49 protein-coding genes, 1 pseudogene and 1 riboswitch (2 of these 51 cut by a window edge) are annotated in these 57671 nt (G+C 40.2%); of the genes and pseudogenes, 28 read left to right on the forward strand and 22 right to left on the reverse strand.

The window, feature by feature from the left end; all coding sequences use genetic code 11:
• On the forward strand, positions 1 to 273 hold the 3' end of the coding sequence (locus WNY98_RS11915) for a bifunctional GNAT family N-acetyltransferase/hotdog fold thioesterase (RefSeq protein ID WP_076925800.1). The gene continues 621 nt to the left of window position 1, outside the view; 273 of the gene's 894 nt are visible here — the last part of the coding sequence; its start codon lies beyond the left edge, outside the window; its stop codon occupies positions 271 to 273.
• Between the two features lie 58 nt (positions 274 to 331).
• On the opposite strand, the gene WNY98_RS11920 is transcribed toward WNY98_RS11915, so the two are convergent.
• The 5 genes from WNY98_RS11920 to dapA all read right to left on the reverse strand — a co-directional run bounded on the left by WNY98_RS11920 (position 332) and on the right by dapA (position 5554).
• Entirely contained in the window at positions 332 to 1366 is a 1035-nt protein-coding gene (locus tag WNY98_RS11920) for a phospholipase A (protein WP_024600027.1), read from the reverse strand.
• Between the two features lie 215 nt (positions 1367 to 1581).
• Entirely contained in the window at positions 1582 to 2703 is a 1122-nt protein-coding gene (locus tag WNY98_RS11925; RefSeq protein WP_342877999.1) for a succinylglutamate desuccinylase/aspartoacylase family protein, read from the reverse strand.
• A gap of 5 nt (positions 2704 to 2708) precedes the next feature.
• Positions 2709 to 3914, reverse strand: coding sequence for a PLP-dependent decarboxylase (locus WNY98_RS11930; protein WP_342875893.1), 1206 nt, complete (start codon positions 3912 to 3914; stop codon positions 2709 to 2711).
• A complete protein-coding gene (locus WNY98_RS11935; protein ID WP_342875894.1) occupies positions 3914 to 4654 on the reverse strand; it encodes a 2,3,4,5-tetrahydropyridine-2,6-dicarboxylate N-succinyltransferase in 741 nt (246 codons plus the stop codon). The genes WNY98_RS11930 and WNY98_RS11935 overlap by 1 nt, the downstream gene beginning before the upstream one ends.
• A 15-nt stretch (positions 4655 to 4669) precedes the next feature.
• Positions 4670 to 5554 carry a 4-hydroxy-tetrahydrodipicolinate synthase gene (dapA, locus tag WNY98_RS11940; RefSeq protein ID WP_024606521.1) on the reverse strand — a complete coding sequence of 295 codons (885 nt, stop codon included), beginning with the start codon at positions 5552 to 5554 and terminating at the stop codon, positions 4670 to 4672.
• A gap of 129 nt (positions 5555 to 5683) precedes the next feature.
• A riboswitch (Lysine riboswitch) is annotated at positions 5684 to 5884 on the reverse strand.
• A 192-nt stretch (positions 5885 to 6076) separates the two neighbouring features.
• Here dapA and WNY98_RS11945 point away from each other — a divergent pair.
• The 6 genes from WNY98_RS11945 to WNY98_RS11970 all read left to right on the forward strand — a co-directional run bounded on the left by WNY98_RS11945 (position 6077) and on the right by WNY98_RS11970 (position 14603).
• Positions 6077 to 6772 (forward strand): DNA-3-methyladenine glycosylase I, encoded by a 696-nt coding sequence (locus tag WNY98_RS11945; RefSeq protein WP_342878000.1) that lies wholly within the window; start codon positions 6077 to 6079, stop codon positions 6770 to 6772.
• Between the two features lie 11 nt (positions 6773 to 6783).
• The gene (locus WNY98_RS11950) at positions 6784 to 8193 is read left to right on the forward strand and encodes a YdiU family protein (protein WP_076925794.1); all 1410 of its coding nucleotides are present in this window, start codon (positions 6784 to 6786) and stop codon (positions 8191 to 8193) included.
• Positions 8194 to 8577: 384 nt separating this feature from the next.
• Positions 8578 to 9633, forward strand: a complete 1056-nt coding sequence (locus tag WNY98_RS11955; protein ID WP_024600034.1) for an OmpA family protein — start codon at positions 8578 to 8580, stop codon at positions 9631 to 9633.
• Positions 9634 to 9925: 292 nt separating this feature from the next.
• Positions 9926 to 12523, forward strand: a complete 2598-nt coding sequence (gene acnB / locus WNY98_RS11960; RefSeq protein ID WP_170072847.1) for a bifunctional aconitate hydratase 2/2-methylisocitrate dehydratase — start codon at positions 9926 to 9928, stop codon at positions 12521 to 12523.
• A gap of 200 nt (positions 12524 to 12723) precedes the next feature.
• Positions 12724 to 13356: a 2OG-Fe dioxygenase family protein gene (locus WNY98_RS11965; protein WP_024600036.1), complete on the forward strand. Its 633-nt coding sequence runs from the start codon at positions 12724 to 12726 to the stop codon at positions 13354 to 13356.
• 11 nt (positions 13357 to 13367) lie between these two features.
• Positions 13368 to 14603, forward strand: a complete 1236-nt coding sequence (locus WNY98_RS11970; RefSeq protein ID WP_342878001.1) for a cysteine desulfurase-like protein — start codon at positions 13368 to 13370, stop codon at positions 14601 to 14603.
• 19 nt (positions 14604 to 14622) lie between these two features.
• Here WNY98_RS11970 and WNY98_RS11975 read toward each other — a convergent pair whose 3' ends face one another.
• Positions 14623 to 15327 (reverse strand): 2OG-Fe(II) oxygenase, encoded by a 705-nt coding sequence (locus tag WNY98_RS11975; RefSeq protein WP_024600038.1) that lies wholly within the window; start codon positions 15325 to 15327, stop codon positions 14623 to 14625.
• A 33-nt stretch (positions 15328 to 15360) separates the two neighbouring features.
• Here WNY98_RS11975 and WNY98_RS11980 point away from each other — a divergent pair, with 33 nt between their 5' ends.
• The 7 genes from WNY98_RS11980 to WNY98_RS12010 all read left to right on the forward strand — a co-directional run bounded on the left by WNY98_RS11980 (position 15361) and on the right by WNY98_RS12010 (position 26349).
• Positions 15361 to 15759: an acyl-CoA thioesterase gene (locus WNY98_RS11980; protein ID WP_342878002.1), complete on the forward strand. Its 399-nt coding sequence runs from the start codon at positions 15361 to 15363 to the stop codon at positions 15757 to 15759.
• Between the two features lie 200 nt (positions 15760 to 15959).
• On the forward strand, positions 15960 to 16934 hold the full coding sequence (locus WNY98_RS11985; RefSeq protein WP_342878003.1) for an aldose epimerase family protein: 975 nt from the start codon (positions 15960 to 15962) through the stop codon (positions 16932 to 16934).
• Positions 16935 to 17121: 187 nt separating this feature from the next.
• Complete coding sequence (locus WNY98_RS11990) at positions 17122 to 19869, forward strand: TonB-dependent receptor (protein WP_342878004.1); 2748 nt, start codon at positions 17122 to 17124, stop codon at positions 19867 to 19869.
• Between the two features lie 192 nt (positions 19870 to 20061).
• The gene (locus WNY98_RS11995) at positions 20062 to 21588 is read left to right on the forward strand and encodes a tryptophan halogenase family protein (RefSeq protein WP_342878005.1); all 1527 of its coding nucleotides are present in this window, start codon (positions 20062 to 20064) and stop codon (positions 21586 to 21588) included.
• Positions 21589 to 21600: 12 nt separating this feature from the next.
• A complete protein-coding gene (locus tag WNY98_RS12000; protein WP_024594649.1) occupies positions 21601 to 22362 on the forward strand; it encodes a SapC family protein in 762 nt (253 codons plus the stop codon).
• A gap of 53 nt (positions 22363 to 22415) precedes the next feature.
• The gene (locus WNY98_RS12005) at positions 22416 to 23894 is read left to right on the forward strand and encodes an SLC5 family protein (RefSeq protein ID WP_342878006.1); all 1479 of its coding nucleotides are present in this window, start codon (positions 22416 to 22418) and stop codon (positions 23892 to 23894) included.
• A gap of 322 nt (positions 23895 to 24216) precedes the next feature.
• Complete coding sequence (locus WNY98_RS12010) at positions 24217 to 26349, forward strand: alpha-galactosidase (RefSeq protein WP_342878007.1); 2133 nt, start codon at positions 24217 to 24219, stop codon at positions 26347 to 26349.
• Positions 26350 to 26546: 197 nt separating this feature from the next.
• Here WNY98_RS12010 and recG read toward each other — a convergent pair whose 3' ends face one another.
• Genes recG through asnC form a run of 3 tightly spaced genes read right to left on the reverse strand, consistent with a single transcriptional unit; the run spans position 26547 to position 29873 of the window.
• Positions 26547 to 28628, reverse strand: coding sequence for an ATP-dependent DNA helicase RecG (gene recG / locus WNY98_RS12015; protein WP_294118822.1), 2082 nt, complete (start codon positions 28626 to 28628; stop codon positions 26547 to 26549).
• A 58-nt stretch (positions 28629 to 28686) separates the two neighbouring features.
• Entirely contained in the window at positions 28687 to 29373 is a 687-nt protein-coding gene (gene trmH, locus WNY98_RS12020) for a tRNA (guanosine(18)-2'-O)-methyltransferase TrmH (RefSeq protein WP_342878008.1), read from the reverse strand.
• A 41-nt stretch (positions 29374 to 29414) separates the two neighbouring features.
• On the reverse strand, positions 29415 to 29873 hold the full coding sequence (asnC, locus tag WNY98_RS12025; protein WP_002958822.1) for a transcriptional regulator AsnC: 459 nt from the start codon (positions 29871 to 29873) through the stop codon (positions 29415 to 29417).
• Between the two features lie 197 nt (positions 29874 to 30070).
• Here asnC and asnA point away from each other — a divergent pair, with 197 nt between their 5' ends.
• Complete coding sequence (asnA, locus tag WNY98_RS12030) at positions 30071 to 31066, forward strand: aspartate--ammonia ligase (RefSeq protein ID WP_342878009.1); 996 nt, start codon at positions 30071 to 30073, stop codon at positions 31064 to 31066.
• A gap of 40 nt (positions 31067 to 31106) precedes the next feature.
• Here asnA and WNY98_RS12035 read toward each other — a convergent pair whose 3' ends face one another.
• From WNY98_RS12035 to gmk, 5 genes are all read right to left on the reverse strand, one after another.
• Positions 31107 to 32714: a FapA family protein gene (locus tag WNY98_RS12035; RefSeq protein ID WP_342878010.1), complete on the reverse strand. Its 1608-nt coding sequence runs from the start codon at positions 32712 to 32714 to the stop codon at positions 31107 to 31109.
• Between the two features lie 150 nt (positions 32715 to 32864).
• On the reverse strand, positions 32865 to 33257 hold the full coding sequence (locus tag WNY98_RS12040) for a RidA family protein (RefSeq protein ID WP_024600049.1): 393 nt from the start codon (positions 33255 to 33257) through the stop codon (positions 32865 to 32867).
• Positions 33258 to 33269: 12 nt separating this feature from the next.
• A complete protein-coding gene (gene spoT, locus WNY98_RS12045) occupies positions 33270 to 35375 on the reverse strand; it encodes a bifunctional GTP diphosphokinase/guanosine-3',5'-bis pyrophosphate 3'-pyrophosphohydrolase (RefSeq protein WP_342878011.1) in 2106 nt (701 codons plus the stop codon).
• Between the two features lie 325 nt (positions 35376 to 35700).
• Positions 35701 to 35976 carry a DNA-directed RNA polymerase subunit omega gene (rpoZ, locus tag WNY98_RS12050; RefSeq protein WP_002958829.1) on the reverse strand — a complete coding sequence of 92 codons (276 nt, stop codon included), beginning with the start codon at positions 35974 to 35976 and terminating at the stop codon, positions 35701 to 35703.
• 125 nt (positions 35977 to 36101) lie between these two features.
• On the reverse strand, positions 36102 to 36722 hold the full coding sequence (gene gmk / locus WNY98_RS12055; protein WP_342878012.1) for a guanylate kinase: 621 nt from the start codon (positions 36720 to 36722) through the stop codon (positions 36102 to 36104).
• Between the two features lie 239 nt (positions 36723 to 36961).
• Between gmk and WNY98_RS12060 the strand changes: the two genes are divergently transcribed.
• The gene (locus tag WNY98_RS12060) at positions 36962 to 38443 is read left to right on the forward strand and encodes an NAD(P)H-hydrate dehydratase (protein WP_342878013.1); all 1482 of its coding nucleotides are present in this window, start codon (positions 36962 to 36964) and stop codon (positions 38441 to 38443) included.
• Between the two features lie 16 nt (positions 38444 to 38459).
• Here the strand turns inward: WNY98_RS12060 and WNY98_RS12065 are convergent, their stop codons facing one another.
• Positions 38460 to 38906 carry a VOC family protein gene (locus WNY98_RS12065; RefSeq protein WP_342878014.1) on the reverse strand — a complete coding sequence of 149 codons (447 nt, stop codon included), beginning with the start codon at positions 38904 to 38906 and terminating at the stop codon, positions 38460 to 38462.
• Between the two features lie 200 nt (positions 38907 to 39106).
• Positions 39107 to 39361 (reverse strand): annotated as a pseudogene (locus tag WNY98_RS12070) (GreA/GreB family elongation factor); the annotation flags it as partial.
• A gap of 456 nt (positions 39362 to 39817) precedes the next feature.
• On the opposite strand from WNY98_RS12070, the gene WNY98_RS12075 reads away from it, so the two are divergent.
• The 5 genes from WNY98_RS12075 to arsJ are packed head-to-tail and all read left to right on the forward strand — an operon-like array spanning position 39818 to position 44476.
• Positions 39818 to 40639: a metalloregulator ArsR/SmtB family transcription factor gene (locus WNY98_RS12075; protein ID WP_342878015.1), complete on the forward strand. Its 822-nt coding sequence runs from the start codon at positions 39818 to 39820 to the stop codon at positions 40637 to 40639.
• 33 nt (positions 40640 to 40672) lie between these two features.
• Positions 40673 to 41689, forward strand: a complete 1017-nt coding sequence (gene arsB / locus WNY98_RS12080) for an ACR3 family arsenite efflux transporter (protein WP_342878016.1) — start codon at positions 40673 to 40675, stop codon at positions 41687 to 41689.
• A 38-nt stretch (positions 41690 to 41727) separates the two neighbouring features.
• Positions 41728 to 42219: a tyrosine-protein phosphatase gene (locus WNY98_RS12085; protein WP_342878017.1), complete on the forward strand. Its 492-nt coding sequence runs from the start codon at positions 41728 to 41730 to the stop codon at positions 42217 to 42219.
• A 17-nt stretch (positions 42220 to 42236) separates the two neighbouring features.
• A complete protein-coding gene (locus WNY98_RS12090) occupies positions 42237 to 43247 on the forward strand; it encodes an ArsJ-associated glyceraldehyde-3-phosphate dehydrogenase (RefSeq protein WP_197102914.1) in 1011 nt (336 codons plus the stop codon).
• 5 nt (positions 43248 to 43252) lie between these two features.
• Complete coding sequence (gene arsJ, locus WNY98_RS12095; RefSeq protein ID WP_342878018.1) at positions 43253 to 44476, forward strand: organoarsenical effux MFS transporter ArsJ; 1224 nt, start codon at positions 43253 to 43255, stop codon at positions 44474 to 44476.
• 236 nt (positions 44477 to 44712) lie between these two features.
• Here arsJ and groL read toward each other — a convergent pair whose 3' ends face one another.
• The 3 genes from groL to WNY98_RS12110 form a co-directional block, all read right to left on the reverse strand.
• Positions 44713 to 46359 (reverse strand): chaperonin GroEL, encoded by a 1647-nt coding sequence (gene groL / locus WNY98_RS12100; protein ID WP_342878019.1) that lies wholly within the window; start codon positions 46357 to 46359, stop codon positions 44713 to 44715.
• Positions 46360 to 46407: 48 nt separating this feature from the next.
• On the reverse strand, positions 46408 to 46695 hold the full coding sequence (locus WNY98_RS12105; protein ID WP_002958836.1) for a co-chaperone GroES: 288 nt from the start codon (positions 46693 to 46695) through the stop codon (positions 46408 to 46410).
• Positions 46696 to 46805: 110 nt separating this feature from the next.
• The gene (locus WNY98_RS12110) at positions 46806 to 47282 is read right to left on the reverse strand and encodes an FxsA family protein (RefSeq protein ID WP_002958838.1); all 477 of its coding nucleotides are present in this window, start codon (positions 47280 to 47282) and stop codon (positions 46806 to 46808) included.
• Between the two features lie 178 nt (positions 47283 to 47460).
• Between WNY98_RS12110 and cutA the strand changes: the two genes are divergently transcribed.
• The 5 genes from cutA (at position 47461) to accC (ending at position 52172) form a co-directional block, all read left to right on the forward strand.
• Positions 47461 to 47781, forward strand: a complete 321-nt coding sequence (cutA, locus tag WNY98_RS12115; RefSeq protein WP_342878020.1) for a divalent-cation tolerance protein CutA — start codon at positions 47461 to 47463, stop codon at positions 47779 to 47781.
• Positions 47781 to 49616, forward strand: coding sequence for a protein-disulfide reductase DsbD (locus WNY98_RS12120; protein ID WP_342878021.1), 1836 nt, complete (start codon positions 47781 to 47783; stop codon positions 49614 to 49616). The genes cutA and WNY98_RS12120 overlap by 1 nt, the downstream gene beginning before the upstream one ends.
• 228 nt (positions 49617 to 49844) lie before the next feature.
• Positions 49845 to 50297, forward strand: coding sequence for a type II 3-dehydroquinate dehydratase (gene aroQ, locus WNY98_RS12125; protein WP_024600056.1), 453 nt, complete (start codon positions 49845 to 49847; stop codon positions 50295 to 50297).
• 40 nt (positions 50298 to 50337) lie between these two features.
• Entirely contained in the window at positions 50338 to 50805 is a 468-nt protein-coding gene (gene accB / locus WNY98_RS12130) for an acetyl-CoA carboxylase biotin carboxyl carrier protein (RefSeq protein ID WP_342878022.1), read from the forward strand.
• A 26-nt stretch (positions 50806 to 50831) separates the two neighbouring features.
• Positions 50832 to 52172, forward strand: a complete 1341-nt coding sequence (gene accC, locus WNY98_RS12135) for an acetyl-CoA carboxylase biotin carboxylase subunit (RefSeq protein ID WP_007580045.1) — start codon at positions 50832 to 50834, stop codon at positions 52170 to 52172.
• Between the two features lie 416 nt (positions 52173 to 52588).
• On the opposite strand, the gene WNY98_RS12140 is transcribed toward accC, so the two are convergent.
• Complete coding sequence (locus WNY98_RS12140; protein ID WP_007580047.1) at positions 52589 to 53290, reverse strand: FadR/GntR family transcriptional regulator; 702 nt, start codon at positions 53288 to 53290, stop codon at positions 52589 to 52591.
• 199 nt (positions 53291 to 53489) lie between these two features.
• On the opposite strand from WNY98_RS12140, the gene WNY98_RS12145 reads away from it, so the two are divergent.
• Both WNY98_RS12145 and WNY98_RS12150 read left to right on the forward strand, forming a co-directional pair.
• The gene (locus WNY98_RS12145) at positions 53490 to 54248 is read left to right on the forward strand and encodes an SDR family NAD(P)-dependent oxidoreductase (protein WP_002958845.1); all 759 of its coding nucleotides are present in this window, start codon (positions 53490 to 53492) and stop codon (positions 54246 to 54248) included.
• Positions 54249 to 54251: 3 nt separating this feature from the next.
• Positions 54252 to 55202, forward strand: coding sequence for a 2-dehydro-3-deoxygalactonokinase (locus tag WNY98_RS12150; protein ID WP_024606500.1), 951 nt, complete (start codon positions 54252 to 54254; stop codon positions 55200 to 55202).
• A 79-nt stretch (positions 55203 to 55281) separates the two neighbouring features.
• Here the strand turns inward: WNY98_RS12150 and glpD are convergent, their stop codons facing one another.
• Positions 55282 to 56787 (reverse strand): glycerol-3-phosphate dehydrogenase, encoded by a 1506-nt coding sequence (glpD, locus tag WNY98_RS12155; RefSeq protein WP_076925773.1) that lies wholly within the window; start codon positions 56785 to 56787, stop codon positions 55282 to 55284.
• 209 nt (positions 56788 to 56996) lie between these two features.
• On the reverse strand, positions 56997 to 57671 hold the final stretch of the coding sequence (gene glpK / locus WNY98_RS12160; protein ID WP_033037088.1) for a glycerol kinase GlpK. It continues 825 nt past the right edge of the window; the window shows 675 of its 1500 coding nt (coding positions 826–1500); its start codon lies off the right edge, out of view — the gene reads right to left on this strand; it ends in the stop codon at positions 56997 to 56999.

Raw genomic sequence — 57671 nt, forward strand, 5'->3', positions numbered from 1 at the left:
TATAGCTTGGCCACGCTAACAGGTTGGGGCGCTACGTACTTAGCACTTAAAGAAGCTGGGCTTGAAGGTAATATTGTATTGGCCGATGCTAACATTAAGTACTTAAAACCGCTTACTACAGACCCACGTGGTTGTGTTGATATACAAACATGTAAGGGCAAGTTAAGCGATTTAGAAACCGACGGTAAAGCAACCTATATTGTGCCTGTTACTATTTATGATGGTGACAATGTAGTTGCAGAGTTTGAAGGTGTGTTTGCGGTTAAAAAATAATTGTTTAATGTCGAAAAACAAAAAGCCAAGCAATGCTTGGCTTTTTTGTGAGCTCGTTTTATAACAAGTCAGTTAATAATATACCTACACCAATACGTTCTACATCCGCGTTGTAATCAATTAAGCTTTCGCCATAACCGTTAAAATATTGTGCATAACCACGAACGCGACCCCATAACGGAAATGACCAGTCGAGTTGAATTGCACCACGGTTTTCTGAATTTAAGTTGTTACGCGTCATGAAGCTAAATTCATGATCGTTAAGACGGTATGCACCACTAAATTCAAAATAGCCCATGTATTTGTATATGTCTGGGTTGTCGTCGCCTTTAGCTTCTAAAACGTTGTCTTTTTCGTCCTCAGCTATGCGGTACCAAGGTTTAAAACTAAAAACAAAGCCTCTGTTTTCCCAAATAAAGTCTGCATAAATACGGTTCCACGAACGCGAGTTTGGCTGGCTGCGACCATTTGATTGATGCGAAATACCTAGTGAAATTGCCATTTCGTCGCCCCATAATACGTTTTCTGGGTCGAGGTAGTTTATCCAAAATATTTCTGGTTCGTAGTTGGTTTCACGAAATGGAGAAGAGATTTCTGAGTTATAAAGCTGCCAGTAAGATTGCAGAGTAAAGCCAAAAAATATGGCTTGGTCTTCATCAGAAAAGTCATCATATAGAGGCACTTTGATTGAAAGCTGGTATTTTGCTTCTAGGTTGTCTAGTGGCTCACCATCGTTATCATCTGTTAATTCGTCAAAACCATCAAATGGGCGATCGTTTGGGTGTGATACGTACGAAAGCGGTAAAATATAGTTACGCTTATGTGGCGTAATTACGTTTCTATTTTTTTTACCGACTTCTTCTCGAGCTTGGCGTTTATCAAGCGCGGTAAGTTGTTTGTTTTCTTCAAGAGCTGAACACTTTTTACGAAGATCGTCTAATGTCTGTTTACCGTCTCCGCCAATTACTTCATTTAAAATACACTGCTTTACAAGTTCGATGTCGTTATCTTGCTCGTTTGTAGCAACTTCTTCTTGTGCGAAGGTCGCTGTACTTATTAAGGCAGAAAGTGTGATCCAGTGGCGCCAGCTCATTGTAATTCCTTGTGAGTTCGGGTTGTTGTATGCGTTAATTTAATTATAACGTCTTTTTACATATGTAACGGTGAACTTTTACTGAATTTGTATTCACAGCAACCATTATACGTATATAAAGTAAATATAGATCAGAAAAAAAGCGACCTAGGCCGCTTTTTTAATGCAGATTAATTATTTTAGTTAATCTGCTCTCACGCAATGAGAAGGGTGAGCTAAAGCTCAAATATGTTAGTAAAAAACTTATAAAGCTCGGTGCCTTGGTTAACACTCGCTGAGGCAAAGTGCAAAATGGCAATTGCATCGCAATCTAGAGTAAGTGTCTGCAGTGGTTGCTCGCTTAAGTAGCGTTCCATCCGTAAAATATTAGCAATAGGCTCACCAGCTTTAATGTGCCCGCCAAGTGGTGCTATGTATTCAACCATACCGCCAATGGGGGCGTAGTAAGCAAAATAGTCATCTAAATTACACGCATAACGAGTAATATCAGCAGGGGTATTCGTTGCGTTTTGCAGTACGCCCTTATGATTTAAGTAACTTAAAATACTGTTTGCATCGTGTAGTGCTTCTTTTAAGTCTATTTTTTCTTGGCTGCCTAGCTCTACAGTAAATGCTTCTACGGGAATGGTTAATTCACGGCCTTGCTCGCTAAGTGCATCACTTAAATGCCACCATGGGCAAAAGTTAGCTTCGTCCATAGCGCCGTCAAAATCACTCGGAATAAGCAGTACATGTTCAATATTAAAATAGCGCGCGCTGTCGGTTGCATAAGTTGGGCAATACAAGTGTTTGCTTGAAATAGGCCCCGTGTGTAAATCGAGTACTATATCAGCCTGATGAGCGAGCTTTTGTAAGTTAAGCGCAATGCGTTTACCCGTATTAAGTAAATAAGCAGGGCCGTTGAGTTTGCTGTCTACTTCGTCAATAAGCGCCTGTTTAAAGTTACTTTTTAATGTAGCGTCATCATACTGAGTATGATTTTGTGCAAACTGCGTCACTAAATTTTTATTGTAGTGGTACATGCGATTCCAATTAGTACCAGTAATTGGATCGAACCTGCCAAGGGTAAACTCGCCCGACTTTTGATTACAACCAATCGGATTTGCATAAGGGACTAAGGTAATATCGCCATTAAGGTTTAGGTGTTTTAATTGCTCAAGTAGCTGAAAAATAACCGCATTACCTTGCACTTCAGCGCCATGCATATTGGCCTGAATATAAACACTAGGTCCTGTGTCATCGCCTTTTAAGCGATAAACAGGAATTGTAAGTGGTAGGCCGTTTGCAACTTCCCCTACTACAATGTTCTCTTGGCTGATGTGGGTTGTATTACTCATAGTTATTACCTTAAATAATGACTGGCATTTTCAGCTTGGCGAACACAGGTAAGCTCACCGTTTTGCAGGGTATACTCGGCAGCTAGCTCGTGGCATAAAAAATACGGCATACTTTCGGTAAAGCCGTAAGCACCGCATTGGCTAAACACTAGCCAGTCGTGCTCATTTAAATCGCTTGGTAGGTTATGCTCACCCAAGCAATCAAGCGCGGTACAAAGCGGCCCGTATAAAGTGACCGCTTGAGTTTTTGCACTGGACTCGCGCAGTAACGCAGCAGGGAAATCTTGGCTGGTAACAGCGGGGCGCAATAGGTGATTTATACCGCCGCTTAAAATTACTTGTTCTTGATTGTAGTTTTGTTTGCGTTCGACTACTGGGTTGGCGTAATGACCGCATTCGCCAACGGCATAGCGACCAAGCTCCATCCACAACTCTTCTACACCCGCATCACTTTTAATTTTAGCGAGCGCCGTTATTAAGTCATCCCAATCAAGTGTTGTTTCGCTTTGTGTATAGGGAATACCTAAACCACCACCTAAATCGAGAATTTTAAGGCTAATATTTAAATCGCCGGCAAGTTGGCTAAGTGGTGCAATCATTTGTGACCACAATTCGCTTAGCTTTTGCGTGCTAAGCATGTTGCCCCACTGAAAAATATGTAAGCCGTCAAACTTAAGTGCAGGGTAGTCGGCTACATTAAGTGCTTGCCATTCATTACAACCCAAACCAAATGGGGTAAGGCTGTCGCCACCCAATGGGTTTTTTTCACCTTCAGGCCAGCGCAACTGTACACGTAAAAGTACTTGTAACTGCGTGTTTTGTAGTTGTGCTTGTTGGTTTAACCAACGGACTTGATTGAGGCTTTCGGCTACAAATATACATACGCCGCGCTCAATAAAGTGTTTAATTTGTTTGGGGCTTTTTGCAGGCCCCGTGTTGAGCACGCGCTGTGAGCTAATACCTTGTGCTAGTACTTGCTCAAGCTCACCTTTACTTGCTACGTCAAAATTAAAACCGGCGTTGTCTAAGCTTTGAATAATTTTAGACAGTGGGTTTGCTTTTACGGCGTACCAAAGTTTTACGTCGGTTTGTGCAACTAAACGCGCAAGATGCGTGTTTAGTTTATCTAAGTCGTAAACAAAAAAAGGTGTATCAAGTTGTTGTGTAATAGTATTTACAGCAGTTTTGATAGGCGTGCTCAAAAAGCTCATTATCGTAAAACCTCTTCAAGTAATAATGATGCATCGCTTTGTTCGTCGCGGTATTTAACAATTAACGCACACGACATACTTAGACCTTGCTCGCGCGCCCATTCGTTTGAAGCAGGGCGAGAGCCTGGTATTACAATGGCATATTCTGGGATTGGCTCGCCTTTATCTAGTTGGCGCTCGTTTACGCAGTCGTAAACTGGAATAGTCGCAGATAAACGCACGCCTGGTGCAAGCACAGCACCTTTTTTAATGACTACACCTTCAACAATAATACAGCCAGCGCCAATAAAGGCGTCGTCTTCTACAACTACTGGGCTTGCACCAATTGGCTCAAGTACACCACCAAGCTGAACTGCAGCACTTAAATGTACGTTTTTACCTACTTGTGCACACGAACCAACTAATGCGTGGCTATCTACCATTGTGCCTTCGTCGATATATGCACCGATGTTTACATACGCTGGTGGCATAATAATCGTGCCTTTAGCAACATAAGCACCACGGCGAACACTAGAGCCACCCGGCACCATACGCACGCCATCATCAGCACTAAACTCTTGTGGAGCTAAGTTGTGTTTATCAACAAAACCGCCTGCAAACTCAGTATTAGTGCCATTTTTAAAGGCTTCTAAAATGCCTTTTTTTACTTCTACGTTAGCTTGCCATTGGCCGCTTTCGTTTTGTGATGCTGCGCGTACTGCGCCCGATTCTAAATTATTTAATAGTTCTAACCAGCTCATTATAAAAACCTGTATTTAATGCCAAGATAAAATGGTGTTGTTTGCAGTTGTGATGCAATCGGTTTGAGTTAACTCAAGGTGTGTTAAAGGTGGACGAAGTTGCGGGCTGCTTAAGCGGCCTTGCAAATGCATCAATACCTTTACGGGAATGGGGTTTGCGACAGCAAATAGGCTATTAATGGCACTAGTCCACTGAGCAAATAAATTAGGGTGTTGACCACTTAAACTGCGTTTAACAAACTCGTGAGTTTGTGCGGGCCATGCGTTTGCAGCTACCGACACTAACCCTTTTGCGCCGGCTTGGGCAAAATAAGGCATTAGCGCATCGTCGCCACTAAATATAGCTAAATTAGGCGCCGCTTGGCGGTAAGCTTCAAACTGAGCAATGCTGCCGCTCGCTTCTTTTAACGCCCATAAATTTTTATTGTTTTGTAAGTTTTGAATTGTTGCCGTTGGGATGCTAACAGCACTGCGCCCCGGTACGTTATAAAGCATACACGGGTGAGCGCTTGCATTAAGTAGGCTTTCAAACCAATGAGTTTGGCCTATAGCGCCGGGCTTTGCATAAAGGGGTGAGCCAAGTAAAAAGCTATGAATGGGTAGTGTATTACAATAGTTAACCCACTCAATTTGTTGCTTTAAGTTACTACCACCCACAGCAACCATTAATGGTACCGCTGGTTTTAGCTGGCATACGTGTTCAACAATGGCTTGCTGCTCTTCTTGCGTTAGCGCCAAGCCTTCGCCCGTACTACCAAGTAGTAGAATACCGTTATGTGCCGCTTCTTGCTCGCTAACCAGCTTAGTTAACGTGTTGTAGTCAACATCGCCGTGTTGATCAAATGGCGTAACAAGCGCGGTCCACAATGAGTAGTCGTTTAAATTGAAGTTGTTGATCATCTCTCACGAACTTATAAGTTATTCGAAGAGTTAAAAAGCTTTATGGAAGGAGCCGCATTAACGTCGTTCGAACTAATAATTCGAAGAGCGAATGGGCTTAAAATAATAGGGCGCACGGCCTTAATATTTAAGACCAGAAGCTCTCCACCAAACTAATAAGCTGCTTGTTATAAGCAGCTATTGGTGACAGTCGCTAGGGTTCAACCTAGTCGCCCGAAATAAACACTTCGCAAAAGTGATTACTTCTCGGCGTTAATTCCCCTCACGTATGCTCACTGGAGTTTGCGCTCCTAACATACGCTACCTGAATAACGCACCTCTTCTAGCCCTTTGCACCTGTTTGTAGAGTAAAAACTCACAAACCGCTGCAATTTAAATAGGGTAATTACGGCGATTAAAGCATTTTAGCCGTCTAGGTGTCAAGCTACTAAATACATATTCATTCATCCATAATGGGAGTGGTTACGTATTGGGTGCTTTTCTCGTACACTAGCAATATAAGTAGTGAGGTATTTAATTAGTATGGAAAAATTTAGCGATATTTATAAGCGAGCGGTAGAGCGAAAAGGCTCTGAAAAGATGCTTAAGTTATTACTTGCAAAACCGCTATCTAAAAAACAACTAAGCACGTTAAGTGACGACGATTGGCTTGAAGAATTTACTCGAAAAGTATTTCAAAGCGGCTTTTATTGGTCAGTAATTAATAATAAGTGGCCGGGCTTTAGGGAGGTTTTTTGGGATTTTAGTGTTGATAAATTATTAATGATGCCACCCGATATGCTGGAACAAAAAGCAACGGATGAGCGAATTGTTCGTAACTATAAAAAAGTAAAAACAATTACCGAAAATGCTTACATGATCCACGAAATAGCACAAGAACATGGCAGTTTTAGCCAGTTTGTCGCTAATTGGCCAACAGACGATATTATTGGTTTATGGGCGTATTTAAAAAAGCATGGTTCGCGTTTAGGCGGAAATACAGGGCCTTATGCGCTACGAGCACTTGGTAAAGATACTTTTTTACTATCACGCGATGTAGAGAATTATTTGCGTGCTCATAAAATTATAGACGGCGGCTTACAAACCAAAAAATCACTGAATGCAGCCCAAGCCTTTTTTAATGAAATGCAAAAGCAAAGTGGTTTAAGTATGCAAGAGCTAAGCTTAATTGTGGCCTATGGTGTAGGTGATAACCGCGTGGGTATAAGTCAGCAATAATAGGAATTACCATGAAATTAGTGCCAAGATACACAGATATTGCGGAAAACTTCGCAATTGAAGATTTCCCTGCAAGTGTTGCCTCCCCTCAGTTATTGCTGTGGAACGAGAGCTTAGCAAAACAGTTTAATATTAATGTCGCTGATGATTTACGTGCTAATACTTTTAGCGGTAATGAAAAGCAGGCGATTCCTGCAGTTGCACTTGGTTACTCTGGGCACCAATTTGGACATTTTTCACCACGTTTAGGTGACGGACGAGCCCACTTATTAGGGGCTATTACTGACAATGAAAACCAGTTATGGGATATTCAATTAAAGGGCTCTGGCGCTACTCCTTATTCAAGAGGGGGTGATGGCCGTTGTGCACTTGGGCCCGCTATTCGTGAATACGTAATGAGCGAAGCAATGCATGCACTAGGCATTAAAACTACCCGATGTTTAGCGGTCGTTGGCAGCGGTGAAACGGTTTATCGCAACCCACCACAAGCAGGCGCAATAGTGACTCGTTTAGCAACCAGTCATATTCGCGTTGGCTCGTTTCAATATTTAGCGACGCAAGGCGATGTTGAAGGGCTTAAAAATTTAGCCGATTTAGCTATAGAGCGACATTATCCAGAAATAACCGACACCGGACCACAGCGCTATTTGGCATTTTTAGGCGCTGTGATTAAAAACCAAGTTAAGCTAGTTGTGAGCTGGATGCGTGTTGGCTTTATTCATGGAGTAATGAATACTGATAATACGCTAGTGAGCGGAGAAACCATTGATTACGGCCCCTGCGCTATGATGAATAATTTTGATTTTGACACCGTATTTAGCTCTATCGATAAACAAGGTCGGTATGCCTTTGGGAATCAGCCAAATATGGCTAACTGGAACTGTGCACGCTTGGCCGAGAGTTTAATACCACTTATTAATGATGATGACGAGCAGGCTGTTACGTTAATGACACCATACATTAATAGCTTTGCTGAGCAATTTAATATTGAGTTTACTGCTATGTGGGAACAAAAACTGGGTTTAAATGAATCTAGCAGCAGTGATGGCGAGTTAATCGCAGAGTTGTTAACACTATTAAAAGATAACCAGCTCGATTACACCAATACCTTCGATGCGCTTACTGAATCCTTAAAAGAAGAAACAGTAATACCTGAGTCGCTAATTGAATGGAGAGCTAAGTGGGTAAGCTTAACTGACAATAATAGTTATGAAGTAATGAGAGCTGCAAATCCTCGTGTAATACCGCGTAATCATGTGATCGAAGAAATAATTACACAATATAACGCTACAGGGTCTAGTGAGTTACTACAGCGCTTTATAAAAGTAGCGGGTAGCCCGTATTCTGATAGTGAAAAATTATCAGAATTTCAAACTTCACCGATAAATGATAATGATTACCAGACCTTTTGTGGTACTTAATTCTTAACATTTAATATAACTACATGATTAAAAAGAGTCATTTTTTAATCAAATATGCGCATATATCTAGGGGAATGTTAATTCTGATGGTATTATGCGCCGAATTAAAGCCAAGCAATATTTCTTTGCATTTATAAGTGCATTTAATTGCTCTTACATTCCTTGCTAAGTACTAATTTACAAAAAACTACTATATTTATTTTTCAATAAAGTTTCAATTTCGCCTATAGTAAGTGGATGTGTGTTGTGACAGGGCATAGAAAAAAGTTATAAACTTTATTTTCGTTAAGTATTGATTAACAAAGGCTCAGTTAGTCTATATAAAACTGATTGAGCTAGTATCGATTAGCTACAATTTAAAATTGTTCAAATGGGAAGAAAACAATGAAATTAAAATCACTTACAATTGCAATCGCGTTGGCTGCAACTAGCGCATCTACATTCGCTGCTGATAAAGAAGAAGGTTTCTACATTGGCGCATTTGGCGACTACTATGACGCATCTTGGAAAAACATGCGTGCTCAAGCTGGTCTTGACGTAAATGAATCAACTGGCTGGGGTGTTGAAGCTGGTTACCGTTTCAGTGATTACTGGAGCGCACGTCTTGAATATGCAGATATGGATTTTAATGCTTTTGATAAAGTTGCTGGTAACCGCAACAGTATTGATGGCGAGCGTTACGGTATTGATGCTCTTTACCATTTAAATGGCGGTCCTTTCTACGGTCTTTTCGGTATTAAAGAAATGGACGTAGTAGATGACAACACATTCTTAAATGCAGGTGTTGGTTACCAACATTTCATTACAGATGGCTTATTTGTTAATGCTGAAACAGCTGTATACCAAGGTCTTGACCGTGGTTACACTGATGTAGGCGCTAAAATAGGTATTAACTACTTATTCGGCCAAAATTCAGCACCAGTTGAGCCAGTTAAGCCAGCTCCTGAAGTTGTTGAAGTAGCTGTAGCTCCTACAGATAGCGACAACGATAACATTGCTGATGCAGACGATAAGTGTGCTAACACACCTATGACTGATGCAGTTGATGGCACTGGTTGTACTTTATATGAAGATAAAGAAGTAACTGTAAGCTTATTAGTGACTTTCCCTAACAATGCTTCAGCAGTATCTACTCAGTACTTAAACGATATTGAAAAAGTATCTGCATTCTTAAAAGAGTACCCAGATACAACAGTACTTTTAGAAGGTCACACTTCTTCTGTAGGTAAAGCAACTTACAACAAATGGTTATCTAAAAAACGTGCTGATGCAGTAGCTGAGCAATTAGTTTCTGATGGCATTGCTAAAGACCGTATTACTACAGTTGGTTTAGGTGAAGAGCGTCTTAAAAATGATGCAAACACTAAAGCTGCAAATGCAGAAAACCGTCGTGTAGAAGCGCATATCAAAACTATCAAAAACGTTAAAGTTTTACGTTAATTAAATAGTTTGTAATAAAAACCCAGCCAAGTGCTGGGTTTTTTTATGGCTATAATAAATTAATATTGGTTAATGGTAATGATTATTACTTAATAAGTATTCATGAAAATAGTTTTTACTACAACCACTATTCATAGTATTTATAATCGGTATAATCAGTTGCGCAACTGGATGGATTTTCATCTATCCATAAAAGCTTTATAATTACGCGTTAGAATACTATAAGTATTGGGTAACTTATTTGCGCTTGAAGCGCTACCGGATACTTTCACGTCACCAAGAGGGCAATATTGTGCTACAAGAATATCGTAAACACGTAGAAGAACGTGCCGCGTTAGGTATCGTACCAGCGCCATTAGATGCTCAGCAAACTGCTGATCTTATTGAATTAATAAAAACTCCACCAGCAGGTGAAGAAGAATTCATTTTAGATTTGTTCATTCAGCGTATACCAGCAGGTGTTGATGATGCTGCTTATATTAAAGCGGGATTTTTAGCAGCTTTAGCTAAAGGTGAAACTAATTCTCCACTTGTTTCTAAAGAAAAAGCGGCAGAATTGTTAGGTACAATGTTGGGCGGTTACAATATCGCACCAATGATTGACCTACTTGATGACGAAACACTTGCACCAATCGTAGTTAAAGGCCTTTCAAATACATTACTTATGTTTGATGCGTTCTACGATGTAGAAGAAAAAGCAAAGGCGGGTAACACATTCGCTAAGCAAATTATCGAATCTTGGGCAAATGCAGAATGGTTTACTAATAAGCCAGCTGTTGCTGAAAAGATCTCAGTTACTGTATTTAAAGTAACTGGCGAAACAAATACTGATGACTTGTCACCTGCACCAGATGCATGGTCTCGTCCAGACATCCCACTTCATGCTTTAGCAATGCTAAAAATTGAACGTGACGGTATTACACCTGATAAAGCGGGCGAAGTAGGTCCAATTACTCAGCTTGAAGAATTAAAAACTAAAGGTTTACCACTTGCTTACGTAGGTGATGTTGTTGGTACGGGTTCTTCTCGTAAGTCTGCAACTAACTCTGTACTTTGGTTTATGGGCGATGATATCCCGTTCGTACCAAACAAGCGTGTTGGCGGTGTATGTTTAGGTAATAAAATTGCTCCAATCTTCTTCAACACAATGGAAGATTCAGGCGCATTACCAATCGAATTAAATGTTGATGAACTCAACATGGGTGAGCAAATCGACATTTATCCGTACGAAGGTGTTGTTAAGCAACATGGTACTGATAAAGTGATTTCTACTTTTGAACTTAAATCTGATGTGATTTTAGATGAAGTTCGTGCTGGTGGTCGTATTCCACTAATTATCGGTCGTGGTTTAACTGATAAAGCGCGTACATCTCTTGGCTTAGGCGCAACTGATATATTTAAGGTACCAACAGCAACAGAAGTTTCTGATAAAGGCTTCACACTAGCGCAAAAAATGGTTGGTAAAGCTTGTAACGTTGCAGGTATTCGCCCAGGTCAGTACTGTGAGCCTAAAATGACAACTGTTGGTTCGCAAGATACAACAGGTCCTATGACACGTGATGAACTTAAAGATTTAGCATGTTTAGGTTTCTCTGCAGATTTAACAATGCAGTCATTCTGTCATACATCAGCTTATCCTAAGCCTATCGATGTAAGCACTCATCATACGCTTCCTGATTTCATCATGAACCGTGGCGGTGTTTCACTTCGTCCAGGTGATGGTATTATTCATTCGTGGTTAAACCGTATGTTATTACCAGATACCGTAGGTACTGGTGGTGATTCACATACACGTTTCCCATTAGGTATTTCATTCCCAGCAGGTTCGGGTGCAGTAGCATTCGCAGCAGCAACGGGTGTTATGCCACTTGATATGCCTGAATCTATTTTGGTTCGTTTTAAAGGCGAAATGCAACCAGGTATCACGTTACGTGACCTTGTTCATGCAATCCCTTACTACGGTATCAAACAAGGTTTATTAACAGTTGAGAAAAAAGGTAAAATTAACGAATTCTCTGGTCGCGTACTAGAAATTGAAGGCGTTGAGCACCTTACTGTTGAGCAAGCGTTTGAATTATCAGATGCATCTGCAGAGCGTTCTGCAGCTGGTTGTACAGTTAAGCTTTCTAAAGAGTCTATCTCTGAGTACCTTGAATCTAACATTGTTATGCTTAAGTGGATGATTTCTGAAGGTTACGGAGATGTACGTACGATTGAACGTCGTATTACTGCAATGCAAGATTGGTTAGCTAACCCAGAACTAATGGAAGCTGACGCTGATGCAGAGTACAAGCATATCGTTGAAATTGATTTAGCTGAGATTAAAGAGCCAGTTCTTTGTGCTCCAAATGACCCAGATGATGCGCGTCTTCTTTCTGATGTTGCGGGCGAGAAAATTGATGAAGTATTCATCGGTTCTTGTATGACTAACATTGGTCACTTCCGTGCTGCTGGTAAGTTGCTTGATGGCTTTAAAGGTCAACTTCCGACTCAGCTTTGGGTTGCTCCACCTACTAAGATGGACAAAGACCAACTTACAGAAGAAGGTTACTACGGTATTTTTGGTCGTGTTGGCGCACGTATCGAAACTCCAGGTTGTTCACTATGTATGGGTAACCAAGCACGTGTTGCAGATAAAGCAACGGTTGTGTCTACCTCTACACGTAACTTCCCTAACCGTTTAGGTAATGGCGCAAACGTATTCTTAGCATCATCTGAGCTTGCTGCAATTGCTGCAATCATAGGTAGACTACCTACAGCTGCTGAGTACCAAGAATATGCAGCGAAGATCAATGCAACGGCTTCAGATACATACCGTTACTTGAACTTCCATCGTATGCCTGCTTACACTAAAAAAGCAGACAACGTGATTATTCAACAAGCTGTATAATTTTTAGAGTTTGTTTAAAAACCCGCTTAGGCGGGTTTTTTATTGGCTAAAATAAATATTAGATAGTTCATGCTTCTTTTTTTATATTATTGTATTAAATCTAGTCTCAAGTTACTTTTAAAGTAATTAATCGCGCAAAAATTCCTATCAAAATGCATTAAAATCCTCATCAATATTCTCATTATTTTAGGCGAGATTTTATGACAGCATTAAACAACCAGAATTTACTGCAACTACGTTTTGTTAACCAAGCAAATATTGATTTGGTTAAGCCTTCTTTTGATAACCTGCCTGCTAATCCTTATGCAGATGGTGCCTTTCGTAAACGTCGTTACTCAGTAGTTAAAATGCAAAATGGTGAAATAAAGCTACAGCAAGCCAAAGCATTTGTTCAAGACGATTCAATTAATACTTTTCAAGGTAATGTAGAGCGTACTTACGAAAACCTAGAGCAAAGTTTACTTGAGTCAGAAGGCATGAAAAGCATTGTAAATGAGTTTCGCCAACTTACCGGTATTGATGAGCAGCGCGATATTGAAATTCATCAGTTCCGTATGCTTGCTATTAACAGTGATACACCAGCAGCGCCAGAAGGCGTACATCAAGATGGTTTTGACCATGTATGTATATGCGGTGTTTCTCATGAAAATTTAGAAGGTGGCGAGCTACTTGTATACGAAAACAAGCAAGCTGAGCCTTGTTTTAAAATGGAAATAAAAGACGGCATGTTTGCATTAATAAATGACCGTCAAGTGTGGCATAACGCAACACCTATGAACAAAATTGATGCTAGCAAACCAGGTTACCTGGATTGTTTTGTATTAACGTCTTAAGGGAGTTAGGCATGAACATAACGCAATTACGTGAGCAGTTTCCTGCATTAATGCAGACCGTTGATGGTAAATCGCCAATATTTTTAGACGGCCCAGGCGGCTCGCAGGTACCAACATCGGTGCTTAATGCGATGACAGCTTATTTAGGGCACTACAACTCAAACCTAGGTGGCGCGTTTTTTTCAAGTGATAAAACGGTTGAATTGATGGCGAATGCGCGCCAAGCCGCTGCTGACTTACTTAATGCACCTAGCTCACAACAAATTGTGTTTGGTCCAAACATGACCAGCCTAACGTTTAGTTTTAGCCGTGCTATTTCACGCGACTGGCAAGCTGGCGATGAAATAATTGTAACCAATGCCGATCACTTCTCAAATGTATCGTCGTGGCAGCAAGCCGCAGAAGATAAAGGCGTTGTTGTAAATACAGCGCTTATTAACGAAGCAGATTGCAGCTTAGATATGGTGCAATTTGAAAGCTTATTAAACAGCAATACTAGGCTTGTAGCGGTAACGTATGCGTCAAATACCACAGGTTCAATTAATAATATTAAACGCATTGTAGAGCTTGCTCACGCTGTAGGCGCACTTGTTTATGTTGATGCTGTACATTACGCACCGCACGAACTTGTTGATGTACAAGCGCTTGATTGCGACTTTTTAGCCTGCTCTGCATATAAGTTTTTTGGCCCGCATTTAGGTATGGTTTACGGTAAAAAAGAACATTTAGAAGGGTTTACACCGTACAAGGTAGAACCCGCTAAAGACGTAGCGCCAAGTCGCTGGGAAACCGGTACACAAAGCTTTGAAGCAATGGCGGGTTTTATCGCGGCAGTTGATTACATTGCGGCAATAAGCGAGCTTGATGATAGCCATTCACGCCGCGAAAAGTTAAGCGTGGCCTTTACTAAAACTAAACAGCATGAAATGGCGCTTAGTGAGCACTTTTTAACACGCTTAGTTAATTACCCACGCATTAAGTTGTTTGGTATTGATGACTTTGATCGCTTGAATGAGCGTACACCTACTTTTGCTTTAATTTTTGAAGGGCTTGAGCCACGCGCCGTTTCAGAGTTTTTAGGAAAGCAGCATATATGCGTGTGGGATGGTAATTTTTACGCGCAAGGTTTATGCAAGCAGCTAGATGTGCTTGATAAAGGCGGTGTAGTGCGCATTGGTTGTATGCACTACAACACTATTAAAGAGCTTGATCAACTGTTTGATCTATTTGATGAGCTACTAGGTTAATCATATAAGCTTTGGTGCGCTAACTTTTTGGCGCACCATATATTTGTTCTGCACGATTAAACAGCACCCACGAGGTTAAAATATACTTATCGTTTGATACTGGCTTATTACCTCTATGAGTATGTGTAAAGTAGCCTGGGGCTATTACCATAGTGCCTTTTTTAGGTGCTATTTTACGGTTTTGATAGTAAAACTCAGTTTCACCACCTTCCTCTACATCGTTTAAATAAAACATAAATAACAACACGCGATGCAAAGCTTCATTGTGCTGTAGCTGCGGGTAAACTTCACTGTGCCAGTAAGGATAGCCACCCTTATTTACTTCGTATTTTTGCGCCTGGATATTGCCAAGTCTAAAAATTTGCTGCACTAAAACAGGTAGTTGCGGTTTACCTACTTCTTCAAAATTGTCTTGAGTTAAATCGACTACTTCACCTGTTTTTGGGTGATAGACCTTTAATCCAAACGCCCCAATCATCATAAAAATATGTTCTTCAACATACTTAAAAACATGCTGTGCAGTCGTTTGTTGTATATGTTTTAATTGTTGTGCATATTCGGGGTGATTATTTAAATGCAGATCGTGGCTGTCTTTTTTCTTTAAGTCGACACCGCCCGATGTTACCCCTTGTTTTACATGCGGGCTTTGCGCGAATGTGGTAATAAATTCATCGCAAAACTCATCGCTTAATGCGTTATCAATAACGCGTATAAAGTCCGTCATGGTTTACCTTTATATAATTATTATTGGATTTTTATGTTTATTGAAAAAGTGATGCCGCGCTTTAGCGAAACAGATGCACTCGGACACATTAACAATACCGTACTCCCTGTATGGTTTGAAGTCGCGCGTGGACCTATTTTTAAGTTTTTTACACCGGACTTAAATCCACATGATTGGAAGTTGATAATTGCCAAAGTAGAAGTGTCGTTTGTAGGCGAATTATTTTATGGCCACGAAGTGACAGTAAAAACCTCTGTAGAGCATATAGGCACTAGTTCTTTTACGCTGAGACAAGAAGCATGGCAACACGATAAGTGCTGCGCAATAGGTAAGGCCGTTATGGTGAGGTACGATTTTATTGCTAAATCAAAGCAAGCGCTTAGCATTGATGAAAAAGCGGCGCTTAATGAGCATATATGCCAAAGCAGTTAACCTTACGAGGCTTATATTTTATATAAGCTCGTGCTGAGCTGAATTATTGTAAATATATGACGGCAACTGTGAATTTTTGTCGAGAAATTTTAACGCATTTAGATTGAGTTACAGGCTCCAGTTATATACTATTTATAATATATATTGTTGCGCCGTTATAACAGGAAATGTTAATTCGGTAATTTGATTGGAGTATGCGTGTGACATCTATTGCCAGTGACCAACCTTTACAAGTTATTCAGCTCAGTGATGGTGAAAATTTAACAGCTGAAATTTTGCCGTTTGGCGCAACAATAAAAAGCATTAAATTTAAAAAACAAGAGATGACGCTTAGCGTCGATGACCCTCAATACTATCTTGAAAACCCATTTTATCTTGGCGCTACAGTAGGTCGATACGCTAATCGCATTGCAAAGGGGCGTTTTAACTTATCTGGTACGCAGTATCAACTGGAAGCAAATAACGGTCCTAATAGCCTGCACGGCGGCGTTAAAGGCTTTAATAAAGTACTTTGGCAAGTAACCAAACAAACTGAAAGTGAAGTTGAGCTTTATTATTGCTCTCCCGACGGCGAACAAGGTTTCCCTGGTGAGTTGCAGGTTTGGCAAACTATTAGCGCTAAAAACGGCGAGCTTACTCTGCACTTTAAAGCGCTAACCAATAAAGAAACGCTCGTTAACTTTACCAACCATTGTTACTTTAATCTTGATGGCAGCGAATCAATTAATGAACACCTTGTTCAAGTTAATACCAATTACTATCTTCCTATCGATAAAACCAGTATTCCACTTAATGAATCCGCTTTAGTTACAGGCACCTGCTTTGATTTTACCAAGCCAGCTCAAGTTGGTGCGGCATTAAGCGCCATTCATCCTCAGTTAGAAGCTGGAAATGGTTTTGATCACTGCTATATTTTTAATGATGACAGCAGTTTAAAGACGATGGCTACATTAACTTCGCCACACACGAAGGTTGATTTAACCCTTAAAAGCACTCAGCCAGGTATGCAACTATATACTGCTAACTTTGTTGGTGCGCCTTTTAAAGCACGGCAAGCTTTGTGTTTTGAAGCGCAAAACTGGCCTGATGCGCCAAATCGTGAAAATTTCCCAAAAGCTAATTTATTGCCGGGAGAGGATTACGAGCAGGTTATTATTTACTCTTTTTCTGAGTGAATGCAGCCTTTCAATGTTAATTTAAAGAAAATTAAAAGCAAAAATACGGTGATTAAATGCTATCTATAATTCAGGAAAAGGTTGCACTTTTTGCTGTTTTAAAGTATTTATAATATAAATAGTATTTGAAACTATATGCACTACCACAACGACACAACGACTACACACAATCAGGAGTTTTTAAAAAATGATAATTAACAATAAGTTATCGTTCAACAAGAAAACCGCGATCAGTATTGCTATCACTGGCATATTGGCAAGCGGAAACGTTGCAGCTCAAGGCGCTGAAGGCAATACGCCTACAGTAGTAAATGAAGATGTTGAAGTTATCGCAGTAACGGGTATCCGCAGCAGCTTACGTTCATCAATGTTGGATAAAAAAGCATCTAATGTTGTTACAGACGGGATTAAAGCAGAAGATCTTGGTAAATTTCCTGATTTAAACGTAGCAGAATCTCTGCAACGTATTACAGGTGTAGCAATTGACCGTAGTGGTGGTGAAGGCCAAGCGGTAACTATTCGTGGTTTTGGTCCACAATTTAATACTGTACTTGTTAATGGTCGTCAAATTGCGACAGACAGTGCAGGTCGTGAATTTAATTTTGATGTATTAGCAGCAGATCAAATCACCGGTGCTGATATTTATAAAAGTAATACTGCAATGCTTCAAGAAGGCGGCATTGGTGGTACGGTTAACGTAACTACAGCACGCCCTTTTGATTTTGGTGGTTTACATATTTTAGGTTCAGTTAAAGGTATGTACGAAAGCCTTTCTGAAGAAGTATCTCCATCAACATCATTCTTAATAAGTAATACGTTTAACGATGACAAGCTAGGTGTGCTTTTTGCCATCACTAATCAACAACGTAAACTTCAAAATAACCAAATTTTAACGGCAGGTTGGCGCGGTGGCCAAACAATATCTAACCCAACTGATGGTGTATTGTTTGAAAATGCCTACATTCCACGTAACTGGGACCAAGTAGTTGATGAGCAAGACCGTGAACGTACAAACGCAAGTTTAGTACTTCAATATGCACCATCTGACGATGTTACGATTACGGTTGATGGAATGATTTCAAAATTTGAAGTTGATTCGTCAGTGCGTGATTTAGCATCTTGGTTCGAACCAGACCGTGTAGGCAGCGCAACAATTGATGCTGAAACGGGTACGCTTTTAACTTTCTCTCAAGAAGTTGGCTTAGGCGCGCCAAGTGGCGACCCTGCAAGTGACTTTGTATCACATACACGTAACTCACGTGATGTAACTAATAAAGCATTTGGTATTAATGTTGACTGGCAAGTAAACGAGTCACTAAAAGCAAAATTTGATGTATCTCGCTCAACAGCTGAAAACGACCGTGCAGGTAATGATCGTTTTAACGTAGTGGGTATTATTAACAGCTATACTTTTGATGGTACAGGCAGCATTCCTACCGTACAGCATGATGGCTTTGAAAATGGTTCATTGCCAGATCCAAGCCTAGCGCGTCTTCATTACAACGAAATTGGTAACCAATTTACTGATGAAGATGAAATCACTGAAGTAAAAGCCGATTTTGAATACGTGCCAGATAAAGGCCCAGTAGAGCGTATTAACTTTGGTGCTTATCGCCAAGAGCGTGAAAAATCTAGCTTCCAAATTTTTGGTAGCCAATGTCAATTTTGTGGTTACGGTACACAAGCACCGCTTGATGAAATTGATTTTGAAGCATACACAGCGAGTAATTACTTCCCTGGTTTGATCGATACATTTTATAGCTACGATGGCGATAAAATGCTTGATTACTTAGCCGATCAAGGTTTCCCAGTAGAGCCAACGCTACAAAATAACCGTTACACAATTAACGAAGACATCACTAGTTTATACATGGACTTTACGCTTGGTTTTGATTTAGCTGATATGCCAGTAACCGTTAATATGGGTGCTCGTTACTCAGAAACTGATATTGAAGTTGCTGCAATACAAAGCTTTATTAGCGATGTAGTTCCAACTTCAGATGCGACATTGTTTGCTAACGTATTTGGCCCTGCGACTAATATTGAACAAGGTACTAGCTACTCAAACTTACTACCGTCTTTCAACGTTAAGCTTGAGCTACAAGATAATATGATTTTACGTTTTGCCGCGTATGATAGTATTACTCGTCCAACTATGTCTCAGTTATCTCCTGCGACAAACTTTAACGAGCCACGTCGTCAAAACTTAACGGCAAGTGGTGGCAATCCAGCACTTAAACCATTCCAATCAGAAAACTGGGATATCTCTTACGAGTGGTACTACAACGATGCTAACTTATTTAGCTTTGCAGTATTTAGTAAAGAAGTTGACGACTTTATTGTTACATTAACGGGTGCAGAAACATACGAAATGTCTGACCGTTCAGGTCCTGATTTTGCGTGTACTACATGTACAGACCAAACAGATGACGAACTTATTGGTAGCTCAGAAGTTTACACTGTAAGCCGTCCTCAAAATGGTGAGTCTGCAACTGTAACCGGCTTTGAAGTCGGTGTTACTCACATGTTTGAAAATGGCTTTGGCTTTATTGCCAATGCGACTGTTGTGAATAGCGACATTAATGTAGGTGATGATACAACTCAAACATTTGCACTTGAAGGTTTGGGCGATTCACAAAACTTAGTATTGTTTTATGAGCAAGACAACTGGCAAGCACGTGTTGCATTTAACAACCGTGAAGGCTTTTTACGCTTAGTTGATAACGGCTTCAATGGTGAACCAGTGAACGTAGAAACGTACGGCCAGTGGGATATTAGTGCAAGCTACGATATTAACGAAAACTTCACTATTTTTGCAGAAGGCATCAATATCACTGAAGAAGAGTTAGTACAAACAGGTCGTTTTGCTAACCAAATTTATTCAGTGGAAGATAATGGCTCACGTTACGCGTTTGGTATTCGCGGATCGTTTTAATTAATGTTTGAGGCGAACTTCTCGCCTCTTGTTTCATTGCAACACATTAGTGCTAATACCAATTAGGTTAATTTAACAGTAATGTATATTAGTTAACCTAATTGGCTAAAATGAAGCCACATTAAATCCAAATGCCCTACCGGGCATTTGTTGTATAAAACGTTATCAAAGATACTCAAAGAGTAGTCCATTATGAATAAAACAATAAAAACAATCGCAGTAATTGGTGGCGGCACAGCAGGATGGTTGAGCGCTGCAATTATAGCTTCGTATCACCAAGGTAAAAATGGTGATGGCTTAAAAGTGATGTTGGTTGAATCGTCAGATATTCCAACAATTGGTGTAGGTGAAGGTACCTGGCCCACGATGAAAAACACACTTCAGCAAATAGGTTTGCGTGAAGTTGATGTATTTAAAGCCTGTAACGCTACCTTTAAGCAAGGTGGTAAATTTGTAAATTGGACGCACGGCAACAACGACTTTTACTACCATCCATTTACTGTACCGCTAGGCTACGGCCGCATAGATTTAGCCCCTTATTTAGATAATGTTGAAGACTTTGCACAGCAAACTAATTTTCAACATGATATTTGCGAAGCAAGCTTAGCCCCAAGAGGTATAGCGCAAGGTGAATATCAAGGTAACTGTAATTACGCTTATCACTTAGATGCCGGCGCTTTTGCAGTAATGCTTAAACAACATTGTAAAAGTAAGCTTGGTGTAGAGCATATTATTGGTACTGTTGATCAGGTAAAACTTGATGACGATGGTGCAATAAATGAGCTTACTCTAAAAGATCAAACCCGCATTATAAGCGCCGATTTATTTATAGACTGTACTGGTTTTTCATCATTGTTATTAGGCCAAGCGCTCAACGTACCGTTTAAAAAAATGGACCACGTGCTATTTAACGACAGCGCACTGGCGATGCAAGTCCCTTACGATGAAAACGATGACTCCTTAGCCAGCCATACCATAGCAACAGCGCAAAACGCTGGATGGATTTGGGATATAGGTTTAACGCATCGCCGTGGTGTAGGGCATGTATATTCAAGCAAATTTTTATCAGACGATGAAGCAGAGCAAAACTTACGAAACTATTTAGGGGATGGAGCAAACGGTTTAACTGCCCGTAAAATTAGCTTTGAGTCGGGCTACCGTGAGAAGTTTTGGCATAAAAACTGTGTTGCAGTGGGTATGTCAGCAGGGTTTGTAGAGCCGCTTGAAGCAACCGCTATTATGCTTGTTGAAATTTCAGCACGCTTTGTAGCAGAGCACATGCCAGCAGATACACAAGTAATGCCTATAGTAGCTAAACGCTTTAACGAGCAGATGGATTACCGCTGGCAGCGTATTATCGACTTTTTAAAGCTGCATTACATGCTAACCAAGCGCCCAGAACCTTACTGGCAAGCACATGTACAGCCCAATACTATTCCACAAACCCTGCAAGAAGATTTACTTCTTTGGGGAAGCCGTGGCCCGCTTATTCAAGATTTTCATGGCGCATTAGAGTTATTCCCAGCCGCCAGCTACCAGTACGTTTTATATGGTATGGGCTTCAAACCAGACTTTACTAAACAGGCTTATTTGTATTCACAAGACGCGCAAGCCAAACAAATAATTGAACGTAACAGCCAGCTTACACAGCAGATGTTGCAAACTTTGCCGTCACACCGCGCTTATATTGAGCAGTGGTTAGCGGCTAACCCAGTTTAAGGATGTGTAACTATGGCTATTAGTGAACTAGTAAACACCAAACACCAAACATTAAAAATTAACCCTAATGCAGGTGTTGAATATGCAAAAACGCAGCATTTAGTTAATTTAAGAGCTAACGAAGTGGCAAAAGCAGCCTGCGACTTACCTATTTTTTTAGCACGTAATACACAAAATGGTAGTTATACCGTATCAGCGTTAACCAGCTTTAGTGCAGGTCAAAGTTTATTGGTTAATAACAACCAATGGCAGGCACTTTACACACCGGTATGTATACAAACTCACCCTCTTTATTTAATGACCCGTGAAGCAAATAGCAGCGACTACTTTATTGCGATTGATGATCAAAGCTCAGCCGTAAATACGCAGCAAGGCGAGGCACTATTTGATGCTAAAGGTAAGCCAAGCTTATTTTTAAATTCACAGCAAAAGCTACTTGAGAGCGATTTAAAAAATGATTATCAAACGTATCAATTTACCCAAGAAGTAGCGCGCTTAGGGCTTATTAAAAACATAGATATTGTATTGCAGTTTGAACAAGGCGAAACCCAAACTATTCAAGGTTTGAGCACCGTTGATGAAGACAAACTGCAAACTTTAGATAGCGATACCGTTGCAAACTTACACAAGCAAGGTTACCTAAGTGTGCTTAACAGTATGCTTATTTCACTGTTTCAGTTAAATGCATTGGTAAAGCTGCACAACCAACGTCCCGAACTTATGCCTTTAAAGCAAATTAAGTTAGAACTAAGTCGAGATGCGCACGCGCTGTAGCGTGCACTTTTTTATTACACAGACATTGCGCGTAACGCGTAGGAGACACACACATGTCAGATAACATTTTACAGCTGGTGGTTTTTGTTTTTGTCACCGCTTTAATTGGTGGCCTTACTTATTGGAAATGCCGAGGCCAAAATCGTAATAACGGACAAAGCCAAACCAAAGAGTATTTTTTAGCGGGCGGTGGCCTTACTTGGATGTTTGTTGCAGGTTCAATAACACTTACTAACTTAAGTACCGACCAACTAGTGGGTATGAATGGTAACCAAATGGCTTTGCTTGTTTGGTGGGAGCTTGCGGCGATTATTGGCTTAATTATTTTAGCCAAAGTGTTTATTCCTGTTTATTATAAATACAACTGTACAACGACCACAGAGCTTTTAGAAAAGCGCTATAACAACAAACATATTCGCGCTGTTATTGGGGGATTATTCTTTTTAGGTAATGCACTTATTTACATGCCAGCGGTAATTTACTCAGGTGCGCTGTTTATGCAAACCATGTTTAAGGTTGATATTCCGCTAATGTATATTGCCACCGCATTTGCCATTGTAGGTGCTATTTATGCGTTTTTTGGCGGCCTGCGAGCTGTTGCTGTATCGGATACCTACAATGGCATACTTGTACTAGGTATGGCTGTTTTAGTCGTGTTTTTAGCACTTAATGCGATTGATTATGACTTTACGGGTATTCCTGAGGAGCGCTTAACACTCATAGGCGATACTGACTCACCTATTCCGTGGCCAACACTTTTAACCGGTATGATCTTTATTCAAATGTATTACTGGGGTACTAACCAAACAATTACACAACGAGCAATGGCAGCACCTAATGTTAAAGAAGCGCAAAAAGGTATATTTGCCGCAGCGGGTATTCGCTTTTTAATCGTCCCTGCAATTGTGGTATTACCGGGTATTATTTCGTTTAAACTTTATGGCGATATTGGCGACGCTGCTTATGGTCGAATTGTGGGTGATGTAATGCCAGCATGGTTAACCGGTGTGTTCGCAGCGGCAATGGCAGCAGCTGTACTCTCTACTTACAACAGCTTATTAAATTCAGCTACAGCACTATATGTGTGTGACATTCACGAAGCGTACTTTAATAAAGAGCCAAGTGTTGTAAAGCTAAGTGGTTACGTAACATTGCTACTAACAAGTTTAACACTGGTACTTGTACCAATTTACCAGCAAGCAGATAGCATTATTAACTTACTACAGCAATTAAATGGCTTATTAAGTATGCCTATATTCTCTATTTTTGTAGTGGGCTTATTATTTAAAAATGTGGATGCACGAGCGGGTATTGCTGCAGTAATTTTAGGTGTGGTTATGTATGGCATGCTTACATTTGCAAACTCACCACTACATACTGACATTCATTACATTCACTTAATGCCAATTACACTGATTGTATGTGTAGCCTTTGCATTGATAGTAAATAAAGTGGTATTTGGTTTAAATGCGCAGTGGGCAGGTAAAACACCGGCACTTGATGACGCAGGCCAAGCACAAGTACAAAAATAACGTATAAATAGTTTAAGCTGACAAAGTCGGTCATGGGGAAACTCTGGCCGATTTTTTTATATGTATTAAAAGCAACATGACAACTTCAAAGCTAAGGTTAGTTTAATACTTTTTATTACAGTGGTACTTCCAGTGAGTTTATCTGACTATTTGCGATGTAAAGACTATCAAAATCTAATTTATATGATATATACTATTATTATTGAATGTCACTGTCTGATAGATTGTGACTCAAGCAATGAGATACATTTAGTACATAGTGTAGCTTACTAATTTTCGTTATATTTATAACTCACACAATGAACAAGAGGATAGGAGAATCATGGCCGACACTAAATCATTTTATCGATTAGACAGTGTAAACAGCACCGTTATTTTCGACTGCCAGAGCAAAACACCGGCGTTACTGTACTTTGGTAAACGCCTATCTGAGCAAACAACAGAAACAATGCTAACTCAGCTTGCTACGCGTCAAGAAGTAAAATGTGCCGTGGTTCAAGAAGCGCCTATTTCTCTATCTCCATTACTAGGTGAGGGCTTTACTGGTGCGCCAGGGCTTGAGCTAGTAAACGACTCAATCGCATGGTCAGTAGGGCCAGAGCTTCAAGAAGTGCGACAGCCTTCAAGTGCGACCGTTGAGTTTGTAAGCGTAGATAAGCTTCGTGGTATTGAAGTAGTGCACAGCATTACACTTGATAAAAACACTGATGTACTAAGCGCACATACTGTATTAACTAATTTAGGCGACTTACCGCTAAGCGTGAACTTTTGCGCAGCACCAACATTTCAGCTACCAGATAGCGTAAGCAAAATAGTGAGCTTTGAAGGTCGTTGGTCAAATGAATTTCAACGTCAATCGGTTGATTTAGTTTTAGGCAGTTTTGTTCGCGAAAACCGTAAAGGCAAAACATCACACGATGTGTTTCCTGGTTTATTAGTGCATAACGAAAATGCAGGCGAGCAACACGGCGAATGTTACGGCTTTCATTTAGGTTGGAGTGGCAATAATAAACTACGCGCAGAGCTTTTAGCTGAAGGTCGTCGTTATGTACAAATGGGTGAGCTATTACTTCCTGGTGAGCTTACGCTTGCTAAAGGTCAAACGTATCAAAGCCCGAGCATTTATGGCTCGTTTTCGAGTGAAGGTTTTAGTGCGCTTTCTCGTAATTTTCATCGTTTTGTTAAAGCTAATTTACTTAGCCAAGCACAGCGTGAAAAAACACGCCCTGTGCATTACAACACATGGGAAGGTATATACTTTGATCACGATGTAGATACGCTTAAGCAACTAGCCGACAAAGTAGCGCCGTTAGGCATTGAACGTTTTGTACTTGATGATGGTTGGTTTAAAGGCCGCCGTGGCGATAACGCTGGTTTAGGTGATTGGACAGTAGATTATAAAATTTACCCAGATGGTTTATCACCCGTTATTGATCATGTGAATAGCTTAGGTATGGAGTTTGGTATTTGGTTTGAACCAGAAATGGTTAACCCAGATAGTGATTTATACCGCGCGCATCCAGATTGGGTTTTAGGATCTGAAAACAACGAACAGTTAAGCTTTAGAAATCAGCTAGTACTTGATTTAACGCGCTCTGAGGTTGTTGAGTACCTATACAAAGCCATCGACGATATTTTAGTTGAATACCCAACTATTAAGTACATTAAATGGGACATGAACCGCGATATTAACCATGCGGGTAATTTTGATGGTAAGCCAGCAGTGCACCAGCAAACATTAGCACTTTATCGTTTAATTGACCGTATTAAAGCGGCGCACCCAGGGCTTGAAATAGAAAGCTGTTCGTCAGGTGGTGCACGTGTAGATTACGGCGTACTTGCACACACGGACCGTGTATGGACGTCAGATTCAAACGATGCGCTTGACCGCCTTGAAATACAGCGTGGATGTTCGTTCTTCTTTCCATCGTCGGTTATGGGTGCACACGTAGGCCCACGCGATTGTCATATCACAGGGCGTAATGTAAGTATTGAAATGCGTGCTGCGGTATCAATGTTTGGCCACATGGGCATTGAAATGGACCCACGTGAACTGACCGATCACGAATACAACGCACTTAAAGCGGCAATAGCACTTCATAAAGAGCATCGTGAGTTTATTCATGCTGCCGATTTATACCGCCTAGATAGCGACGATTTATCAATTAACTTTGGTTTAATCGATGAGCAAAAAACAAAAGCGTTATTTGCGTATAACAGCGTTCGCGAAACACCGCGTACAGCGCCTAATAAATTACGTTTTGTTGGCCTAGATGGCGATGCGCAGTACACACTTAATTTAGTGTGGCCGGTAAAATTTGAAGAGTATCGCCCATCTTCTATTGCTGCGGTAAATGGTCAAACATTTACAGGTGAAGCGCTAATGCAGTTTGGTTTACAAATGCCAATATCATTCCCGCAAACATCGCTTATATTTGAGCTTAATAAAGCTTAAATTTAACTAAGAGCAGTAAAAGGCGCTAATCGCTTTTATGCTGCTTAGCTTAGATATGAGTAGTCAGCTCTATATTGTTTAGAGCTGACTTTTTTATATCCTTAGTAAATGCAAACGAATAAATTTAGCATCTCTAACTGAGTAAGCTAATTTAGTAAATTAACTTAGTAAACTCAAAAGTATCGAAAATAGAGTGGTTACGCTTGCGCGTAATTTTGCTTATTACCCAACCAGCGTTGAATTAGTGGGTCAACAGCTTCAGGGTGTTGCTTAAGCATTTGCTGTGCAATCGGTCTTACTTGGTTAAGTATGTGCTTATCGCGGGTAAGGTCGGCAATTTTAAACTCGGCTAAACCTGTTTGTTTTGTACCAAGTACTTCACCAGGGCCACGAATTTCTAAATCGCGCTCAGCTATCACAAAACCATCGTTACTATCGCGTAGTACTCCTAATCGCTTTTGAGCGGTGTGAGACAATGGTGCGTGGTATAAAAGCACGCAATGCGATGCCGTAGCGCCACGGCCAACTCGCCCACGTAACTGATGCAGCTGTGCTAAACCTAAGCGCTCGGGGTTTTCTATAATGATTAAGCTCGCATTAGGGACATCTACACCAACTTCAATAACCGTAGTGGCAACTAAAACATGTATATTACCTGCTTTAAACTCACTCATAATGGCTTGTTTTTCAGCTGATTTCATTCGGCCATGTACTAAACCAACATTTAGCTCTGGTAGCGCTTCTTTTAACTGCAGTGCGCTGTCCTCCGCTGCTTGGCATTGCAGTACTTCAGATTCATCAATAAGTGTACAGACCCAATAAACCTGGCGGCCTTGCTCGTTACACGCTAATTTAACGCGAGCAATAATATCGTCTCTGCGAGTATCAGGAAGTGCCACTGTTGTGATTGGCGTACGCCCTGGTGGCAGCTCGTCAATCACAGAAGTTTCTAAGTCGGCGTAGGCGGTCATAGCAAGCGTACGTGGGATAGGTGTTGCGGTCATAACTAGTTGATGAGGGTAGCAATCACCAAACTTACCCTTTTCGCGTAGTGATAAACGCTGGTGGACACCAAAGCGGTGTTGTTCGTCAATAACGATAAGCACTAAGTTATTAAACTTAACTTCATCTTGGAATAAAGCGTGAGTACCTACAATCATTTGCGCCTCACCAGAGGCGATTTTTTCAAGTGTTGCTACGCGCTCTTTGCCCTTTGTTTTACCGCCAAGCCACGCAACTGTTATACCTAGTTGATTAAACCACGTTGTAAAATTAACACCATGTTGCTCTGATAAAATTTCAGTAGGTGCCATTAAAGCTACTTGAAAGCCCTGGGCAATGGCTGTTAGTGCACTAAGTGCTGCTACTAGGGTTTTACCTGAGCCTACATCGCCTTGTACTAAACGCATCATGGGATACGCGTGTTGCATGTCACCTTTAATTTCAGCAACTACGCGGCTTTGCGCATTTGTGGGTGCAAAAGGAAGTTGCTCTAAAAATTGGCTTTCTAATGTGTTGACCGGATTTAATGCTACGGCTTTAACTTGTTGCCCTTGCTCTCTTACTTTTAATAAGCTGAGATTTTGTGCAAGTAATTCTTCAAATACAAGGCGCTGTTGAGCAGGGTGAGTACCTTGTTCTAATGCAGTTACATCAACATCATTAGGTGGGCGATGCAGCAATAATAAGGCGTCGCTTAACGCCATACTTGATAGCTGCCATTTTGAAGGCAGCAGTTCTTCTACTGAATATTTGTGTAGTAAATCAATAGCCTGTTCGCTTAAAGCTCTAATCGATAGCTGCTTTAAACCTTCGGTTGTTGAATAAACGGGCGTTAATGTCGTCGCTACCGGCTGCTCGTTAGAGGTATCGCTGATGCTGTATTCAGGATGACTCATTTCAAAGCCAACACGGCCTCGGCGTATCTCACCAAAACAACGTATTATTTTACCTGCACTAAATGCGTTCTTTTGTGCGGCGGTAAAATTAAAAAATCGTAGTGTTAGCCTGCCAGTACCATCATTGATTTGGCAAACAAGCATGCGCCTTTTACCAAACGTTATTTGGCTTGTTTCAATTGTGGCTTCAACACTTACGTGGCTATGCAGTGACAACTCGCTAATCGCGTATAAGCGAGTACGATCTTCGTAGCGAAGTGGCAAATGAAAAAGCATATCTTGCACAGTTAAAATACCTAGCTTTAGCAAACGCTCAGCCATTTTTGGGCCGACCCCTTTGAGCTCTGTAATTGGGTATTGATTTAAGCTAGGTTTAGACAAATTGTATCAATCTTATTATTTGTGAGTAAGTTAAGTGTACTTACAGAGTTTTAGTCCATCAAGTATGTTTTAAAGCTTGCCAAAATTGCTCATCAGCGACGATTTCGCCGTTTTCATCAAGTGCTGGGTAGGGTAATTTTTTTTGTTTACACTGCCTTGCAATAATAGGATGGCAACCTTCAAAGTAAAGTGGGTGCTTAACTTCGGCGCTCAGCATATCTCTATTATATAAACCAGCCAGCTCTCGTTGGCGCTGTGCTTCAAACAATATTAGCGCAGCAGCAACCGAAACATTTAGCGATTGCACCATGCCTTGCATTGGAATAATAATATTTTGATCGGCATGTTCTAGGGCTTTTTCTGATATCCCTGTTTTTTCTTGTCCAACAATAATAGCCGTTGGCTTGGTGTAATCTACTTCTCTAAAATCAACGGCATCTTCTGACAGGTGAGTCGCTAATATCTGTATTTCTGGATTGCTTTCACGCATTGCCACTACAGCATCATCAATATTTCTATGCAGGTGCGTCTCTAGCCAGTTTTTACTGCCACCCGAGGTATTGTTTGTTAGCCATTTTTGTTTTTCAGGCCATACAGCATGTACGTGATGGCAACCAACTGCATCAGCACTTCGTACTATTGCCGATAAGTTATGGTGTTTATGCACGTCTTCTAAGCACACGGTTAAGTCTGTTTGACGGCGCGAAAGTACGTCTTCGATTCTTTGATAGCGAGTTTGCTGCATGGTTATCCTCTTTTTTCGGCAATTATACGAGATTTTTACAGTTAAGGCATTACCGTACGGCTAATTGGGTTTTGTAGAGAAATAAGTGTTTCTGTTGATTGGATTGCTTCTATTGCCTGTATTTTATTAATCAGCACATCTTGTAAGTGATCAATGGATTTTGTCATTACCTTTATAAATATGCTGTAGTTACCTGTTGTGTAATAAGCCTCTACCACTTCCTCCAATGCTTCTAGCTTTATAAGCGTTTGCGGGTAATCACGTGCGTTATTTAAATTAATACCTATAAAGCAACACACATCGTAGCCTAGCTGTTTAGTATTAATCGTTAATTGAGTTCCTGTAATGATCCCTGCTTGCTTCATTTTTTCAATTCTTACGTGAATTGTCCCCGCGCTTACATTAAATCTTTTTGCTAATTCGGCGTACGCAGTACGGGCATTTGCCATTAACGCATGAAGTATCTGTTTATCGAGATTATCGATTAAATAATTTTCCATTATATTTCTCTCATAAAATTATCGAATATATGGTTTTTATACCACTTAATTAATGTTTTTTATATATTAAGGCTATTTTTGTTGTGGGATATTGAATTAATCCTTTAAATCGTTACATTAACTTCATTAAGGGCGCTAGTTAGAGCGCTTTTTATCAATTAAGCAAGTAACAATAACTGGGAATGAGGCCAATTATTATGAGTTCACACTATGTGCAGCAACAGCAGCAAATAAGTAAAGTTAAGCAATTTTTTTCACAACAACTAGAAACCCAACTTGGGCTGGTTGAGGTTCAAGCCCCAATTTTGGCTAAAGTGGGCGATGGCACGCAAGATAACTTAAGCGGCCATGAAAACGCAGTTGCTGTAAATGTGAAAGCGATTACAGATAGCCGCTACGAAGTGGTGCATTCATTGGCTAAGTGGAAACGTAAAACACTGGCTACTTATGGCTTTAGTATTGGTGAGGGTATTTACACTCAAATGAAGGCCTTGCGCCCAGATGAAGATTCATTAAGTCCTATTCATTCTGTATATGTTGATCAGTGGGATTGGGAAAAAGTAATTAGCGAAACGACAGAACGTTCGCTGGCAACACTAAAGCAAACTGTTCAGTCTATTTATAAAGGGATAAAAGAGACGGAAGCTTTTGTAAGTGAGTCTTATGGTTTAACGCCTTTTTTACCGGACGATATTAAGTTTGTGCACAGTGAGGAGCTACGTAAAATGTATCCTGACTTTAGTGCTAAGCAACGCGAAAAAGCCATTGCACAAGAATATGGTGCTGTATTTTTAATTGGTATAGGTGGCGCGCTTGGAGATGGCAAAATCCATGATGTAAGAGCCCCAGATTACGATGATTGGTCTACACCAACATGCGATCAATATATGGGTTTAAATGGCGATATTTTAGTATGGAACCCAGTGCTTGAAGATGCATTTGAAATATCATCAATGGGTATACGTGTAAGCCCTGAAGTTTTAAAAGCACAGTTAAGTACAACTGGAGATGAAGACCGTTTAGAGTTTGATTGGCATAAAGCGCTACTACAAAGTAAATTCCCGCAAACAATTGGCGGTGGAATAGGGCAGTCGCGCTTAGCGATGCTATTGCTACAAAAGCAGCATATTGGTCAAGTACAAGTGGGTGTATGGCCGCAGCAAACACATGTTGAGGTAAGTGGTTTACTTTAAAACATGAATTAATTTGAGTGCTCAATAGAGCACTCTGTTCTTAGCTTGTTTTAAACTCTATTTCAATTTTGTTATTCAATAGCTTAACGTTGCACGGAGGGTAATTACGGATTGTCTTAAGTACTTTATCAAAAATATGAATCTCTACACCTGAATGCAAAACAGAATTTACCGCTAAATTAGCGTCGTTAAGTAAATCGTGTAAGTCGTGATCTAAGTTTGAAAGACGTTTTTCTAATTGCTCTGCCTGCTCACAATAATGCTTTTGAGTAGCACCAATTTTAGTAATTAATAGTTTTTTCTTTTCGGCATCTTTCACTAAATCAGTTTTTTCTAGTGCTGCTTGCAACGTGTCTAGCTGTGCATCTGTTTTAGCTAAGTCTTTAAAGCAATTATCAGTATCAGCGGTTATTTCGGCGCCAGAAGCCGCTAGGTTAATAATCATTTTAGCGCCTGATTCATTCCCTATTTCGCCAGCAATGAGAGTTGTTGCATCAAGTATTTCGCCACCAAATATTTTACCCTTAGGTAAGTCTGGTTGGCCTACTTGCAGTAAACGCTTAGCTTTCATTACACAATGGCTTGTTTGACGCTCAATAAAAATATTATTTGCTTCTAGATAGCAATACTGTGAGTGAGATACATGAATATCACCCAGCGCAATTAGTTTGCAAGAAAGTGATTTACTATCCACTTTTTGATGGCCAATAATACCTTGTTTAACAGTGATGTTTCCGCCTGCGGTAAGCTCGCCAGATTCAACCGTGCCAAATATAGTAATATCGCCTTTGGCAGTTACTTTCATACCTGGGTCTATATTGCGAGTAACAATAACACTGCCTTGAAAGTCAATATGGCCGCTTTTTACATTTACATCTGAAATGGTAAAAATATCGTCGACACGCATGCCATTATTAATTTCAACCGGAACACCAGCAATAGTAGAGACTAACTCAAGCGGATTCATTTTTGATATTTCAGTGCCTTCACCAGCCACTAATTGTTTATTTTCTCCGGGTTTTGCAGGCAGTATGTCACCTATTACGGTAAATCCTTCTTTACCGGGAGTTGCTGGTTGTTGGCGAATAAGCACAGAGCCAGGCTCTACGCTTGCAAGCTTGCCAAAGTCGCGCATGTCCACACTGCCGTCTTCTTTGAGTTTGGGCGCTTTTAAACGATCTTTTAAAGTTTCTACCGTTGTTATTAGTTTAGTGGCTAAACCATCGCTTGGGAGTCTACCTTTAGCTAATATCCCCTTAACTAAAGATCCCGCAGAGTGTTCAGATTGTTTTTGCAGAAGCTGTTCTAAAAATGCTTGTTTATAGCCACGCACAATACCTGCTTTAACGAGTTGTTTTTTTGCATCTTCTAAGCTTAATAACTTTCCACCTTGGGCAAGCGTTAGCTCGCCAATAGCCAGCATTTTATCGTCGCTAATGGTTACATTTAAAGTGGCATTGTGTTTTGTTGCTACAACCAAAGTTTGTTGTGTGTTTTCGTTTTTAAAAAAATCATTAATAGCGTCATGATCTATTTTACAGTCGCAAAAAGCTGACTTTTCGAGAGCCTCTAAAATAAATGCAGCGCTGGGAGGAATATGTTCTTTTACATCAAGTAAAACATTTCCATTGTTGGCAAGCTTAAACACGAGTTAATCCTTTTTTACTACTTAAGTTAAGTTTGTTTTTTAAAACACAACTAGATTGCTAGAAATTTACATTTGAGTCAAGAAGTCAGAGAAAACGAAGTGCGGAGCGAGAAAATAAAGGCTATAGAGAAGCTCTATAGCCTGTAATACTTAATTGGTAGAAGGTAATTCCATTATTCCGTCTATTTCAACTTGTGCACCTTTTGGGAGTGCACGAACACCTAATGCAGCTCTCGCTGGGTAAGGTTGTTTAAAGTATTGGCTCATTACTTCATTTACAGTGGCGAAGTTAGATAGATCTGTTAGGTAAATATTGATTTTAACTAAGTCTTGGATTTTTCCGCCTGCTTCTTCACATACCGCAGTAATATTTTTAAATACTTGATGCGTTTGTTCGCTAAAGTCTTCTGAAATCATTTCCATCGTTTCTGGAACTAGTGGAATTTGACCAGATAAATAAACAGCGGTACCTACTTTAACTGCTTGGCTGTAGGTGCCAATAGCTGCAGGTGCTTTGTCGGTAGAGATAAATGCTTTATTCATGTGTTTCCTATTTTATTTTTTACGATAGACTTTTTGCACATCAGGCATAACGCGAATGCGGCGCATAATGTTGGCAACGTGGATACGGTTTTTAACGGTAACCCCTAAATCTATCACGTATAAATTACTTTCTTTTTCATCGGTGGTAATTTCTACAATATTGGCTTGGGTTGTAGTAACAACATTGGTTAATTTAGCCAGAGCCCCTTGATGATTAATAATTTCAACTCTCAGAGCTGCAATATATTCTTTCTCTGGGTTATCGTCCCATTTTACAACTAAGTATTTAGAGCGCTCATTTTCCCAGCCACGAATGTTTTTACATTCTTGGCGGTGAACGGTCAGGCCCTTACCTTGGCTTACATGAGCTGTAATAGCATCACCAGGTACAGGTCGGCAGCACTTAGAGTAATTCACTAACATGCCTTCAGTACCAATAATGGTTGCTTTGGCTTGGTTTGTTATATCAGTTAAATCGTCATTGTCATTTTGCAATAAGCGCTTGGCAATTAACATGCTCATTAAGTTACCAGAGCCAATTTCTACCAACAACTCTAAAACTGTGGAGAGTTCGTGTTCTTCAAGTACTCTCGCTATATTTTCATCAGCAATACTATCTAGTTTGTTTTCGCCTAATGCCGAATCAAGTAAACGACGCCCTAAAAGCATAGCTTCTTCATGATGCTGGCTTCTAAGGTAATTACGAACACCTAAGCGTGCTTTACCAGTAACAATAAAGTTTAGCCATGTTGCATTAGGGTGGGCACCTGAGCTTGTTATTATCTCTATGGTTTGCCCTGTATCTAATGGCCTACTTAAAGGATGTGGCTTGCGATTAACGCGTGCGCCTACACAAGTGTTGCCTACATCAGTATGAACTGCATACGCAAAATCGACTGCGGTAGCGCCCATTGGTAGCTCAACAATACGACCATCAGGTGTAAATACGTAAATTTCTTCTGGGAATAGCTCAGTTTTTACATTTTCAATAAATTCAAACGATGAACCCGCACTTTGCTGAAGCTCTAATAAGCTTTGCATCCATTGGCGAGCACGTTGCTGCGAAGTATTACCTGCACCATCACCTGATTTTTTATACATCCAGTGCGCCGCTACACCTTTGTCGGCCATCTGATCCATATCGTGAGTACGAATCTGAATCTCAACAGGTATTCCGTGTGGGCCAACTAATGAAGTATGAAGCGATTGGTAACCGTTAGTTTTTGGTACTGCAATATAATCTTTAAAGCGTGTTTCTATAGGCTTATAAAGACTATGAGCCACACCTAATACGCGATAACACGTATCCATAGAATCAACTGCAATTCTAAACGCGTAAATATCCATAACTTCGTTAAATAGCAGTTCTTTATTAAGCATTTTTTTATAAATACTATATAAATGTTTCTCACGGCCTGACACAGTCGCTTTAATGCCTGACTCTTCAAGACGTGCTTCTATTTCGTGTTGGATATTAGTGATAACTTCTTTGCGATTACCACGCGCTTTTGCTACTTCAGATTTAAGTGCGCGATGACGCATAGGATATAAAGCTTGAAAACCTAAGTCTTCAAGCTCATTTTTAATATCGTGGATACCTAAACGGTTTGCTATTGGCGCGTAAATTTCAAGCGTTTCACGTGCTATTCTGCGGCGCTTATCTGGGCGCAGTGCCCCTAAGGTACGCATATTGTGTGTTCTATCAGCAAGCTTGATTAAAATAACTCGAATATCCTGAGTCATTGCCATGATCATTTTACGGTAGTTTTCGGCTTGGAATTCTTTTTTATCTTTAAAGCTAAGTTTATCGAGCTTACTTACACCTTCAACGAGTTCTGCCACTGTTTCGCCAAAAATTTCGGCTAAATCTTGTTGGCTAAAATCAGTATCTTCAATTACATCGTGCATTAGCGCGGCCATGAGCGTTTCATGGTCAAGATGCATGCCTGCAAGAATTTGGGTTACTTCAACAGGATGAGTAATATAAGGTTCGCCACTTGAGCGAGTTTGTCCTTCATGGGCCTCTCGGGCTACCACGTAAGATTTTTGAACCAGCTCTACATCAGCAGCGGGCAAGTATTCTGAAATTTTCTTTTTAAGACCTTCAAAAAGATACATTCACACTCCAATGTTCTAGGGCCTGTTGACCTTTCAGGATTAAAATTTGTTCAATCTAGGGGCGATTTAATCGCGGCGCGAGGTTTTTAGCCTAGCGGGCTAAGTAAAAATCGAGCAACAAAGAGTAAATTGCCCCTAGGCAGAACCCTTTGGGCAGCTCATGTTTGGCATTTATGCAAGCATACTACTGCAAATTTAACCTCGAAAGATAGACAGCCCTAGTGAAGCAAATTAGGTAAGTTACGAATATACGATGAAATGAAAGGATTGCCAACGGCTATAGTAGAAATACTGCGCCGTTGGCTAAATCAGACCGGGAGGTCGATTATTGGTTGCCACCAACAATGGCAGCAACAGCAGCTAATTCTGCTGCTTCTTGGTGTTGTTGTTCTTCACGGTCAATTAAGTCCATTGAAGAGCTATCAACTAAACCTAATTCAATTTCACGTAAAGCAACTACCGTTGGCTTATCGTTTTCAGGGTCTACTAGTGGAGTTTTACCACCAACAGCAATTTGGCGGGCACGACGAGCCGCAACTAAAATTAAGTCAAAACGATTACCAACTGCATCTACTGCATCTTCAACTGTTACGCGGGCCATCACAGCACTCCAAAAATAATTTAAAAGCAAAGGCGTAGTTTACTCCAAGGAGCCACTTTCGCCAATAGCCAGTGTTCAATTTTTATCAGTTTTACTTGCCTAAGCCTAATTTAAGTAGGCTTAAATTATTTAAGCAGACTATTTAGTAAAACTTGATGACGATCTTCTTGGGTTTTTAGCGTTAAGCGCAGAGCCATTACAATTGTTTCTATGTCGGCAAGTGCGCTCTCAAAGTCATCATTAACAATTACAAAGTCGTATTCGTTATAATGTGATGTTTCAGATTGTGCTTTTGCCATACGAGAGGCAATAACTTCAGCCGAATCTTGGCCACGGTTATTTAAGCGTTGCTCTAATTCTTCTTTTGAAGGAGGTAGTATAAAAATAGTTTGTACGCTTGGCATAATTTTGCGCACTTGTTGAGCGCCTTGCCAATCAATATCTAAAAACACATCAATACCCGCATCAAGTTGCGACTCAATAGCTTGCTTTGATGTGCCGTAGTAATTATCGAATACTTGAGCCCATTCAAAAAAGTCATCTTTGGCAATAAGCGCTTTAAATTCGTCTGTAGATACAAAGTGATAATGCACGCCATTTTCTTCACCTGGGCGAGGGGCGCGAGTTGTATGTGATACAGATACTTTCATGTCAGCGTGTTTTTTTAATAACGCATTGATTAAGCTTGATTTACCAGCACCAGAAGGGGCTGACAAAATAAATAAGTTACCGCGAGTTTGTGCCATTTTTTTCTCTACCTAAAAATAAACAGGCCTGGGTTACAAGTAAGCCAAGCCTTTAATTAACTGCATTGTACTTTAATTAGCTCACCTTGCTCAAGTTAGACGTGTTCAAGTGAGCCATGCCTAAGTTGAAGTGGGAGTGTTAGACTTTAAATAAAATTGCAGTTTAAAATTATCAACAGAACTAGCCGCTAGATATAAGTATTTGATAAGGTGAAGTATCACCTAGTAAAGGAGCCTTTATGCTTAATAAAACCTTATTTACCGCACAACAAGTAAGAGACAATGAAGCTTTAGCGGCTAAAAACAGTCATTGTGATTTATTTACACTAATGCAGCGTGCAGGCGAAACTGTTTATAAGCAATGGCAGTTATTTGATGCACCGCATACATTAGTCATTGTTGGCCATGGTAACAACGCTGGAGACGGTTACATTGTAGCTAGGCTTATTATGCAATCAGGTAAAGAGGTAACAGTATGCGCAGCTGAGCCTAATAAAGTATTAACCGGTGATGCAGCAAAAGCACAGCAGTTATGGATTGAAGCGGGTGGGGTGGTTTCTCATTTTACAAAAGATGCCCTTAATGAGTGCAATATCGTTATTGATGCTCTCCTTGGTACTGGGCTTAAAAGCGCAGTGCGTGATAACTTTGCGAATATAATTAAGGCTGTAAATAACAGTGGTAAGCCCGTAATAAGCATTGATATTCCATCAGGCATTGAGGCTAATACAGGGCAGCCTTTAGGATGCGCAGTACAAGCAACTTCAACCGTTACCTTTGTGGGTATAAAGCAAGGGCTCACAACGACAGCAGGTAAACAATATAGCGGTAAGTTAGTATTTGATGATTTAGCAATTGGCGATGCATTTACTTGTATAGCGCAATCTTCAGGAACCCTTGTCAATTTCAATAGCTTTAAAGGAATAGCCACGCGGGCAATTAATAGTCACAAAGGAAGCCACGGTAAACTTTTATGTGTTGGTGGCAATCAAGGTACTGCAGGTGCAATTAGGTTAAGTAGTGAAGCAGCTCTTAGAACGGGTGCTGGCATGGTAAGAGTGTATACACACGAAAGCTCAATAACGCCTATTAGCATTGGCAGACCAGAACTTATGGTGAGCAGTAATAACTTACATCAAGCGCTAGAGTGGGCAAGCTGCGTTGTTATTGGCCCAGGACTTGGGCAAGACGAGTGGGCACAACAAACATTCGATGAAGTAATGCAATATTGCCAAAACAATAAAATGCCATTGGTTATAGATGCAGACGCTCTTAATTTACTGGCTAAGCAAGCTTCATCATACACGTTAGAGCAATGCGTACTTACTCCACATCCCGGTGAAGCCTCTCGACTGTTGAGTGTTAGCACAAGCGAAATCGAATCTGATCGTTTTAATTATGCTCGCCTTTGCGCCAAACGCTACACAGCAACTTGTGTATTAAAAGGCGCTGGAACATTAATAGATAACGCTGAGCAAACGTGGGTATGTGAAGATGGCAACCCGGCATTGGCAGTTGGCGGCAGTGGCGATGTACTCACTGGTATTATTGGTGCATTACTTGCTCAAGGTTTAACTATTGATGAAGCAGCACGCTATGGTGTAACACTGCACGCTAAAGCCGGTGATATCGCAAGTGAGCGAGACGGGCAAAGGGGAATGCTACCCAGTGATTTATTCCCAATTGTAAGAGAGTTAGTTAATAAAGTGACGCGAGTTTAAGCGTCACTTTATCTTGCTAATTATTAAGCTGTAGTAAATCCCATTGTGTACCATATAAATCTTCAAAAACCACTACGGTGCCATAGGGTTCTACTCTAGGTTCTTCGTTAAATGTAACACCTTTAGAAAGCATTAAATTATAATCTCGCCAAAAATCATTGGTATGCAAAAATAAAAACACGCGACCACCCGTTTGATTACCAATAGCGCTTATCTGTTCGGGTGTTGTGGCTTTAGCAAGCAGTAGATTAGCCCTGCTCGAATTAGTCCCGTTTGAATTAGTCTCGTTTGAATTAGCCCCGTTTGAATTTGGAGGTGAAATTAACACCCAGCGTTTATCATCTCCTAAATCAGTATCCTCGACTAACTCAAAATTGAGCTTTTGAGTATAAAACTCAATTGCCTCGTCGTAGTCTTTAACAACTAATGCAATGCTGCCGATATGCTGTTGAACTTTAGTCATGTTTAGCTCACTCCGTACTATTAAATAAATGTGCTTTTTATCATATTACTAAACGATTACGCAGGGTATATGCTCCCAATATGTAACTTAGTTATGGGTATAAATTGAGCAATATCAATAGTTTTTATACTAATAAGCATAACCCAGCCGAGGGTGGGTCTACTTTAAATCGAATTCTCAGTACTAAGTGCATAAAGTGTTTATCTGTGTAATTTACCAGCACGTTCTGGTTGATAGGTTACTTCTTTTATTTTTACCTTTATTAAGCCGCCACTCGGTTTAGGCCACTCAATTTCGTCGCCTTGTGAAAGCTCAAGTAATGCGCTACCAACGGGTGATAATATCGATATTTTATCGCCGCTAGAATTACTATTTTTTGGGTACACCAAGGTTAACGTAAACTGTTCTTTAGAAGACTCAACAATAAAGTTTACAGTTGAGTTCATCGTTACAACTGGTGAATGCAACGCTATCCTTATTATTAATTAAAGAACCGTCTAAATGAAACAGAGAAAGTGTATTTATTATAATGCAGAACCAAGAAGGTTAATTTGGGATCGTTATCAGCGTGTGATAGTGCGCATGATATAGCCAGCTTATTTGATCGATACCATTCATCTATACTAGGGCGTGTTGATCTTTGGTGGTTGAACATGCGCTGCCCTTTGGATTCTTTATAGGGACAATTAACTCTTTGTTGCTCGGTTTTTACTTAGCCCACTAGGTTACAAACCTCGCGCCGCGATTTAATCACCCCTAGATTGAACAAATTTCAATCCACAAAGATCAATAAGCCCTAATATTTCAACGTTGTTTTCTAGCTTCATGAATGAGTAAAATATAACAAAGGTGTTGTATATTCGAATATTCGTATATACAATAGTTCGTATGCTCATTGTTGTTGATTTCTCATGAAAAATATAAGTAAACAAAAAGTCCTTTTTCTATGTACTGGAAACTCGGCTCGGTCTCAAATGGCAGAAGCCTTACTAAGACATAGAGCAGGTGATAAGTATGATGTTTATAGTGCAGGTACTCAGCCTGATACAGTTGATCCTCGTGCTATTAATGCATTAGGGAAGTTTGGTTTAGATATTAATAATTTAGTGTCTAAAAATATGAATGTCTTTGAAGGTCAGGTTTTTGATTATGTTATTACTTTATGTAACAAAGCCAATAATGAATGTCGCAGCTACCCCAATGCCGTTATGCAATTAGCATGGGATTTTCCTGATCCAAAAGAACGTTCTGGCAATAACCCTTTTTCTACTACATTAAATGAGCTTAATAACCGCTTATCAATGTTTCTTTTGGTTGAAGAAAAAAATATCAGCCGTGGTGCTACACAAACAGTAGTTAACACACAAAATGATCAACTTAATGGCTTTAACCCCCTCTCTTTTTATAAAAGCCTAACCGATGATATTAGACTAAAAACGCTAATGTTGACTCATTACCACGGTGAACTTTGTGTTTGCGAACTAATGGAAGCTATGGATGAAGGTAGCCAACCTAAAATGTCACGTAACCTTGCTGTTCTAAAGAAAGCTAAGGTGATAACCGATAGAAAACATGGTCAATGGGTGTTTTATCGTATTAACCCCGAACTTCCACTATGGGCTAAGTCAGTTATTGCACAAACAACAGAAAATAATATTCCTATGATCAGTAACGAACTTCAGCGTTTAGCTAACATGCAAAATAGACCTGATCGAGCAAGTTTCTGTAAATAAATTTTCTATAAAGAATGAGTAAAGGATTTAATAATGGGTATTTTTGAACGTTATTTATCAGTATGGGTTGGCTTAAGCATTGCGCTTGGGGTGGCTCTAGGTTTATGGCAACCTGATGCATTTCAAACAATTGCTGAGCTTGAAATTGCACACGTAAATATTGTGGTCGCTGTTTTTATTTGGGTAATGATTTATCCCATGATGGTTCAAATTGACTTTTCAGCGATAAAAGATGTTGGTAAAAACCCTAAAGGCTTGGTTTTAACCATCGTTATCAATTGGTTTATTAAACCATTTACCATGGCAGGTTTAGGCTGGTTGTTCTTTAATTTCCTCTTTGTTGATTTAGTTGATCCAACTTCAGCTCAAGAATATATAGCTGGGATGATTTTATTAGGCGTAGCTCCATGTACAGCAATGGTATTTGTATGGTCGCAGTTAACTAAAGGTGATCCAAACTATACCTTAGTTCAAGTATCAGTGAATGATGTGATAATGATATTTGCTTTTGCGCCCATTACTGCATTTTTACTGGGCGTGAGTGATATTCAAGTGCCTTGGGAGACCTTGGTAATTTCTGTTGTACTTTATGTTCTCCTACCATTAATTGCTGGTGTCGTAACACGTAAAATATTGAATAAAGGGCATGGTGAAGTAGAGCTAAATAGCTTTTTATCTACGTTAAAGCCTTGGTCAGTTATCGGCTTGTTAGGCACGGTCGTTTTATTGTTTGGCTTTCAAGCTAATACTATTTTGTCTGAGCCTGAAACCATCGGTTTAATCGCTATTCCCTTAATTATTCAAACATACGGTATTTTTGTTATTGCGTATTTAGCTGCAAAATGGATGAAATTACCTCATAACATTGCAGCCCCTGCTTCGTTAATCGGAACATCTAACTTTTTTGAAATGGCTGTCGCTGTAGCTATATCTCTTTTCGGCCTTCACTCTGGAGCAGCACTGGCAACCGTTGTTGGAGTGCTCGTTGAAGTGCCCGTTATGCTGTCTTTAGTTTATTTTGTTAATAAAACACAACATTGGTTTAGATAAGAATTATAACGCTTTAAATCCATCTTTTAGGAAACAAAATGAAAACACATCCGTTTGATATTTTAGCACTTGAAAATGATGCTCAACTTATATTTACCCCGTGCCCTGGCACGAAGGAAACTTCTTTATCTGATTCTATTTCAACACTTAAACAAGCTGGTACTAACATGCTTATTACCTTGATGTTTGATGAAGAAATGGAAAAAAATAATGCACTTTCTTTACCAACTGAATGTGAAAGACAAGGCATTGAATGGGTGCAACTACCTATTTTAGATGATGCCGCTCCAAGCCAAGCCTTTGAATCACTGTGGGGTGTTCAAAAGGCTAACATCTTAGACGTGATAAATTACCAAGGCACCATTGCTGTGCACTGTAAAGGTGGCTCTGGTAGAACAGGCTTAGTGATTGGACTTATTTTATTAGCGTTTGGTTACTCTGGTGAAAAGGTGATTGAAGAAGTTCAAAAAATACGACCGAAAGCGCTTAAAAATTCTGTTCAGCTCGATTACTTTAATTCATATTTATAAACATTTAGGACACATTTATGACAATTAAAATAGGCATTAACGGCTTTGGTCGTATGGGGCGTTTATCAATGCGAGCGGCATTTGATTGGGATGATATAGAAATTATTCAAATTAACGATCCTGCAGGAAATGCTGAAACACTTGCACACTTAATGATGTTTGATTCAGTACATGGTCGTTGGCATCATGAAGTAACACATCAAAATGATTCAATCGTTATTAATGACAAAGCAATACCGTGTACACAAAACAAGGCAACTCAAGATACCGACTGGTCTGGTTGCGACGTAGTTATTGAAGCATCAGGGAAAATCAAAACTAAAGCGTTGTTACAAGCCTACTTAGATCAAGGCGTAAAACGTGTAGTTGTTACTGCTCCTGTAAAAGAGGATGGTGTATTGAATATCGTTATGGGGGTCAATGATGAACTATACGATAAAGCTATTCATCCTATCGTTACCGCAGCGTCATGTACCACTAATTGTTTAGCACCAGTCGTCAAAGTTATGCATGAAAAAATAGGTATTAAACATGGCTCAATGACGACCATTCATAACATCACCAATACCCAAACAATAATAGATGCTCCGCATAAAGATTTACGTAGAGCACGTTCTTGTGGCACAAGTTTAATACCTACAACAACTGGCTCAGCTACTGCAATTACGCATATTTTCCCTGAACTAAAAGGAAAATTAAATGGTCATGCAATACGAGTTCCTTTAACGAATGCATCCATTACAGATTGTGTTTTTGAAGTTGAACGAGCTACCACTGCTGAAGAAGTAAATACATTACTTAAACAAGCAGCACAAGATGAATTGAAAAACATCATGGGATATGAAGAACGACCATTAGTGTCTATTGATTATAAAACAGATCCACGTTCTAGCATCATTGATGCATTATCAACGATGGTGGTAAATGGTACACAAGTAAAACTTTATGTTTGGTATGACAATGAATGGGGCTATGCCAACAGAACCGCAGAATTAGCACGTATGGTTGGCTTGGCAGATAAAGGTTAATTTTTATGGGACTTTTATCACTCAAAACGTTATCTCCAGCTATTAAGCAATACTTGGTGATAACAGGTAATTATTGGGCGTTTACCTTAACCGATGGTGCACTACGTATGCTTGTAGTGCTGTATTTTCATCAGCTAGGATACAGCCCTTTAAATATTGCCATGCTGTTTTTGTTTTATGAAATTTTTGGTGTTATTACGAACCTTGTTGGTGGTTGGTTAGGTGCAAAACTTGGCTTAAATAAAACCATGAATATTGGTTTAGCAATGCAAATAATCGCCCTTGGTATGTTAGCTGTTCCTGCTGAAATGCTAACGGTGATTTATGTAATGGTCGCACAGGCATTATCAGGTATTGCCAAAGATTTAAATAAAATGAGTGCGAAAAGCTCTATTAAGTTACTTGTGCCAGAAGGCGCTGAAGGTACGCTATACCAGTGGGTTGCTATACTTACTGGCTCTAAAAATGCACTAAAAGGAGTTGGATTCTTTTTGGGAGGATTGCTATTAACCTTACTAGAATTTAAAGGTGCAATCATCTTAATGGCTTCTCTTTTAGCCATCGTATGGGTATTTAGTTTAATCACTTTAAAAGAAGATTTAGGTAAAGCGAAAAATAAACCTAAATTTAAAGAGATTTTCTCGAAAAGTTCATCAATCAACATACTTTCTGCAGCACGAATGTTTTTATTTGGCGCAAGAGATGTTTGGTTTGTGGTGGCATTACCTGTATTTTTGGCTGTAACCTTTAATTGGGATCACTGGTGGGTTGGTGGTTTTATGGCGAGCTGGGTCATCGGCTATGGCATAGTACAATCCTTTGCGCCTATTATTACAGGAAATAGTACGGGTAAAAATCAGGGCAAAGTACCAACAGGTAGAACTGCATTTTTGTGGGCAAGCAGCCTAACCGTAATACCTGCTGCTATAGCTTTAGCGTTGCACTTTAATTTTCACATTCAAGCTTCAATCATTATAGGATTATTAGTATTTGGTGCTGTTTTTGCTGTTAACTCTTCTTTGCATAGCTATTTAATTGTCAGTTATGCAGGTAGTGATGGCGTATCGCTTGACGTTGGTTTCTACTATATGGCAAATGCCATGGGGAGATTGATTGGAACAGTGCTTTCAGGTTGGGTATACCAAAATTATGGACTAGAAGCCTGTTTATGGATATCAAGTCTATTTGTGGCTATAGCATCTTTGTTATCATTAAAATTAAAGCCGTGAGAACCCCTATATAAAAGGTTTTTTAAAGCTCGTAGCCGTCACTAAAATTGAACATGAATATCGGCAATGAGCTTGAAGTGGCCATTTAAAGAATCAATTAATCAACTTCAGAAATACGCTTAATTTACATAGAAATGTGTTGTCAGAATATTTAGAAACCAACAAAAAAGCCTGAATATTACTATTCAGGCTTTCGTTTAAATGGTTAGAGCTACAGTTATAGATTTAAAAATCTATCACATCATGCCGCCCATACCACCCATTCCGCCCATGCCACCCATATCAGGTGCACCAGCTTCATCTTTCGGGATTTCAGCTACCATTGCTTCAGTAGTGATCATTAGACCCGCAATAGACCCTGCAAATTGTAATGCAGAGCGTGTTACTTTAGTTGGATCTAGGATACCCATTTCAATCATGTCGTTGTATTCGCCAGTTGCTGCGTTGTAACCGTAGTTACCATCGCCGCCTTTAACTGCGTTAATTACAACAGATGCTTCTTCGCCAGCATTAGTTACGATTTGACGAAGTGGTGCTTCCATTGCACGAAGTGCAACTTTAATACCGTGGTTTTGATCTTCGTTGTCGCCAACTAAATCAACTAGCTTGCTAGCAGCACGTACAAGTGCAACACCGCCGCCAGGTACTACGCCTTCTTCAACCGCTGCACGAGTTGCATTTAATGCATCTTCAACGCGGTCTTTTTTCTCTTTCATTTCGATTTCAGTAGCAGCACCTACTTTGATTACTGCAACACCGCCAGCTAGTTTAGCCATGCGCTCTTGAAGTTTTTCTTTATCGTAGTCTGATGTTGCTTCTTCAATTTGTGCTTTAATTTGAGAAACACGACCAGTAATACCCGCTTCTTCACCAGCACCATCAATGATTGTTGTATCATCTTTAGTGATAATTACGCGCTTAGCTGTACCTAGGTCTTCAACTGTTGCTTTTTCAAGCTCTAAGCCGATTTCTTCAGAAATAACAGTACCGCCAGTTAATACAGCGATATCTTGTAGCATTGCTTTACGACGGTCGCCAAAACCAGGTGCTTTAACAGCTGATACTTTAACAATACCGCGCATGTTATTAACTACTAATGTAGCTAGTGCTTCGCCTTCAAGGTCTTCTGCGATGATTAGTAGTGGTTTACTTGCTTTAGCAACCGCTTCTAATGTTGGTAATAATTCGCGGATGTTAGATATTTTTTTATCTACAAGTAGAATAAATGGGTTATCTAGTTCAACGGTGCCTTTTTCTGGGCTGTTGATAAAGTAAGGAGATAAGTAACCACGGTCAAACTGCATGCCTTCAACAACATCTAGTTCGTTTTCAAGTGATTGACCTTCTTCTACAGTAATAACACCACTGTTACGGCCTACTTTTTCCATTGCTTGTGCAATGATGTCGCCAATCTCTTGATCAGAGTTAGCTGAAATAGTACCTACTTGTGCAATTGCTTTAGTATCAGAACAAGGAACAGATAACGCTTTAAGCTCTGCAACAGCAGCAATAACTGCTTTGTCGATGCCGCGCTTAAGATCCATTGGATTCATGCCTGCTGCAACAGCTTTAAGGCCTTCATTAACAATAGACTGTGCAAGTACTGTAGCGGTAGTTGTACCATCGCCGGCTGCATCATTTGCTTTAGATGCAACTTCTTTAACCATTTGTGCGCCCATGTTTTCAAACTTGTCTTCAAGTTCGATTTCTTTTGCTACAGATACACCATCTTTAGTGATAACTGGAGAGCCAAATGATTTGTCTAGTACAACGTTACGGCCTTTAGGACCTAATGTAACTTTTACTGCGTTTGCCAGGATGTTTACGCCAGTTAGCATTTTAGCGCGTGCGTCACCTGCAAAAAGTACTTCTTTTGCTGCCATGTTTTAAATTCCTCTAAATTCTTAAATGTTTATAAACGAAAAGTAGGTTTAGCCTACAATGCCTAAAATATTATCTTCACGCATGATCAGGTACTCTTGACCTTCGATCTTTTCAACTTTTTCAACATATGAGCCAAATAACACAGTGTCACCGGCTTTAACTTCTAACGCTCTCACGTCACCGTTATCTAAAACGCGACCATTACCTACGGCTACAACTTCTCCGCGAGTTGATTTTTCAGCTGCAGAGCCAGTTAATACAATACCGCCAGCAGATTTTGTTTCTTCTTCTAGACGTTTAACGATTACGCGATCTTGTAAAGGACGAATGTTCATGTTTTTTAGTTCTCCTAACAGTTTCTGAACAGTACAGAAAAAAGCTTTTCTAATTTGCATTCATTAATGGGGGTAGAGTGTAAAATTCCAAGAGAAAAAATGATAAATTTTTAATCTTTTCGCTCATATTCGCCATCAATAGTCGTTGGTCGTTCCATTTGCCCTTGCTCTCGTTCAGCATGTTGCTGCCCAGCAAACGGCGATGGCCCTTGTTGCCTACCTGCGCTCATTCTAACAGTTGCTTGGCTAGCAAGGCCTGCGGCCAGTTTGTTACGAATTGCAGGCGTTAATAATAGTAACCCAAACACGTCGGTCATAATGCCAGGAGTAAGTAATAATACCCCTGCAATTACAACGCATATTCCGGTAAATAATTCTTTGGCTGGCATTTGCCCTTGCGCCATTTGCGCTTGTACGTTTTGCAGCGCACCCATACCTTGTGTTTTAACCATTTTGGCACCTAAAATCGCGGTAATAACAACAAGTGCAATTGTTGCAAATCCGCCAATCACATCGCTTACTTGAATCAGTAAAGCGATTTCGATAATAGGGATGATAATAAACAACACAAATAAAAATCTAAACATAGCGCTCTCTAAATAATGACACTCAAAAGAGTTGATGAAATATAAATGAGGGTGACGAGGTCTCTTTTCAAGGTTAGGGCATAGGTATCGTCATTTTACTGATATTTTAGCGTCTACACATTGTATCGGCTATCAGATACTATGAAGCTAGACACTGTCCAATAAGAATAGGTTCATAATGACTACGCATTTTAAAATGATTTTTACGACCTGCAAAGACGAAGCAGAAGCGCGCACACTTGCAAGGGCGTTGGTAGAAAAAAAGCTGGCTGCTTGTGTAAATATTTTACCTAACATGGGCTCTATTTATATGTGGGAAGGCGAAGTGGCAGAAGCAACTGAAGCTAAGCTACTTATAAAAACGAAATCAGACAAAATGAACGATGTGTTTCTAACAATAAAAGAGCTACATAGCTACGAAGTGCCGGAGATTCAGGTTGTAGAAGTTTCAACTGGTAATTTGGCGTATTTTAATTGGATGGACGAGGTACTGAATTAATGCGTTTTTTCTTTTTATTGTTGGTTACATTATTAACCGTACCCGTAAAGGCTGCGACTAATAATGTGCTTGGTGATCTACTTGGGCCTCCTCAACAGACTTTTTTACCTGTAGACCAAGCGTTTGTTTTTGATTTTGACCAGCAAGGCAGTACCTTGTTTGTAGGTTGGGATATAGCGCCAGACTATTATTTATATAAAAAGAAAATAGAAATTATCGCCAAAGGTGCAAACATTCAAGTAGGCGACTCTGGCCGTGGCGAAATTATTGAAGATGAATTTTTTGGTAAAACAGAGGTTTTTTTTAATTCCGCGAGTGTTATTAGTAAGCTAAGTAATATAACCGAAGGCGCCGTGGTTAAAGTTCGTTACCAAGGCTGTGCAAAAGCAGGGCTTTGCTATCCACCAGAAGTAATTAGCATCCCACTTAGTGTTATTAGTGGCGCACAGGTTAAAAATGTAGATCAAAATAGCGCCACTGATGAAGCGGCAACTGCGCAAAGTACATTTGCAGCACTCAACGAGCCAACTACTGAACCTACAACAAATTCGGATGATACCGAAAAAGAGCTCACTTTTACTGAGCAATTAGCAAGTCAGGGCTTAATAACTAATTTACTCATATTTTTTGTTGTTGGTGTAGGCCTTGCTTTTACGCCCTGCGTATTCCCTATGTTTCCTATTTTGTCGAGCTTAATTGCGGGTCAGCAAAACCTTTCGACTAAAAAAGCGTTTGCGTTGTCGTTTGTATATATACAAGGCATGGCAGTTACCTATGCAGCGCTTGGTTTAGTTGTTGCGGCGCTTGGTGGGCAAGTTCAGGGGTATTTACAGCATCCATTTGTACTAGTTAGCTTTAGTTTACTATTTGTATTATTGGCTATGTCGATGTTTGGTTGGTACGAAATAAAACTGCCAAGCAGTATGATGAGCAAGCTAACTCAAGTAAGTAACAATCAAAAAGGCGGCAACTACGTTGGCGTATTTTTAATGGGCGTACTGTCGGGGCTAATTGCATCACCATGTACTACAGCGCCGCTGTCGGCGGCGCTCTTATTTGTTGCGCAAAGTGGTGATTACTTAGTAGGTGGTTTAACACTATACGTGCTTAGTTTAGGTATGGGGTTACCACTTTTATTACTTGGTACATCTGGCGGTAAATTGCTGCCTAAAGCAGGTGGTTGGATGGAGCAAGTTAAAACCTTGTTTGGTTTTGTGATGCTCGTTGTGCCGCTTATATTACTTCAGCGACTAGTGAGCGCCGACATTATATTATTAATGGCCGGTGTGCTTGCATTAGCAACGGCACTTTACCTACATCACTGGCAAAGTAGCCAAACACAAAGCAAGTTAAAAACTGCATTGTGGTTTGCTGCAACTCTATTAGTTATTACAGGCTTTACGTTAACTAAAAACTACTTTTGGCCGGTACAAGTACAAACAGTACAGGTAAGCTCACAAAATAATGAGTTTAAACAGGTTGCTGATTTAGCAGAACTAAAAGAAGCAGTTGCACAAGCAAACGATGAAGGTCGACTGGTTATGGTCGATTTATATGCCGACTGGTGTGTGGCGTGTAAAGAGTTTGAACATTACACCTTTCCTGATGCCAAAGTGCAAAGTGAGTTTAGCCATTATCAGCTTATTCAAATTGATCTAACTGAAAGTGATAATAAAACAATTGAGCTAATGGAAGAGTACACAGTGTTTGGTTTACCTAGTATTTTGTTTTTTAATACTCAAGGACAAGAGCTTAGTACGCAGCGCGTAACGGGCTTTTTAAATGCTGAGGACTTTGCTAAACACCTAGCAGTTGTGCGCGCCAGCGCACAATAATAGTGCAGTAGTGCCACTTGAATTGTCTAAGTGGCACCTTCACAATTCCCCTCATATTTGTACCCACGACACTGATAAGACCAGTATTTTGCTGCTATTTACGTCGAAATCACTATAATAGTTGGTTAACGTGAGAAATTGTTGCTACATTGCTTTTTCTGCTTACTTAAAAGTGAAAAATTAGTTAGTAACCGCTTAACTCATTACTTATAGGATATATCGCGTATTATGGCTGCAAAATTTAACCTTTTAGTTATAAATGGTCCAAATTTAAACATGCTGGGCAAACGTGAACCGGATAAATACGGTTTTCAAACGCTAAGTGAAATTATGAGCGAACTAACAAGTGCCGCTGATAGTCTAGATGTTGAGTTAACGCATTTTCAAAGTAATAGTGAGCAAGCACTCATTGAACGCATTCACAATGCTTGGCAAGCGGTTGATTACATAATTATCAATCCAGCTGCATTTACGCATACTAGCGTCGCATTACGTGATGCACTGCTGAGTGTTGATATTCCGTTTTTTGAGGTGCACTTAAGTAATGTGCACGCACGTGAAGCCTTTCGTCATCATTCGTATTTTTCTGATGTAGCACAAGGCGTAATATGTGGATTAGGTGCAATGGGTTATCACGCAGCATTAAACGCCGCTGTTAACCGGTTGCAAAGCGCAATTTAATTTAAATTAACACACAAACAACTTACAGGCGGGTCGTGTAATGGATATTCGCAAGATAAAGAAGCTTATCGAATTAGTAGAAGAATCAGGTATTGCTGAGCTAGAAATCACTGAAGGTGAAGAATCAGTACGTATTAACCGTAACAACATGAGTGCAGGCCCAGGTTACCCACAATTTGCTCCACAGCAATATGCACCAGCGCCAGCAGCGCCAGCAGCACCAGTTGCAGCGGCTCCTGTAGCTGTTGAAGCAGCAGCACCAGCTGAGCCTACGGGTCATCAAGTTAAATCACCAATGGTTGGTTCTTTTTACTCTGCTGCGTCTCCTGAAGCTCCAGCATATGTAGAAGTTGGTCAGCAAGTTAAAGTTGGCGATACACTTTGTATTATCGAAGCTATGAAAATGATGAACCAAATTGAATCAGATAAAGCCGGTACAGTAAGAGCTATCTTAGCTGAAAATGGCGAGCCAATAGAATTTGATCAACCTCTATTCATCATTGAATAATAGCGTAACCTAAAAGGCCAACTCTAATGTTAGATAAAGTAGTCATTGCAAACCGAGGTGAAATTGCACTTCGTATATTGCGCGCCTGCAAAGAGCTTGGGATCAAAACGGTTGCTGTGCATTCAACGGCAGATCGCGATCTTAAGCATGTATTGCTTGCAGATGAAACCATCTGTATTGGTAGACCATCAGCAACTGAAAGTTATTTAGATATTCCGCGCATTATTGCTGCGGCTGAAATAACTGACGCTGTAGCGATTCATCCTGGTTACGGTTTCCTTGCAGAAAATGCTGATTTTGCCGACCAAGTTGAGCAAAGTGGTTTTGTATTTATCGGTCCTCGTGGCGACACTATTCGCCTTATGGGTGATAAAGTGTCTGCTATCGCAGCAATGCGTAAAGCAGGTGTTCCATGTGTACCAGGCTCAGACGGCCCGGTATCAGATGATAAAGAACGTAACATGCAAATCGCTAAGCGTATCGGTTACCCGGTAATCATCAAAGCCGCTGGTGGCGGAGGTGGTCGTGGTATGCGTGTTGTTCGCAGCGAATCTGAACTTATTGATTCAATTGCATTAACACAGCAAGAAGCTAAGCAATTCTTTGGTAATAGCATGGTTTACATGGAAAAATTCCTTGAAAATCCACGCCATATCGAAGTCCAAGTATTAGCAGACGGCCAAGGTAATGCAGTACATTTAGGTGAACGTGATTGTTCTATGCAACGTCGTCACCAAAAAGTAGTTGAAGAAGCACCAGCACCAGGAATTACTGCTGAAACGCGTAAATTCATTGGCGAGCGCTGTACACGTGCATGTATCGAAATTGGATACCGCGGTGCAGGTACGTTTGAGTTTTTATACGAAAACGGCGAGTTTTACTTCATCGAAATGAATACACGTATTCAGGTTGAACACCCTGTAACTGAAATGGTTACTGGTATCGATTTAGTGAAAGAGCAGTTAAAAATTGCAGCGGGTCAGCCGTTATCATTCACTCAAGACGACGTTGTTATTCGTGGTCATGCTATTGAGTGTCGTATTAATGCTGAAGATCCTGAAACGTTTATCCCGTCACCGGGTAAAATTACACGTTTCCATCCAGCAGGTGGTTTAGGTATTCGTTGGGACAGCCATATTTACGCTGACTACACGGTTCCACCACATTATGATTCAATGATTGGTAAGTTAATTACTTACGGTGAAAACCGTGACGTAGCTATTGCCCGCGCGCGCAATGCACTTAACGAGCTAGTAATTGACGGAATTAAAACTAATACTCCTTTGCATAAGAGAATTCTTGCAGATGAAAACTTCCAAAATGGTGGTACTAACATCCACTATCTTGAGAAGAAATTAGGATTGTAATTCTAGCCTGCAAAAGGCGTTTTATCTCAGTTAATAACCAGAGTTATTAATCTGATTTAAATAATTAAAAATCCGATATCAGGAGACTGATATCGGATTTTTTAATGCCTGTAATTTATACCAATTCGCTTAATTAAGTGATCTATTTTGAGGACGGAAAAACGTGTTGGTAGCTAGGCAAAAATTCGCTATTTAGTTGTTCTCGGCAATTGCTCCTGCATTGCTCTACCTTCTGCATCCATGCAGTCGTAAATGAGAATTTTTTAACGCAGGTAGCGACGCGTTTAGCCCCGCAAAATGATTAAGTATTATTGCGGATTGGTATTAAGCCTTATAGGCAATAAAAAAGTCCATAAAATATACTGCAAAGAGTAAATTCGATGGACTCAATATTTATACAATATCTTGAAATAACATTAAACTAATTTAGATTCAATTAACTGCAGTGCTTCTTCTAAAATTGTTTCTACTGCTTTTTTAGCGCGTTCAGGGTCGCGTGACTTTATGGTCTCTAAAATATCAGCGTGCTTAGCAACGTCTGCGCCCGGTACACCTTTAATGTGGTTTGTATAACGAATACTTACTCTAAGGGCTGTACTAATAAACTCAGTTAACTGCACAAAAAAGCGATTGTTACTGGCAACTAATATGCTGGTATGAAAAGCAATGTCAGCTTCTAGTGGATCGTCTAAGCCTTCGTCTGCTTCAGCCATACGGGCTAAAGCGTTATCAATTTCAGCGAGTTGTTCTGCAGTTGCATTTAGTGCAGCAAGCGCGGCTGCTTGTGGCTCAAGGGCAACGCGTACTTGAGTAAACTCTTTTAATAATGACAGTGATGGCTTACTACTTAAAATCCAACGTAGTACGTCGGTATCAAACATGTTCCAGCTGCTTTCAGGTAATACACGAATACCTTGCTTAGGACGAGAAGAAATTAATCCTTTAGCAGAGAGCATTTTTACCGCTTCGCGGGTGGCGCTGCGACTTACATCATATTTTATACATAAATCGGCTTCAGAAGGCAGGCCTTCGCTTACAGGGTAAACACCACGCACAATAGCAAAACCCAAATCGTGGGTTAATTGTTGTGTTAAATTTTGACGGGGTTGGCTTTTCATTGCGCAGGATTCCGAGTTGATATATTGCTTTATTATATATCATATATCATATTAATGTACTCAAGGATATGATATAAACTTTTAATTAGCTAAATATTTTAACACAGCAATAACAGCTTAATTTGGCTCTTTATAGTGTAAGTATAAGTTTATAAAGAGTTTAAATGAAATTGAAAATGCGCTGTATGGAGAGTTGAATTTGAACACCCTCGCTCAATATCATAGTCTTTCTGGTAAAGTTATTTTTATTACTGGTGGTGCATCAGGCATCGGCAGAGCAATGGTTAAGTCCTTTGTAAACCAAAATGCAAAAGTAGCATTTATAGATATTGATGATAAGGCAGCGCAATCGCTTATTCGTGATTTACCCAATGCAAAACTATGGTATAGGCAAGTTGATGTAACTGACTCTCATGCACTTCAGCAATCACTTGTGGATGCATGCGCCGCTTTTGGTGCTATTAATGTACTAGTTAATAATGTAGCGAACGACCGCCGGCAAGCGAGCGAAGACGTTACCGTGCAAGATTGGGATCAGTGCTTACAAATAAACTTAAACCCTGCATTTTTTGCTTCTCAAGTTGCTATGTCTTTTATGAAAGGCGATGGAGCCGGCAGTATCATTAACTTTAGCTCTATTAACGCGATTATGGGCCAGCCACAAATGGCAGGCTATGTAACCGCAAAAGCAGGCCTAATAGGTATGACTAAGGCATTGGCTCGCGATTACGGCGAGTTCGGTATTCGCGTTAACGCTATTTTACCTGGATGGGTTGCTACCGACCGTCAACTAGCAAGTTGGTTTACCGAAGAAGAGCAAGTTAAGTGGATGGAAGCCATGGCGCTTAAAAAATTAGTAACACCTGAAGATGTTGCTAATTTGGCACTCTTTTTAGCCGCCGATGAAAGCAGTATGATCACCGGGCAGAGTATTAAAATCGACGGTGGGAGGCTTTAAAGCTTGGCTAATTCATCTCTTTTTATTGCTGTTGACTGGGGCACGAGCCATTTACGTGCTTATTTGTGCGAAGTACATGCGCAATCAACACTTAAGTTACTAGCACAGCGTGATGGCCCAGGAGTTGTTAAGGCGAATCAAAATTTTGAGCAAACCTTAATTGACACCATTGCGGTGTGGAAGCAAGAATATGGTAGTTTACCCGTTTATATTGCCGGGCAAATTACCTCAAGTATTGGCTGGCACGAAACGCCTTATTTAGAGTGCCCAATTAATCCCGAAGGGTTACTTAATGCAGCGGTTAGTTTTGATTGCAATGGGCATACTATTAAAGCGTTACCCGGCACAAAGTGTACGCTGCAAAATAGCTTATTTGATGTAATGCGCGGCGAAGAGCTGCAAATTTTAGGGTTTTTAAAACAAAATCCAGAGTATCAACAAGGCAAAATATTATTATGTTTGCCTGGTACACATACTAAATGGGTGCTTATAAACAACGGCGAAATCATTTGCTTTAAAACAGCCATGACCGGCGAGTTATATGATTTGTTATGTCATCAAAGTGTTTTAATTCCTAACGACTGCGCAGAAGGTGAGTTTGACTTTAAAGCATTTGAGCAAGGCTGCGAGCTAACTTTAGGTAGTGATAGCGGTAACTTGGCACATGGTATTTTTAGTGTGCGTACCCGCCAGCTTTCAAAGGAGCTAACACCAGTACAAGCAAAAGCCTATTTGTCGGGCGTATTAATAGGGAGCGATGTACGAGCAGCTCGCCATGCAAGCGAGTGGCAATTATTGAGTGATACACAAGTTGTGGTGATTGGTACAAAGCAACTTAATATGTGTTTTACCACAGCACTTAAGCAAATTGGTGTTAAGTGTGTTGAGTTTGATATTAAAACTGCCACGCTAAGTGGCTTTAATTATTTATTTAATTTAGAGTCAAAAAAATAAACCCCTCTATAATAATCAATTATAAAGGGGTTGCACGGGAAGTTTTTAGGACTACAACAGCCAATTACTTTAGCGGTTATTAAGCAATTTTAGCCGCTTTGGTTTGCTCAATATAATCATTAAGCGTAGCAACTTGTGCCTCATTAAAACGTAGTCCTAATTTACTACGACGCCATAAAATATTGTATGCGTTTTCTGCCCACTCTTCATTTAGCAAGTAATTTACTTCTGCTGCAAATAAACCATGGCCAAAATCTTGGCCTAAATCACTCAGTCCAGTTGCACTACCTAGTATAATTTTAGCGCGAGTACCGTAAGTGCGCACAAAGCGTTTAAGTGTTATTTCAGGTAGCCATTCATATTTCGCTTTTAGCTCTGATTTAAGAGCTTCTACAGAGCTAAAATCGCCACCAGGGAGTGAGCTGTGCTTAGTCCACGCTTCGCTCATTTGTGGGTAAAATTCTTCAAGCTTATTAACTGCAGCTTCGGCGAGTTTACGATAAGTAGTAATTTTTCCACCAAACACACTCAATAGTGGTGTTTGCTTGGCGTCACTCGAAAGCTCTAATTTATAATCGCGAGTAACGGCTTGTGCATTAACTGATTCGTCATCAAGTAATGGGCGTACACCCGAGAAGGTATGTACTATATCTTCGCGTTTAATATGGTTTTTAAAGTAACTGTTAGTAATATCAATTAAGTAATCGATTTCTTCATCACTAATTTTAACGTCTTGCGCTTCACCTGTGTGTTCTACATCGGTTGTGCCAACAAGTGAGAAGTCATCTTCAAACGGAATAACAAATACAATACGCTGATCTTTATTTTGTAAAATGTAAGCTTGCTTCTCATCGTGAATGCGCGGCACCACAATGTGGCTGCCTTTCACAAGGCGAATATTTTGTGGCGACTTTTCTGCTAGCGCTTCATCAAATAATTTAGCAACCCAAGGGCCCGCAGCGTTAACAATACCTTTGGCAGAAATGCTGTATTTAGCTTTACTTTTTTGCTGCTCAAGCGTTACCTGCCATTTACCTTGCTCGCGTTTGGCATTTACACACTTAGTTTGCGTGGTAATAACGGCGCCTTTTTGCTGTGCTGCTAGGGCGTTTAAAACGACTAAGCGAGAGTCATCAACCCAGCCATCTGAGTATTCAAAACCTTTGGTAATAGAAGGTTCTAGTACGCTATTTTCGCCAAACTTGATGCTTCGAGAACCCGCTAGTGTTTCGCGCTTTGCTAGGTTGTCATACATAAACAAACCAATGCGAATCATCCATGCAGGGCGTAGATGCTTTTGATGCGGCAATCTAAAAGTAAGTGGCCACATAATGTGAGGTGCGTTTTTAAGTAGCACTTCACGCTCGGCTAAGGCTTCTTTTACTAATCTAAATTCGTAGTGCTCAAGGTAGCGCAGACCACCGTGGATCAGCTTAGAACTGTTTGAAGATGTTGCACAGGCAAGGTCTGATTGTTCGCACAAGAGTACTTTTAATCCTCTGCCTGCTGCATCAGCTGCTATTCCAGTGCCGTTTACACCGCCACCGATGACTAGTAAGTCATATTCGTTATCTGCTAATTCCACCGAGCTAACCTTTTTATTTGTAATATAAATAAGACATAAGCATCATAAAGCTGCTGTTTCCATTTGACAATAGAAAACCCAGTTTTTTATTCGTTAATTTTGACGCTGATCCATTTTCAATTTAAAGCAGTAAAGCATCCCTTTAAATCTAGCTATTGGCTAAGTTAAAAAGGCGAAGTGGCTAAAGTATTTGCTTAGCCACTTAGTACTTACTCCGGACAGTTTTTATTCGTTAAACATACTTGAGCAACGCAGTGTTGCCATTTTGCATATAAATCGTTACGTTCGTCGGCGCTCATAGTTGGCTCAAAACGACGGTCGCATGTCCACATTTTAGATAACTGCTCGGTTGACTCGTACACACCTGTTTGTAAGCCAGCTAAATATGCTACGCCTAAAGAGGTCGTTTCGGTCACAGTTGGGCGCTCAACTGTTGCGCCTAAAATATTTGATAAGAAGGTCATAACCCAGTTATTTTTTACCATACCGCCATCTACACGAAGCACACTTGGGCGAAGACCATCACGCTCCATCGCTTTTTGTAAATCTTTGGTCTGGTAACCAACTGATTGCAGAGCAGCCGCAACAATAGTGCTAATACCTGAATCGCGTGTTAGACCTAAAATAGCGCCACGTGCATTAGGGTCCCAATAAGGAGCGCCTAAACCCGTAAACGAAGGCACTAAAAATACACCATGATCGAGCGGTACATCTTTAACCATCGATTCACTTTCGCCAGCATGGCTAAGTAGTTTTAAGCCTTCAACAATCCACTGCATCGTTGCGCCAGCCATAAATATACTGCCTTCAATGGCGTAAGTTGGCTTGCCATTTAATCTATAGGCAACAGTGGTCAGTAAGCGATTTTCTGAGGTCAGTGCTTT

Source organism: Pseudoalteromonas sp. AS71 (assembly GCF_038900275.1).
GTDB lineage: Bacteria > Pseudomonadota > Gammaproteobacteria > Enterobacterales > Alteromonadaceae > Pseudoalteromonas.

What these genes read in the sequence shown, in the direction of transcription:
- WNY98_RS11920 (WP_024600027.1), bottom strand. Translation starts at nt 1,366, where the DNA reads ATGAGCTGGCGCCACTGGATCACACTTTCTGCCTTAATAAGTACAGCG.
- WNY98_RS11925 (WP_342877999.1), bottom strand. Translation starts at nt 2,703, where the DNA reads ATGAGTAATACAACCCACATCAGCCAAGAGAACATTGTAGTAGGGGAA.
- WNY98_RS11930 (WP_342875893.1), bottom strand. Translation starts at nt 3,914, where the DNA reads ATGAGCTTTTTGAGCACGCCTATCAAAACTGCTGTAAATACTATTACA.
- WNY98_RS11935 (WP_342875894.1), bottom strand. Translation starts at nt 4,654, where the DNA reads ATGAGCTGGTTAGAACTATTAAATAATTTAGAATCGGGCGCAGTACGC.
- dapA (WP_024606521.1), bottom strand. Translation starts at nt 5,554, where the DNA reads ATGATCAACAACTTCAATTTAAACGACTACTCATTGTGGACCGCGCTT.
- WNY98_RS11945 (WP_342878000.1), top strand. Translation starts at nt 6,077, where the DNA reads ATGGAAAAATTTAGCGATATTTATAAGCGAGCGGTAGAGCGAAAAGGC.
- WNY98_RS11950 (WP_076925794.1), top strand. Translation starts at nt 6,784, where the DNA reads ATGAAATTAGTGCCAAGATACACAGATATTGCGGAAAACTTCGCAATT.
- WNY98_RS11955 (WP_024600034.1), top strand. Translation starts at nt 8,578, where the DNA reads ATGAAATTAAAATCACTTACAATTGCAATCGCGTTGGCTGCAACTAGC.
- WNY98_RS11965 (WP_024600036.1), top strand. Translation starts at nt 12,724, where the DNA reads ATGACAGCATTAAACAACCAGAATTTACTGCAACTACGTTTTGTTAAC.
- WNY98_RS11970 (WP_342878001.1), top strand. Translation starts at nt 13,368, where the DNA reads ATGAACATAACGCAATTACGTGAGCAGTTTCCTGCATTAATGCAGACC.
- WNY98_RS11975 (WP_024600038.1), bottom strand. Translation starts at nt 15,327, where the DNA reads ATGACGGACTTTATACGCGTTATTGATAACGCATTAAGCGATGAGTTT.
- WNY98_RS11980 (WP_342878002.1), top strand. Translation starts at nt 15,361, where the DNA reads ATGTTTATTGAAAAAGTGATGCCGCGCTTTAGCGAAACAGATGCACTC.
- WNY98_RS11990 (WP_342878004.1), top strand. Translation starts at nt 17,122, where the DNA reads ATGATAATTAACAATAAGTTATCGTTCAACAAGAAAACCGCGATCAGT.
- WNY98_RS11995 (WP_342878005.1), top strand. Translation starts at nt 20,062, where the DNA reads ATGAATAAAACAATAAAAACAATCGCAGTAATTGGTGGCGGCACAGCA.
- WNY98_RS12000 (WP_024594649.1), top strand. Translation starts at nt 21,601, where the DNA reads ATGGCTATTAGTGAACTAGTAAACACCAAACACCAAACATTAAAAATT.
- WNY98_RS12005 (WP_342878006.1), top strand. Translation starts at nt 22,416, where the DNA reads ATGTCAGATAACATTTTACAGCTGGTGGTTTTTGTTTTTGTCACCGCT.
- WNY98_RS12010 (WP_342878007.1), top strand. Translation starts at nt 24,217, where the DNA reads ATGGCCGACACTAAATCATTTTATCGATTAGACAGTGTAAACAGCACC.
- trmH (WP_342878008.1), bottom strand. Translation starts at nt 29,373, where the DNA reads ATGCAGCAAACTCGCTATCAAAGAATCGAAGACGTACTTTCGCGCCGT.
- asnC (WP_002958822.1), bottom strand. Translation starts at nt 29,873, where the DNA reads ATGGAAAATTATTTAATCGATAATCTCGATAAACAGATACTTCATGCG.
- asnA (WP_342878009.1), top strand. Translation starts at nt 30,071, where the DNA reads ATGAGTTCACACTATGTGCAGCAACAGCAGCAAATAAGTAAAGTTAAG.
- WNY98_RS12040 (WP_024600049.1), bottom strand. Translation starts at nt 33,257, where the DNA reads ATGAATAAAGCATTTATCTCTACCGACAAAGCACCTGCAGCTATTGGC.
- spoT (WP_342878011.1), bottom strand. Translation starts at nt 35,375, where the DNA reads ATGTATCTTTTTGAAGGTCTTAAAAAGAAAATTTCAGAATACTTGCCC.
- rpoZ (WP_002958829.1), bottom strand. Translation starts at nt 35,976, where the DNA reads ATGGCCCGCGTAACAGTTGAAGATGCAGTAGATGCAGTTGGTAATCGT.
- gmk (WP_342878012.1), bottom strand. Translation starts at nt 36,722, where the DNA reads ATGGCACAAACTCGCGGTAACTTATTTATTTTGTCAGCCCCTTCTGGT.
- WNY98_RS12060 (WP_342878013.1), top strand. Translation starts at nt 36,962, where the DNA reads ATGCTTAATAAAACCTTATTTACCGCACAACAAGTAAGAGACAATGAA.
- WNY98_RS12065 (WP_342878014.1), bottom strand. Translation starts at nt 38,906, where the DNA reads ATGACTAAAGTTCAACAGCATATCGGCAGCATTGCATTAGTTGTTAAA.
- WNY98_RS12075 (WP_342878015.1), top strand. Translation starts at nt 39,818, where the DNA reads ATGAAAAATATAAGTAAACAAAAAGTCCTTTTTCTATGTACTGGAAAC.
- arsB (WP_342878016.1), top strand. Translation starts at nt 40,673, where the DNA reads ATGGGTATTTTTGAACGTTATTTATCAGTATGGGTTGGCTTAAGCATT.
- WNY98_RS12085 (WP_342878017.1), top strand. Translation starts at nt 41,728, where the DNA reads ATGAAAACACATCCGTTTGATATTTTAGCACTTGAAAATGATGCTCAA.
- WNY98_RS12090 (WP_197102914.1), top strand. Translation starts at nt 42,237, where the DNA reads ATGACAATTAAAATAGGCATTAACGGCTTTGGTCGTATGGGGCGTTTA.
- arsJ (WP_342878018.1), top strand. Translation starts at nt 43,253, where the DNA reads ATGGGACTTTTATCACTCAAAACGTTATCTCCAGCTATTAAGCAATAC.
- groL (WP_342878019.1), bottom strand. Translation starts at nt 46,359, where the DNA reads ATGGCAGCAAAAGAAGTACTTTTTGCAGGTGACGCACGCGCTAAAATG.
- WNY98_RS12105 (WP_002958836.1), bottom strand. Translation starts at nt 46,695, where the DNA reads ATGAACATTCGTCCTTTACAAGATCGCGTAATCGTTAAACGTCTAGAA.
- WNY98_RS12110 (WP_002958838.1), bottom strand. Translation starts at nt 47,282, where the DNA reads ATGTTTAGATTTTTATTTGTGTTGTTTATTATCATCCCTATTATCGAA.
- cutA (WP_342878020.1), top strand. Translation starts at nt 47,461, where the DNA reads ATGACTACGCATTTTAAAATGATTTTTACGACCTGCAAAGACGAAGCA.
- WNY98_RS12120 (WP_342878021.1), top strand. Translation starts at nt 47,781, where the DNA reads ATGCGTTTTTTCTTTTTATTGTTGGTTACATTATTAACCGTACCCGTA.
- aroQ (WP_024600056.1), top strand. Translation starts at nt 49,845, where the DNA reads ATGGCTGCAAAATTTAACCTTTTAGTTATAAATGGTCCAAATTTAAAC.
- accB (WP_342878022.1), top strand. Translation starts at nt 50,338, where the DNA reads ATGGATATTCGCAAGATAAAGAAGCTTATCGAATTAGTAGAAGAATCA.
- accC (WP_007580045.1), top strand. Translation starts at nt 50,832, where the DNA reads ATGTTAGATAAAGTAGTCATTGCAAACCGAGGTGAAATTGCACTTCGT.
- WNY98_RS12140 (WP_007580047.1), bottom strand. Translation starts at nt 53,290, where the DNA reads ATGAAAAGCCAACCCCGTCAAAATTTAACACAACAATTAACCCACGAT.